58 protein-coding genes and 2 riboswitches are annotated in these 57,671 nt (G+C 36.8%); of the genes, 39 read left to right on the top strand and 19 right to left on the bottom strand.

Features of this window, described 5'->3' with window-relative positions; translation table 11 throughout:
• The first annotated feature begins 7 nt into the window (after positions 1-7).
• The 4 genes from P9E47_RS21100 (at position 8) to P9E47_RS21085 (ending at position 5,429) form a co-directional block, all read left to right on the top strand.
• Positions 8-1,132 (top strand): ABC transporter ATP-binding protein, encoded by a 1,125-nt coding sequence (locus P9E47_RS21100; protein WP_003330111.1) that lies wholly within the window; start codon positions 8-10, stop codon positions 1,130-1,132.
• Between the two features lie 170 nt (positions 1,133-1,302).
• On the top strand, positions 1,303-3,639 hold the full coding sequence (gene helD / locus P9E47_RS21095) for an RNA polymerase recycling motor HelD (RefSeq protein WP_326164773.1): 2,337 nt from the start codon (positions 1,303-1,305) through the stop codon (positions 3,637-3,639).
• Between the two features lie 98 nt (positions 3,640-3,737).
• Positions 3,738-4,925 carry a DHH family phosphoesterase gene (locus tag P9E47_RS21090; RefSeq protein ID WP_326164771.1) on the top strand — a complete coding sequence of 396 codons (1,188 nt, stop codon included), beginning with the start codon at positions 3,738-3,740 and terminating at the stop codon, positions 4,923-4,925.
• A 78-nt stretch (positions 4,926-5,003) separates the two neighbouring features.
• Positions 5,004-5,429 (top strand): PaaI family thioesterase, encoded by a 426-nt coding sequence (locus P9E47_RS21085; RefSeq protein WP_003330114.1) that lies wholly within the window; start codon positions 5,004-5,006, stop codon positions 5,427-5,429.
• 24 nt (positions 5,430-5,453) lie between these two features.
• Here the strand turns inward: P9E47_RS21085 and P9E47_RS21080 are convergent, their stop codons facing one another.
• Positions 5,454-6,683 (bottom strand): hypothetical protein, encoded by a 1,230-nt coding sequence (locus P9E47_RS21080; protein ID WP_326164768.1) that lies wholly within the window; start codon positions 6,681-6,683, stop codon positions 5,454-5,456.
• A 136-nt stretch (positions 6,684-6,819) separates the two neighbouring features.
• Between P9E47_RS21080 and thpR the strand changes: the two genes are divergently transcribed.
• The 3 genes from thpR (at position 6,820) to P9E47_RS21065 (ending at position 9,131) form a co-directional block, all read left to right on the top strand.
• Positions 6,820-7,377: an RNA 2',3'-cyclic phosphodiesterase gene (gene thpR, locus P9E47_RS21075; RefSeq protein ID WP_326164767.1), complete on the top strand. Its 558-nt coding sequence runs from the start codon at positions 6,820-6,822 to the stop codon at positions 7,375-7,377.
• A gap of 157 nt (positions 7,378-7,534) precedes the next feature.
• On the top strand, positions 7,535-8,365 hold the full coding sequence (locus tag P9E47_RS21070) for an ATP-binding protein (protein WP_003330117.1): 831 nt from the start codon (positions 7,535-7,537) through the stop codon (positions 8,363-8,365).
• Positions 8,366-8,453: 88 nt separating this feature from the next.
• The gene (locus tag P9E47_RS21065; RefSeq protein WP_326164765.1) at positions 8,454-9,131 is read left to right on the top strand and encodes an IclR family transcriptional regulator domain-containing protein; all 678 of its coding nucleotides are present in this window, start codon (positions 8,454-8,456) and stop codon (positions 9,129-9,131) included.
• A 41-nt stretch (positions 9,132-9,172) separates the two neighbouring features.
• On the opposite strand, the gene P9E47_RS21060 is transcribed toward P9E47_RS21065, so the two are convergent.
• From P9E47_RS21060 to P9E47_RS21045, 4 genes are all read right to left on the bottom strand, one after another.
• Positions 9,173-10,348, bottom strand: a complete 1,176-nt coding sequence (locus P9E47_RS21060) for a cation:proton antiporter (RefSeq protein WP_326164763.1) — start codon at positions 10,346-10,348, stop codon at positions 9,173-9,175.
• Positions 10,308-10,754, bottom strand: coding sequence for a zf-HC2 domain-containing protein (locus P9E47_RS21055; protein WP_003330121.1), 447 nt, complete (start codon positions 10,752-10,754; stop codon positions 10,308-10,310). The genes P9E47_RS21060 and P9E47_RS21055 overlap by 41 nt, the downstream gene beginning before the upstream one ends.
• Entirely contained in the window at positions 10,738-11,307 is a 570-nt protein-coding gene (locus P9E47_RS21050) for an RNA polymerase sigma factor (RefSeq protein ID WP_326164760.1), read from the bottom strand. Before P9E47_RS21050 ends, P9E47_RS21055 begins: the two co-directional genes overlap by 17 nt.
• Before the next feature lie 141 nt (positions 11,308-11,448).
• The gene (locus P9E47_RS21045; RefSeq protein WP_326164758.1) at positions 11,449-12,516 is read right to left on the bottom strand and encodes an anti-sigma factor family protein; all 1,068 of its coding nucleotides are present in this window, start codon (positions 12,514-12,516) and stop codon (positions 11,449-11,451) included.
• A 214-nt stretch (positions 12,517-12,730) separates the two neighbouring features.
• Between P9E47_RS21045 and P9E47_RS21040 the strand changes: the two genes are divergently transcribed.
• Positions 12,731-13,621, top strand: coding sequence for a TIGR01777 family oxidoreductase (locus tag P9E47_RS21040; protein ID WP_326164756.1), 891 nt, complete (start codon positions 12,731-12,733; stop codon positions 13,619-13,621).
• A 64-nt stretch (positions 13,622-13,685) separates the two neighbouring features.
• Here the strand turns inward: P9E47_RS21040 and P9E47_RS21035 are convergent, their stop codons facing one another.
• Complete coding sequence (locus P9E47_RS21035) at positions 13,686-14,666, bottom strand: 4Fe-4S binding protein (RefSeq protein WP_003330125.1); 981 nt, start codon at positions 14,664-14,666, stop codon at positions 13,686-13,688.
• A 179-nt stretch (positions 14,667-14,845) separates the two neighbouring features.
• Positions 14,846-14,889, top strand: a riboswitch (PreQ1 riboswitch).
• Between the two features lie 53 nt (positions 14,890-14,942).
• Here P9E47_RS21035 and queC point away from each other — a divergent pair.
• From queC to queE, 3 genes are read left to right on the top strand one after another with little or no spacing between them, the layout of a single operon-like run.
• Entirely contained in the window at positions 14,943-15,608 is a 666-nt protein-coding gene (gene queC / locus P9E47_RS21030; protein ID WP_003330126.1) for a 7-cyano-7-deazaguanine synthase QueC, read from the top strand.
• On the top strand, positions 15,609-16,097 hold the full coding sequence (gene queD, locus P9E47_RS21025; RefSeq protein WP_003330127.1) for a 6-carboxytetrahydropterin synthase QueD: 489 nt from the start codon (positions 15,609-15,611) through the stop codon (positions 16,095-16,097).
• Entirely contained in the window at positions 16,090-16,809 is a 720-nt protein-coding gene (gene queE, locus P9E47_RS21020) for a 7-carboxy-7-deazaguanine synthase QueE (RefSeq protein ID WP_326164754.1), read from the top strand. Before queD ends, queE begins: the two co-directional genes overlap by 8 nt.
• A 33-nt stretch (positions 16,810-16,842) precedes the next feature.
• Here queE and P9E47_RS21015 read toward each other — a convergent pair whose 3' ends face one another.
• On the bottom strand, positions 16,843-17,781 hold the full coding sequence (locus P9E47_RS21015; protein ID WP_003330129.1) for a cation diffusion facilitator family transporter: 939 nt from the start codon (positions 17,779-17,781) through the stop codon (positions 16,843-16,845).
• 281 nt (positions 17,782-18,062) lie between these two features.
• Here P9E47_RS21015 and P9E47_RS21010 point away from each other — a divergent pair, with 281 nt between their 5' ends.
• Entirely contained in the window at positions 18,063-18,398 is a 336-nt protein-coding gene (locus tag P9E47_RS21010) for an ArsR/SmtB family transcription factor (protein WP_003330130.1), read from the top strand.
• 88 nt (positions 18,399-18,486) lie between these two features.
• The gene (locus P9E47_RS21005) at positions 18,487-20,250 is read left to right on the top strand and encodes a SulP family inorganic anion transporter (protein ID WP_003330131.1); all 1,764 of its coding nucleotides are present in this window, start codon (positions 18,487-18,489) and stop codon (positions 20,248-20,250) included.
• Positions 20,251-20,324: 74 nt separating this feature from the next.
• On the opposite strand, the gene P9E47_RS21000 is transcribed toward P9E47_RS21005, so the two are convergent.
• The 5 genes from P9E47_RS21000 to P9E47_RS20980 all read right to left on the bottom strand — a co-directional run bounded on the left by P9E47_RS21000 (position 20,325) and on the right by P9E47_RS20980 (position 24,166).
• Positions 20,325-20,909 (bottom strand): hypothetical protein, encoded by a 585-nt coding sequence (locus tag P9E47_RS21000; RefSeq protein ID WP_003330133.1) that lies wholly within the window; start codon positions 20,907-20,909, stop codon positions 20,325-20,327.
• Positions 20,910-20,935: 26 nt separating this feature from the next.
• The gene (locus tag P9E47_RS20995) at positions 20,936-21,541 is read right to left on the bottom strand and encodes an SCO family protein (protein WP_051678265.1); all 606 of its coding nucleotides are present in this window, start codon (positions 21,539-21,541) and stop codon (positions 20,936-20,938) included.
• On the bottom strand, positions 21,534-23,015 hold the full coding sequence (locus tag P9E47_RS20990) for a cbb3-type cytochrome c oxidase subunit I (RefSeq protein WP_326164752.1): 1,482 nt from the start codon (positions 23,013-23,015) through the stop codon (positions 21,534-21,536). Before P9E47_RS20990 ends, P9E47_RS20995 begins: the two co-directional genes overlap by 8 nt.
• A 26-nt stretch (positions 23,016-23,041) precedes the next feature.
• On the bottom strand, positions 23,042-23,560 hold the full coding sequence (locus P9E47_RS20985) for a cupredoxin domain-containing protein (RefSeq protein ID WP_003330136.1): 519 nt from the start codon (positions 23,558-23,560) through the stop codon (positions 23,042-23,044).
• A 276-nt stretch (positions 23,561-23,836) separates the two neighbouring features.
• A complete protein-coding gene (locus P9E47_RS20980) occupies positions 23,837-24,166 on the bottom strand; it encodes a winged helix-turn-helix transcriptional regulator (protein WP_003330137.1) in 330 nt (109 codons plus the stop codon).
• Positions 24,167-24,654: 488 nt separating this feature from the next.
• On the opposite strand from P9E47_RS20980, the gene P9E47_RS20975 reads away from it, so the two are divergent.
• A complete protein-coding gene (locus tag P9E47_RS20975) occupies positions 24,655-26,013 on the top strand; it encodes a sensor domain-containing diguanylate cyclase (protein WP_003330138.1) in 1,359 nt (452 codons plus the stop codon).
• Between the two features lie 267 nt (positions 26,014-26,280).
• On the opposite strand, the gene P9E47_RS20970 is transcribed toward P9E47_RS20975, so the two are convergent.
• The 3 genes from P9E47_RS20970 to P9E47_RS20960 all read right to left on the bottom strand — a co-directional run bounded on the left by P9E47_RS20970 (position 26,281) and on the right by P9E47_RS20960 (position 27,620).
• Positions 26,281-26,775 carry a hypothetical protein gene (locus tag P9E47_RS20970; protein WP_003330139.1) on the bottom strand — a complete coding sequence of 165 codons (495 nt, stop codon included), beginning with the start codon at positions 26,773-26,775 and terminating at the stop codon, positions 26,281-26,283.
• A gap of 12 nt (positions 26,776-26,787) precedes the next feature.
• Positions 26,788-27,033 (bottom strand): hypothetical protein, encoded by a 246-nt coding sequence (locus P9E47_RS20965; protein ID WP_003330140.1) that lies wholly within the window; start codon positions 27,031-27,033, stop codon positions 26,788-26,790.
• Positions 27,034-27,125: 92 nt separating this feature from the next.
• The gene (locus P9E47_RS20960) at positions 27,126-27,620 is read right to left on the bottom strand and encodes an Hsp20/alpha crystallin family protein (RefSeq protein WP_003330141.1); all 495 of its coding nucleotides are present in this window, start codon (positions 27,618-27,620) and stop codon (positions 27,126-27,128) included.
• A 164-nt stretch (positions 27,621-27,784) separates the two neighbouring features.
• Here P9E47_RS20960 and recQ point away from each other — a divergent pair, with 164 nt between their 5' ends.
• Positions 27,785-29,572, top strand: a complete 1,788-nt coding sequence (gene recQ, locus P9E47_RS20955; RefSeq protein ID WP_003330142.1) for a DNA helicase RecQ — start codon at positions 27,785-27,787, stop codon at positions 29,570-29,572.
• A 26-nt stretch (positions 29,573-29,598) separates the two neighbouring features.
• On the opposite strand, the gene P9E47_RS20950 is transcribed toward recQ, so the two are convergent.
• Positions 29,599-30,036 (bottom strand): GNAT family N-acetyltransferase, encoded by a 438-nt coding sequence (locus P9E47_RS20950; protein ID WP_003330143.1) that lies wholly within the window; start codon positions 30,034-30,036, stop codon positions 29,599-29,601.
• A gap of 278 nt (positions 30,037-30,314) precedes the next feature.
• Here P9E47_RS20950 and P9E47_RS20945 point away from each other — a divergent pair, with 278 nt between their 5' ends.
• The 20 genes from P9E47_RS20945 (at position 30,315) to P9E47_RS20850 (ending at position 50,502) form a co-directional block, all read left to right on the top strand.
• Positions 30,315-30,962, top strand: coding sequence for a metallophosphoesterase (locus tag P9E47_RS20945; RefSeq protein WP_326164750.1), 648 nt, complete (start codon positions 30,315-30,317; stop codon positions 30,960-30,962).
• A gap of 246 nt (positions 30,963-31,208) precedes the next feature.
• Positions 31,209-32,798 carry a nickel ABC transporter substrate-binding protein gene (gene nikA, locus P9E47_RS20940; RefSeq protein ID WP_326164747.1) on the top strand — a complete coding sequence of 530 codons (1,590 nt, stop codon included), beginning with the start codon at positions 31,209-31,211 and terminating at the stop codon, positions 32,796-32,798.
• A gap of 24 nt (positions 32,799-32,822) precedes the next feature.
• Complete coding sequence (gene opp1B, locus P9E47_RS20935; RefSeq protein WP_003330146.1) at positions 32,823-33,752, top strand: nickel/cobalt ABC transporter permease; 930 nt, start codon at positions 32,823-32,825, stop codon at positions 33,750-33,752.
• Between the two features lie 5 nt (positions 33,753-33,757).
• On the top strand, positions 33,758-34,594 hold the full coding sequence (opp1C, locus tag P9E47_RS20930; protein ID WP_326164745.1) for a nickel/cobalt ABC transporter permease: 837 nt from the start codon (positions 33,758-33,760) through the stop codon (positions 34,592-34,594).
• Positions 34,595-34,598: 4 nt separating this feature from the next.
• A complete protein-coding gene (locus P9E47_RS20925) occupies positions 34,599-35,420 on the top strand; it encodes an ABC transporter ATP-binding protein (protein WP_326164743.1) in 822 nt (273 codons plus the stop codon).
• The gene (locus P9E47_RS20920) at positions 35,413-36,192 is read left to right on the top strand and encodes an ABC transporter ATP-binding protein (RefSeq protein WP_003330150.1); all 780 of its coding nucleotides are present in this window, start codon (positions 35,413-35,415) and stop codon (positions 36,190-36,192) included. Before P9E47_RS20925 ends, P9E47_RS20920 begins: the two co-directional genes overlap by 8 nt.
• A gap of 1 nt (position 36,193) precedes the next feature.
• Positions 36,194-36,712: a GNAT family N-acetyltransferase gene (locus P9E47_RS20915; RefSeq protein ID WP_003330151.1), complete on the top strand. Its 519-nt coding sequence runs from the start codon at positions 36,194-36,196 to the stop codon at positions 36,710-36,712.
• 195 nt (positions 36,713-36,907) lie between these two features.
• Entirely contained in the window at positions 36,908-37,978 is a 1,071-nt protein-coding gene (locus tag P9E47_RS20910; RefSeq protein WP_326164740.1) for a hydrogenase small subunit, read from the top strand.
• A 23-nt stretch (positions 37,979-38,001) separates the two neighbouring features.
• Complete coding sequence (locus tag P9E47_RS20905) at positions 38,002-39,717, top strand: nickel-dependent hydrogenase large subunit (protein ID WP_326164738.1); 1,716 nt, start codon at positions 38,002-38,004, stop codon at positions 39,715-39,717.
• Between the two features lie 15 nt (positions 39,718-39,732).
• Positions 39,733-40,485, top strand: a complete 753-nt coding sequence (gene cybH, locus P9E47_RS20900; RefSeq protein ID WP_003330154.1) for a Ni/Fe-hydrogenase, b-type cytochrome subunit — start codon at positions 39,733-39,735, stop codon at positions 40,483-40,485.
• Entirely contained in the window at positions 40,457-40,945 is a 489-nt protein-coding gene (locus tag P9E47_RS20895) for a HyaD/HybD family hydrogenase maturation endopeptidase (protein WP_003330155.1), read from the top strand. The genes cybH and P9E47_RS20895 overlap by 29 nt, the downstream gene beginning before the upstream one ends.
• 1 nt (position 40,946) lies before the next feature.
• Positions 40,947-41,363, top strand: a complete 417-nt coding sequence (locus tag P9E47_RS20890; RefSeq protein WP_003330156.1) for a hypothetical protein — start codon at positions 40,947-40,949, stop codon at positions 41,361-41,363.
• A 35-nt stretch (positions 41,364-41,398) separates the two neighbouring features.
• Positions 41,399-41,749 carry a hydrogenase maturation nickel metallochaperone HypA/HybF gene (locus P9E47_RS20885; protein ID WP_003330157.1) on the top strand — a complete coding sequence of 117 codons (351 nt, stop codon included), beginning with the start codon at positions 41,399-41,401 and terminating at the stop codon, positions 41,747-41,749.
• A 14-nt stretch (positions 41,750-41,763) separates the two neighbouring features.
• Positions 41,764-42,426: a hydrogenase nickel incorporation protein HypB gene (hypB, locus tag P9E47_RS20880; protein ID WP_003330159.1), complete on the top strand. Its 663-nt coding sequence runs from the start codon at positions 41,764-41,766 to the stop codon at positions 42,424-42,426.
• Entirely contained in the window at positions 42,408-44,696 is a 2,289-nt protein-coding gene (gene hypF, locus P9E47_RS20875) for a carbamoyltransferase HypF (protein WP_326164805.1), read from the top strand. Before hypB ends, hypF begins: the two co-directional genes overlap by 19 nt.
• 34 nt (positions 44,697-44,730) lie before the next feature.
• Complete coding sequence (locus P9E47_RS20870) at positions 44,731-44,955, top strand: HypC/HybG/HupF family hydrogenase formation chaperone (protein WP_003330161.1); 225 nt, start codon at positions 44,731-44,733, stop codon at positions 44,953-44,955.
• On the top strand, positions 44,939-46,048 hold the full coding sequence (hypD, locus tag P9E47_RS20865; RefSeq protein WP_003330162.1) for a hydrogenase formation protein HypD: 1,110 nt from the start codon (positions 44,939-44,941) through the stop codon (positions 46,046-46,048). The genes P9E47_RS20870 and hypD overlap by 17 nt, the downstream gene beginning before the upstream one ends.
• 2 nt (positions 46,049-46,050) lie before the next feature.
• A complete protein-coding gene (hypE, locus tag P9E47_RS20860; protein WP_326164736.1) occupies positions 46,051-47,058 on the top strand; it encodes a hydrogenase expression/formation protein HypE in 1,008 nt (335 codons plus the stop codon).
• Between the two features lie 174 nt (positions 47,059-47,232).
• Positions 47,233-49,242 (top strand): methyl-accepting chemotaxis protein, encoded by a 2,010-nt coding sequence (locus P9E47_RS20855; protein WP_003330164.1) that lies wholly within the window; start codon positions 47,233-47,235, stop codon positions 49,240-49,242.
• Between the two features lie 318 nt (positions 49,243-49,560).
• On the top strand, positions 49,561-50,502 hold the full coding sequence (locus P9E47_RS20850) for a manganese-dependent inorganic pyrophosphatase (protein WP_003330165.1): 942 nt from the start codon (positions 49,561-49,563) through the stop codon (positions 50,500-50,502).
• A gap of 74 nt (positions 50,503-50,576) precedes the next feature.
• Here the strand turns inward: P9E47_RS20850 and P9E47_RS20845 are convergent, their stop codons facing one another.
• The 3 genes from P9E47_RS20845 to P9E47_RS20835 form a co-directional block, all read right to left on the bottom strand.
• Positions 50,577-51,224 (bottom strand): nitroreductase family protein, encoded by a 648-nt coding sequence (locus P9E47_RS20845; RefSeq protein WP_003330166.1) that lies wholly within the window; start codon positions 51,222-51,224, stop codon positions 50,577-50,579.
• Positions 51,225-51,557: 333 nt separating this feature from the next.
• Positions 51,558-52,874 (bottom strand): nucleobase:cation symporter-2 family protein, encoded by a 1,317-nt coding sequence (locus tag P9E47_RS20840; RefSeq protein WP_003330167.1) that lies wholly within the window; start codon positions 52,872-52,874, stop codon positions 51,558-51,560.
• A 24-nt stretch (positions 52,875-52,898) separates the two neighbouring features.
• Complete coding sequence (locus tag P9E47_RS20835; protein WP_003330168.1) at positions 52,899-53,489, bottom strand: xanthine phosphoribosyltransferase; 591 nt, start codon at positions 53,487-53,489, stop codon at positions 52,899-52,901.
• Positions 53,490-53,617: 128 nt separating this feature from the next.
• Positions 53,618-53,719, bottom strand: a riboswitch (purine riboswitch).
• Positions 53,720-53,887: 168 nt separating this feature from the next.
• On the opposite strand from P9E47_RS20835, the gene P9E47_RS20830 reads away from it, so the two are divergent.
• From P9E47_RS20830 to ilvA, 4 genes are all read left to right on the top strand, one after another.
• Entirely contained in the window at positions 53,888-54,874 is a 987-nt protein-coding gene (locus tag P9E47_RS20830) for a thymidylate synthase (protein WP_326164734.1), read from the top strand.
• An 18-nt stretch (positions 54,875-54,892) separates the two neighbouring features.
• Positions 54,893-55,507 (top strand): DedA family protein, encoded by a 615-nt coding sequence (locus P9E47_RS20825; protein ID WP_003330170.1) that lies wholly within the window; start codon positions 54,893-54,895, stop codon positions 55,505-55,507.
• A 24-nt stretch (positions 55,508-55,531) separates the two neighbouring features.
• Positions 55,532-56,023 carry a dihydrofolate reductase gene (locus P9E47_RS20820; protein WP_003330173.1) on the top strand — a complete coding sequence of 164 codons (492 nt, stop codon included), beginning with the start codon at positions 55,532-55,534 and terminating at the stop codon, positions 56,021-56,023.
• A gap of 215 nt (positions 56,024-56,238) precedes the next feature.
• Positions 56,239-57,504, top strand: a complete 1,266-nt coding sequence (gene ilvA / locus P9E47_RS20815) for a threonine ammonia-lyase IlvA (RefSeq protein ID WP_003330174.1) — start codon at positions 56,239-56,241, stop codon at positions 57,502-57,504.
• Positions 57,505-57,671: the final 167 nt, after the last annotated feature.

Below are 57,671 nucleotides of genomic sequence, written 5' to 3'. Positions count from 1 at the left end.
GATTCCTATGGCAGATATACGCTTAGAGCATATTTACAAGACCTATAACAAAAATGTGACTGTCGTTAAAGATTTTAATTTGCATATAGAGGATAAGGAATTCATCGTTTTTGTAGGGCCCTCAGGCTGTGGTAAATCTACGATTCTAAGAATGATTGCCGGTCTTGAAGAAATAACAGATGGCCATCTTTATATCAATGAAAAGCTTGTGAATGACGTGGCCCCAAAAGAGCGGGACATAGCGATGGTTTTCCAAAACTATGCTTTATATCCTCATATGAATGTCTATGATAATATGGCTTTTGGGTTGAAATTAAGAAAAATAAATAAGGCTGACATTGACCGCCGTGTGAAAGAAGCAGCGGCAATATTAGGTTTAGAGGACTACCTTGACCGAAAACCAAAGGCACTGTCAGGTGGTCAGCGGCAACGGGTTGCCTTAGGGCGGGCGATTGTTCGTGATGCACAAGTATTCTTAATGGATGAACCTCTTTCTAACCTAGACGCAAAGCTTCGTGTTCAGATGCGTTCGGAAATATTAAAGCTCCACCAACGTCTTGGGACTACAACAATTTATGTAACACATGATCAAACAGAAGCGATGACTATGGCAACACGAATTGTTGTTTTAAAAGATGGTTTAATTCAGCAGGTAGGTTCACCGGAGGAAGTTTACAATCGACCAGAAAATATATTTGTTGGCGGTTTTATTGGTTCTCCGGCTATGAATTTTTTTAAAGGGGTACTAAAAGAAAATCGGACTTTCATGATTGGAACCACATCTATTAAAGTGCCGGAAAAAACGATGAAAATGCTTCAGGAAAATGGGTATATTAATAAAGAATTGGTACTAGGGATCAGACCGGAAAATATTAAGGATGACCCCGAATTTTTACAAGCATCACCAGACACTGTAGTAAAAGTAAAAATCGATGTTGTTGAGCTGACAGGGGCGGAAATGATTCTTTATTCAACGATTGAAGGGCAAGATTTGCTTGCTCGGATTAATTCAAAAACAGCGATTCACGGTGGGCAGGAAATCGAACTAGGTTTAGAAATGAATAAAGCCCATTTCTTTGATAAAGAAACAGAGGAGAGAATAGGAAAAGCGCTGGGGCTAGACAAAAAATAAGAAGCAAGGGATGAATCTCTTGCTTCTTTCTTTTTTTCATGATATAGTAATTTTTATCTCCATTTTTCAATAAGATGAATGTTAAACATAAATATCCAATATTATTATACAATGAAATATTATTGAAAGTCAAGTTTATTACATAATCATTTTTTGGGGGGTAAAGTTAAATGAGAAATGAGTGGGAAAAAGAACAAGCGAGAATAAACGAAGTACTTGAAATTATCGATAATAATATCGGAAATATACAAAATAATAGCAGTGGGATTAAAAAAGATATTGTTGAAATCCGTAAAACATTTTGGAATGATGTTACGGTAAATTTTGATGAACCAGATGATTTGGATGAAACCTTTTTTAGTATTAAACAGCAGGCTGAAATGCTGTCCGAACGGGAACGGATGCATTTTAAAATGGACCAACGTCTTAAAAGCCTCGCTAAGCTAAAGCACTCTCCGTATTTTGGCCGCTTTGATTTCCAAGAAGAGGGGGAGATAAATGCCGACCAGATTTATATTGGTACGGCATCTTTAATGGATGAGGCTGAAGAGAATTTCCTTATTTATGATTGGCGGGCACCAATATCAAGCATTTATTATGATTATGCGACAGGTCCGGCAAATTTTGAGACATTGGATGGCACTATTGAAGGTGAAATCCTTTTAAAAAGGCAATTCATAATCCGCAGCGGCAAGCTGAGGGGGATGTTTGATACAGGTGTAACGATTGGTGATGAAGTATTGCAACAGGTATTAAGTGATAACGCCAATAACCAAATGAAAAGCATTGTTGCCACGATTCAAAAAGAGCAAAATCAAATCATTCGGAATGAGCGGAGTAGGCTTTTATTTGTCCAAGGTGTGGCTGGTAGTGGTAAAACATCGGCAGCTTTGCAGCGGATTGCGTATTTACTGTATCGTTTCCGCGGCAGCATCGAATCTGATAATATCATGCTATTTTCACCAAATCCGATGTTCAGTAATTACGTGGCAACGGTGCTGCCAGAGCTTGGTGAGGATAATATGGAGCAGATGACATTCCAAGCCTACTTAGAAGAAAGATTTAAGGATAAATATGATCTTGAAGATACGTTTGCACAAATGGAATATGTGTTAACGGCTCCCAAGGATAAAGCGTATAAGATTAGGATGGAAGGGATTCGTTATAAAGGAAGTAATGAATTTCTAGAACTGATTCATTCCTATGTTCGTTATTTATCAATTGATGGGCTTATTTTTAAAAATATTAATTTTAGAGGCGAAACCATCATTTCCGCTGATGAAATTAAAAGCTTCTTTTATTCTTTAGATTCTTCGATTTCCATCCCTAATCGCATAAGTTTGACAATGGATTGGCTCCTAAAGGAATTATCCAAAAAAGGTCGAAAAGAGCGTAAAAAAGATTGGGTGACTGAAGAAATACAGTTTTTGGATCACGATGAGTATCAGAAAATATATAAACGCCTTCAGAAAAAACAGCTATTTACGGAAAATACGTTTAATGATTTTGACCGGGAACAAAAGGAATTGGCAAAGGTAATTGTAAGCAATCGTTTTAAACCCATTAGACAAGCAATTAAGAGACTTGAATTTATTAATATGGCGGCTATTTTTTTTCAGTTATTTGATCTTTCAACGAGCACTCTTTCAGTTAATAAAAGCCTTTTACCGGCAAATTGGGCTGACATATGTAAACAAACGATTTCAAACACGAAGAAGAAGGCATTATTTTTTGAAGATGCAACCGCTTATCTGTATCTGCAGGATCAAATAGAAGGGCGAAAGCCGAACACTTTGATACGACATTTATTTATTGACGAAGCCCAGGATTATACACCATTTCAATATGCTTTTTTAAAACAGCTGTTTCCAATGTGTCAAATGACGATTCTTGGGGATTTGAACCAAGCTATTTTTTCCGAAGCAATGAATTCACCATCAATTTTTTCGGACCAATTATGTCGGGAAGAAAAAATTGAAACTATTACTCTTACAAAAAGCTATCGTTCTACCCAACAAATTGTTGAATTTACAAAATGGCTTATTGAAGGTGGAAGTGTAATTGAGCCCATCAACCGTTTAGGGAATAAGCCAATCTTTACAAGAGTAGAGAATTATGAAAGGTTATATTGTGAATTAGAAAATTGCATAAAGGGTTTGTGGGAAAGTGGGCATCAAACCATTGCCGTCATTTGTAAAACAGAACAAGAAAGCAAAGAAGTATTTAAGCAGCTAAGCAAGAAGTTGGACGTAAAACGAATCGACAAAGAAACGTATTCATTTGAGCGGGGGGTCCTTGTCGTGCCCGTTTATTTGGCAAAGGGGATTGAGTTTGATGCGGTCATTATTCCGAACTGTTCGGAGGAACATTACGGCAGCCAAAATGAACAAAAACTCCTTTACACCGCCTGCACGAGAGCGATGCATGAACTTTATATATTTTCTGTAGGAGAAATGAGTCGCTTAATAAGCGGGGTACCCAAAGATTTGTTTGAGGTTGAGGGATAGGTGGTGAGCCCGTAGGGTCGGGTACTGCGTCCCAATTGGGCCAGAGAACCCGCCCCTTTGTCCAATATTTTGGGTATACTATTTTTGAGGTGAAGATCATGTATAAACTGTTGACACATAATGATTTGGACGGCGTAAGCTGTGGGATTTTAGCAAAGCTGTCATTTGGTGATGAAGTGAATGTCCGCTATAATTCAAATGCCAGTCTTGATCGCGAAGTTGAATCTTTTTTAATAAGTGAAGATAAGGATACATTTTTGTTGGTTACGGATTTGTCGGTTAATGATCAAAATGAAAAAGGGTTGGAGTTGTTTTACCAAGGAGGCGGTAAAGTACAGCTAATCGATCATCATAAAACAGCGCTCCATTTAAATAAATACAAGTGGGGTTATGTTGCAGTTGAAAATGACGAAGGCAAATTGAATTCAGCCACCTCTTTATTTTATGAATACCTAATTTCAAAAAATCTTTTACAACGCTCGGAAGTACTTCACGAATTTGTTGAACTTGTTCGCCAGTACGATACGTGGGAATGGGAGAAGAATGATAATCAACTAGCGCGAAGGCTTAATGCGCTTTTTTATCTACTGTCTATTGAGGAATTTGAAGAAAAAATGATACACCGATTACATACCAGTGATCATTTCTATTTCGACGATTTTGAAAAGAAAATTTTAGATATGGAAGATGATAAAATTGTCCGTTATATCCGCCGTAAAAGACGAGAGCTCGTTCAAACCGAAATTGGCGGCTATTTTGCCGGAATTGTCTATGCTGAATCCTATCACTCTGAACTTGGAAATGAACTTGCAAAAGACAATCCTCATCTGGACTATATCGCTATTTTAAATATGGGTGGAAAAAAATTAGGGTTTCGAACCATTCATGATCATGTAGATGTATCTGAAGTAGCGAGAAAATTCGGTGGCGGTGGACATGCAAAAGCATCAGGCTGTTCAATAACCGCTGATACTTACAAAAAATTTGTAGAGAATACATTTTCTTTGGAGCCATTACGAGTGGATGCCCGGGAAAATCGTTTTAATTTAAAAGATTCTCCATTAGGTTCCTTATACAAGGATCGGAACGATGATATTTTCTTTATTTATCCTGAAAGTGATATGAATTGGGTGATTGAAAGAAATAAAACTAAAATAAAGCAAACTTTTAACAGCTTTGTTGAGTCGGAAAAATATATCAAAAGAAAACATGAAGCATGGCTTGTTAAAGATGATGATTTTGTATCATTTTTAATGGGAGAAGTAAAGCGGGGAAGGAAAAACTAATAAAGCGTTTTTTTCAATATGGTACAATGTAGAAAATAAAGAGAAAAATTCAATCTTCAAAGTTAAGGGTGGGGTTAGATGAATAAAGAGATCGTAAATGAAAAATTTAAAAATGCGATTGACTCGTGTGAAAGCGGGTATGGAAAATACTTCCTATCAAAGCTATTTGATTTAGATATTTCCTATACTGAGGATACATGTACGGTCGAATTTGATGTAGAAGATTTTATGTACAACCCGATGGAGGTTCTCCACGGTGGGGTAATTGCTTTTGTATTAGATGTTTCAATGGGACATTTATGTAAAAAAGTAATTGGAGCAGCTGTTACAGTTGAAATGAAGGTCCAATATATGAAGGCAGTAAAGACTGGAAAATTAACATGTACAGCGGAATTTCTGAAAAAAGGAAGAAATATTTCATTCTTAGAAACAAAGATGATTGATGGGGATGGGAATATTGTTGCTTTAGCGACGGGAACATTTGCCAAGGTTAAACAACAATAAGCTATCAATAAACAGCACCACATTTTAAAGCATGTGGTGCTGTTTATTTGTCCCAAAAGAAAGCCACAGAGTGATAACCCCCATTAATAATAATCCGCTCGCCGCAAACATCCCTTCCGTAAAAAATGGAATTCCGACGTGCTTAAGCCATTCCGAAAGACCTTGGCTAAATAATAATAATTCATTTAGAGCAAAACCAGTAATCAAAATGATAAATCCATTGGTCGATATTTTTGCCTTTGAGTCGATAAGATTCATCATAAGGTATTGTGTGATAATAAAAATGCTTACAAACCCTAAAAGAGTTAAATGAAGATAACCGATAACAATGCTTCTTGTTTCATATACGAGATCGGCCAAAGCCGGCGAAATCAAACCCAACTCGGCTGTACTCTTAATGAATAGCAATATCAAAGTGATCCATAAGCAGTTCAACGTTAATTTTGAATAATACTGGCTGAGATCACCCCATGTTTTTTTAAATGCAGCTAAAATAAATAAAATGCCTATCCATTGTCCAATACTCCCAATTATTGCGAGAGTTGGTATAATACTACCTAAATTAATAAAAAGGATGCTTAAAAAATATCCTGGAAAAAGAGAAAGGAAATAAATCCAAAATCCAAGCTTCAAAGTGGAACCTTCGATTGGAATCTTTTTCATATGTATTATAATGATAAATAACCCAATTAAAAATAACGTAAGCCAACCATTGTACTGAAAGTGTAAATAGAAATACATGGCCATATCAAAATAATAAGTATCTTTTAATCCGGTCGCAGATGTAAGCCCGAGCATATAGGGACCAATAGAGGATATGACTAATGCCAGTAAAGCACTGTTGATAAATAATTTTCCGGACTTCGGCATGTCGGTCTCTTTTTTCAAGATTTTATACATAAAGACAGCTGCCCAATATTCAATAAAGATATGAAGGGTTGCAAATATTATCGATAGGACATTATACCCTTGATATAAAAAGGCAATGAACATAAGAAGAGAGACTATACATAGAGAAAATAAGATGGATATGGCTTGTTTCTTTTGTTTAACCTTTTTCCAAAATATTGAAAGAAAAATAACGAATGCACCAATAAGTGCCCATCCTAACATCGCTAAATGAGAATGGCCGTGTAAAATATGTGTATAGGGAACAATCTCATTTTGCTTAATAAAGAAAAATCGCATCCATACGCCAGATAAAGCAGTTAGAAAAAAGAATAAAAATGTAAAATGAATGAAAACTCTGGGCAAGACTATTCACTCCTTTATTTGGGCTCATATTTTTATAATATACTATTTAAATTAATAATTTCATATTCATAGTAGAAATACTACTAAATAATGTCACTATTTTTTGACGATTTTAAGAACTTTGGAGGTTTTTTTGATGTCTAATTTATCGCATTATTTTATAGCCATTCCACTCGACCATGCTTTGAAGGATTATTTTTCAATGTGGCAAGATTCTCTGAAAGAACAGTTACCATATAAGCAATGGCCACATAAAGAGGATTTGCACATAACCTTAAAATTTTTAGGGCCGGTAGAGCCTAATAAACTTAACGACCTGATAAACAAACTAAAAGGAATCGAGCAACTTAAAGAGTTTGAATTAACTGTTGGAACGATAGGTACATTCGGGAATCCACTAAAACCTCGAGTTCTTTGGGCTGGGGTTGAAAAAACGGATGAATTAGTGGTTTTACATAATCAGGTTGAGGAATGTGCAGAAAGGGTAGGATTTGCAAAAGAAAATAGAGAGTACCGACCGCATATCACACTTGCCAAAAAGTGGGCGGAGGGCAGGAACAATGGTTCGTTGGTCGGTATTAAAAATAGCTATAATGATCAACGAAAATTGTATGTAAAAGAAGTTGTCATTTATCAAATCTTTCCGAGCAAAAGCCCGAAATATGAGATTATCCAATCCTATCATTTGGCTTAATAGTTGGCTAATCATCCAACATATGGAATTATAGATGCTTTTTGGTTTAATTTGTTGAAAAAGTTAAAAAATTATAAGATAATAAATTTACTAGTTAGTAATTGGAAAAATCGTTAGAAAACGTTTACATTCTTTGGCGTTTAAAGGAGAAATAGAGATGACAGCTATTGCTTTTTTTTCAATTCTTGTAGCAATCATTATCTTTATAAAAAATCGAATATTACATAAACGTATACAAGAATTGAATGCAATCAATAAGCTATTAACTATAGAAAATGAAAATCATATGACTACAGTTCAAAGCCTGCAAGAGGAAATGAATAAGCTAACACAAATTAAGACTGTAAGTGAAATTGCCGCTAGCATTTCCCATGAAGTAAGAAATCCATTAACGGTTACAAGAGGATTTACGCAATTACTTAGAGATGGTAGTCTATCAGATGAGCAAAGAAATCAATACATAAGGTTAAGTTTAGAGGAATTAGACCGGGCAGAGCGGATTATTGGCGATTATCTTACTTTTGCAAAACCATCTATCGAAAATGAAGAAGTATTGCATTTAGATAAGGAAATTAAATACATAGTTCAAGTCATCAAACCGTATGCTACTTTGAACGATATAACCGTTGAAGTTAATATGGAAGATTGTCAGTACACTATTTTAGGAGAAAAGCAAAAGCTTCATCAATCCCTGCTTAACATTGTTAAAAATGGAATTGAGGCAATGGAGAGAAAGGGAAAAATATCGATTGAATTAAAGAAATACAACGATCTCGCGCAATTAATCATTGAGGACAATGGCAAGGGAATGTCCAAGGAACAGATCAATAAAATTGGTACTCCTTATTTTTCAACAAAAGAAAAGGGGACTGGTCTTGGTACAATGGTTGCCTTTAATATAATAAAAGCTATGCAAGGTGATTACACAATAGAGAGTCAAATAGGGAAAGGCACGAGCTTTTGCATTACTTTTCCGTTGGTAGAATAAAGACAAAATCTTATATGGGGTTTTAGGGACATACCATGAGAGAATTAAATATAGAACAATCAGAGCTGTTGAACGAGCCATTCAAATTTTGAATTGTTTTAGTTTTGAGAAGTCTGTGTTATCGATTGATGAAATCATGGCTAAAACAAAACTTGCTAAAGCTACTATCTATCGATTACTGTGGACACTTGAGCGTAATGATCTTGTCGGGTACGATCAGTCGTTAAATAAATACAGGCTTGGCAACAAACCATTGGAGTATGGTGGAATCGTTCTCGCCAATTTGGATATTAGGAGAGAAGCAGATCCTTACATGCAGGATTTGCATGAACAGACGGGATATTCCATCATACTCGCTACACGGCAGGACGAATCAATTCAATATTTAGTAAGGTACGATAGTGATGAAGGCTTAATGCCAACCAATTTTGTTGGGAGAAGGCGAACATTGCATAACGGTGCTTTAGGTATTGTTTTACTATCCTATATGGATGAGGAATTTGTTTACGACTTTCTAAAACGTTATCCATTGGAACAACATACATGTAATATCGTGATTTCCCGATCAAAAAACGACGATGAATATAATGTGAGAAGCTACTTCCTATTTAAGCGAAGCAGAGGCTCTAATACAGATATTGAAGAAATGTTTGGAGAACGTCATGATCTTATTCGTAAAGAAACGGACGGCTGGAAAATTGCACGTAGAATTATTATTCCTGACCAAGCTGTGATTACGACAATGAATATTGCCATGTTTTTATAACAAAAACCCCCGTGGATCCTATTTCACGGGGGTTATCAATGTTATACTTTGGAATAAACAGTAGAACTTTCTTGCTGTTCTCCTATTACTTTTTTATCCTGATACAATATTTTAAGTAGAGGAGGAGTAACGAGTGTAGTTACAAGCACTACAATAATTAAGACAGTAAACATTTGAGATTCAATTATCTTATGTTCGATGCTTAATGCAGCAAGTATTAAGGCAACTTCGCCGCGGGAGACCATCCCCGCACCGACTTGAAGCGAGCTTTTCCACTTATAGCCTGCTAACTTAGCTCCGAGACCGCTTCCAACCATTTTCGATAAAATCGCCATTATACTAAGACCAATTATTAACCATAGATACTCAGATACACCGTTTAATTGGGCACTAAAGCCAATACTAACAAAAAAGATTGGTACAAATAAGGAATAGCCAACAACCTCAACTTTTTCCATAATCTTATGACCTAAATCAGTAGTACCAATTGAAATCCCAGCAAAATAAGCACCAATGATTTCAGCCACACCATTATATTCGGCAAAATAAGCAAATAACAAGCAGATAATCAGCGCGCCACCGACAGGTGCCTGCGGGACAGCCATTCTAGATAATAGACTAATCGTCCATGGTATAACCTTCCACATCAGAAGAATAGCAATAGAAAAGAAGACTACCTTCTTCAAAAGGACTGTACTAAGACTGACATCGCCACCCATAAAGCTCATAACCACAGCCAAAAGGACGATGACTACTATATCATCCAATACAGCTGCTCCTAGGATTGCCATTCCTTCCTTCGTTTTCAGTTTTCCCATTTCACGTAACGATTGTACCGATATACTAACACTTGTAGCCGTTAGCACTAAACCGAAAATGATAGACTCATAAAAGCCTAGACCTAATAGAACACCAGAATAATAACCAGCGATTAAAGGGAGAATAATCCCGCCAAAACCAACATAAGTTGAAGCTTTAATATTTTGTTTGAATTCTTTGATATCTGTCTCAAGTCCAGCAATGAACATTAAGATAATAACCCCAAGTGTGCTCATTTCGTCAATGAAGTCATTGCCTTCAACGAACCCAAAGACAGCTGGACCAATTAAGATTCCGGCAATTAATTGTCCAAGAACAGAGGGTTGTCCTAATTTTACACTAATACTGCCTGCGATTTTAGCAGTTATTAAAATAATTGCTAACTGTAATATAATCATAATTTACATTTCCCCACCTTTTGCTAGTTTCAAGATTGAATGTAGTTTCTTTTTCGATCGGCATTTCTTTGTCAACAGGCTGAGGTTCAAAATCTTTCTTTATAAACATCCATAATAAAAATGTTAAGAAAACGATGAGACAAACCCCAAAAATAGCGGAGTTTCGCTTCCATTTCGTAATTCTGTTTATAAAAGCTAGCTCTTGGGGAGAGGAATTGCTTTTACTACCTAATGATCTTTGTAGTTTCAAATCAAACTGTTTGCTCTTAAGTAATTCAGTTTTAAGGGCACTGCATTCTTTACATGTAGCAAGATGTGATTCTACGTAAACTTGCGATTCCTTCGAAAGTTCTTGATCAATATATAGCGGTAAAAGATCCTGAACGATCTCACATTGATTCGTCATAAAAAACCACCTCATTTTTGTATAAATCTCTAAACTTTTGCTTAGCTCTATACAAAAGCACTTTTGTTGTCTGGGGTGTTTTATTTAAAATTTCGGCAATTTCAACATGTGATAGACCATGAACTTCTTTAAAAATCAGAACATCACGATAATCCTCGGGCAGTTTCGTTAGAATATCCTGGACATCCTTTTTGGTTTGTTTTTGCAATGAAACGGTTTGCGGATCAAAAGAGTGATCGCCTTGCTCGTTTACATCCTCATCGTCAAACAGATTCCGATCCTTCACCCAGGATCTCACTTTATTCCGATATATATTTCGTGCAATTTGTAAGAGCCAAGTCTTTAAACTTGAATTACCTTTAAAACGATGAATCGATGTAACAGCTTGAAAGAAGGTTTCTTGTGTTAGCTCTTCACTAGCATCTTCTGAGCCTGTAACCTTCAAAAAATACATATACACAATCGCGCGATGATTATGATAAAAGTCGGTTAAATCATCCATTATTGAATGTTTAACCTTTTTCCCATTTCGAAATGAGTCAAAAAGAGCCAAGCAATCCTCCTCCTTTCCCCTCAGCCATGTAGTAACAAAAACATGTAAAAGGTTACAGTAAGTTTTAAAAAAATTAAAAAAATCTTTAAAATAAGAAAACAAAGCCTTTTAAGGAAAAATATCCCTAAAAGGCTTATCTTGTCAGGAAATCATAAATTTATAATGCATTCCAGGAATAATTAAAACGGCATGCTTTACGTTCAGTGTAAGCGGGCTTTTCATATCTTTATAGATTGGAATCGTAAAAATCCGTTGCTCGTCATTTTGAAAGTCTATTTTAGGCTCCTTACTCCAATTCTTTTCGTTCGCATCCGTTATGTTAAGACTTAATTCATATAATCCAACATCCTGAATTTCATCAAGCTGTTTATAGTAAACATTTATTTTTGAATCCTCGACTGAAGCTTTTTCTATTAAAAATCGAACATTATTAATACTTATTTCTTTATTAATGACAGTCTCCTTTCCTTGTTGAAGAGGAAAAGAAAGATCTGATGTTTTATAAAAAACCGCTAGATTTGGTAGCTCAACTCCGATAAATTCGGTGTTTTTTTCAATACCTGCTAGTGTCCACGTCTCTTCAAGAAGGGAATTTCCAAAGTTGCTTTTGTTTTCTTTATTTGTAAGGACTGTATTGTTCGTTAAATCCATAGCAATTAATGTATTAGGCCAGTAAATATCTTCCTGGACAAAATCAATATTTGGATTAGACCATTGGTATGTATAAGAAAAGATGGTTTCATTAGTAGAAATTTGTTTTGTCTTTAACTGTAGATTCAAACCCGAATTTTTCATGATCTGTTCTTGGGGAGGAGATAATGATACTAACTCACTATCAAGTTTAACCAGTTCCTGATTGGCCTTATTCTGTTTGGCTTGCCACTTTTCTTCGGCACGTTCTTTACTTAAATACCAACTCCCGATCGTGAACGATAATAAAAATGCTGTTATATATAACATGATTTTTTTTCGATATTTGCTTACTCTTGTAATAAAAGCAACTTCACTTTGCTTTGTATTGTCTTCATTTATTTCTTCATCATGAAATGCGATGGAAAAGTCCTTGTCATCACGTAATCCCGTAAGTTCAGCTCGACATTCATCACATTCTTGTAAATGCTCCTCGATGATTTCCTTTGCTTTTGAATCAACCATGTCATCTATGTATAGGCTTAGCAATTCCTTCACCAAAATATGTCTTTCTTTCAAAAAAAAACACCTCCACAACAAAAGCGAGAGTTATAAAATTTATTCTCCCGCTCCGAAATTCCTTTTCCTTACTACTCTTGCATCCGATTATAACATATGCGCAGATTTCTTCCTATAGTATTGTCTATATGAGCTTTCCTAGAGACTTGAGAGTTATTCACTTACAAGTTATGATTTTAATTAGTCCTTCTTAATTAACGGTGGTGAAGTAAATATGAAAATTATCATTTTCGGAGGCAGTGGTTTTATTGGGAAACATTTAACCTCTTACCTCATAGAAAAAGGAAATGAAGTTGTTCTTGTTTCTCGTTCTGAGCGGCAAAGCCAAGATTCGCTAGTCCGTTATGTGACTTGGAGCGAGCTCCAAGAAAATATAGAGTCCCTTGAAGAGGCAGACGCCTTTGTCAATTTATCTGGTGAGACGATCAACCAATACTGGACACCCAAGGCGAAGACGAGAATTTTGGAATCGAGAATTAATTCAACAAAAAAAGTAGCTTATTTTGTTCAAAAATTAAAAAGCAAACCGAAGGTCGTAATTAACAGCTCTGCTGTTGGAATCTATGGTATGTCGGATAGTGATGAATATGATGAGGATAGCCCGCTTAGCAATAATGATTTTTTAGCGCGGATTGTCTATGAATGGGAGAGGGCTGCGGATACAATTGAACAATATACCCGCCTTGTTAAGTTAAGGCTTGGTGTTGTTTTGGGGATTGACGGGGGTGCACTACCTAAAATGCTGCTACCTTATAAGCTTTTTGTTGGTGGAAGAATCGGAAGTGGCAAGCAATGGCTTTCATGGATTCATATTGAAGATCTTGTTCGACTTATTGAGTTTTGTGTTACTAACGAAAAAATAAATGGACCGGTTAACGCAACAGCACCTTCACCTGTAACAAATGATGAATTTGGTCGTGCTATATCCTCCGTAATGGGAAAACCTCATTTTTTTCATGTGCCTTCGTTGATCCTTCGTGTCATGTTAGGCGAAATGTCCCAGATGGTGTTAAATGGTCAAAAGGTAATACCCAAAAGGGCAGTGGGGTCCGGATTTACTTTCACCTATCCAACAATTGATTTGGCAATAAAGGATCTGCTTTAGAAAAACTAAGAATTTCAATCAAAACAAGGCGCTCAACCAACAGAGGTAAGCGCCTAGAGTATTTTTATAAACTAATATCTATTTTTCGATTCTTCCTTGTCGCAATCGGCTCCCCTTTGTAGCGCAAATATTCAGCAAGACCTGCATCAAATCCCGCTGTATAATCGATGGCATTCGTCGGGCATACGTGAATACAAGCTGTACACGAAATACATTCAGTTGATAGCACTCTTTTTCCGGCATACATATAATCCAATAGTTTAATATCCATCGGACATACTCGTTCGCAGGCAAAACATTCAACACACTTACTTTGTGTAATTTCTATTTTTAATAGAGAAAACCGGGAACCGATCTTTTGAACAACCGGGATTGGACAAAAATACTTACAAACCGCACGATTATCTTTAAGAAAAAAGGCGAGTAGAAAACCGACAATATAATAGACTACATTTCCGATTAAAAACCAATACATCTCTTCTAACGATTCCAATTGCGGTGTTTTTTGAAGAACAAACATGACATATAAAACTAATCCCAATGATCCAAAGAAATGGATATACCGAAACCAGCTTAAATGACGTATTCGCCCTTCTTTTGGCTGTTTCCACGGAAGTAGGTCAAGAATAGCTACCGTCCAACAAGCATAGCCACACCAGCCGCGCCCGAATATCAATGTCCCGCCAATTTTAGCAACTAAATAATGGATGGTAGCACCGATAAACACACCTATAAAGAGGTAAAAGAAAAATCCTTCCATTTGCATATTTTCCTTGCCGTAAACACCGAGGAAAAATATCATGTAAGAGCCTACTAAAAATTGAGTAACAAGCCGGCCCCTTTGTTTTATTCTTTTTGGTAGAATACCGGTTAATAATGTTCCTAAAGCTATAGAAATGCCAATGTATGAAAAATTAAAAAGGTAAAACATATTATCCTTTGTTAACCAAAGCGTAACCGCTATAGTTAAAAAAACGAGTAGCAGACAAACCGGTAAAACAAAGTTTTTCTGTTGTAAGTTCCATTCTTGATTTTTTTTGTTCAAGCTTTCACCACCTTTTTGCTTTTTAATTCCATAATAAGGAATTATACACGTAAATCATTTATAAATGTTGAAAAATAACTTAGAATTTTTTAAAAACACACCAATGACAAGAAATATGGTATAGTAAAAATAATTAAGTCAAAAACCGGGCACAAATACGCCAAGGCGTATTTGATTATACGGTAGAGGTTCTTAGCTACCCTCTCTAAAAAACTAAGAAGGAACAGCATTCTTCTTAGTTTGCTGTTTTTTTCTATTGAAAAGGAGTATGGAAACATGAAAAATGACAAAGCAATCGTCGTTTTTAGTGGCGGTCAGGATAGTACAACTTGTTTATTTTGGGCTTTGAAGAATTTTAAAGAGGTGGAAGCTGTTACATTTGATTATAATCAGCGCCACCGCTTAGAAATAGAGGTGGCCAAGGATATTGCAAAAGAACTTGGTGTTAGGCACCATATTTTAGATATGTCATTATTAAATCAGTTGGCACCTAATGCTTTAACTAGGGATGATATTGAAGTAAAAGCTGGTGAGGATGGGGAGTTACCAAATACCTTTGTGCCTGGCAGAAATCTTCTGTTTTTATCATTTGCCGGTGTGTTAGCAAGCCAGGTGGGAGCAAAGCATATCATTACCGGTGTATGTGAAACCGATTTTAGCGGCTACCCGGATTGTCGAGATATTTTTGTAAAATCATTAAATGTAACTTTAAACCTATCCATGGACCAAACCTTTGTCATCCACACACCGTTAATGTGGATCAACAAAGCAGAAACGTGGAAGCTGGCAGATGAACTCGGGGCATTGGATTTTGTCCGTGAAAGAACATTAACTTGCTATAACGGTATTATTGCTGACGGGTGTGGCGAATGTCCGGCTTGTAAGCTTCGTAAAGCAGGGTTGGATCAATATATGGACTCCTTGAAAGAGGGGATTGAATAAATGGAAAACAAAATTTTCGGCTTTCGAATTGTTGAGGACCTTCAAAAAATAGATAAGGATATAAATCGGAATCAGTTGAAATATCATAATAAAAGAGTGCTAGTAAGCAAAGAATTTACGTTTGATGCAGCCCATCATTTACATTGCTATGATGGGAAATGCAAAAATCTTCATGGGCATACGTACAAAGTTGTTTTTGGAATTAGCGGATTTGTGAATGAAATTGGTCTGGCCATTGATTTCGGAGATATAAAGGACATTTGGAAAGCGGAAATAGAGATCTATTTAGACCACCGCTACTTGAATGAAACACTTCCGAAAATGAATACAACAGCAGAAAATATGGTCGTTTGGATTTATGAAAAAATGAAAGAGTCATTAGAAAAAAGACAAAATCAATATGACGGGGCGCGGGTTGAATTTGTAAGATTGTATGAAACTCCGACAAGCTATGCCGAGGCTAAAAGGGAGTGGATGGAACTTGAGTAGGATTCCTGTTTTAGAGATCTTCGGACCGACAATTCAAGGTGAGGGCGCTGTCATTGGACGAAAAACAATGTTCGTTCGTACAGCTGGCTGCGATTATCATTGCAACTGGTGTGATTCAGCCTTTACATGGGATGGTTCTGCAAAAGATGAAATCAAACAAATGACTCCTGAAGAAATCTGGGATGAGCTTTTTGAGTTAGGAGGCAATCGTTTTGACCATGTGACCATCTCGGGCGGAAATCCAGCCTTGATCACAGCAATTGGAGAATTAGTTAGTCTTTTGAATGAAAAAGGAATCCAAACCGCTCTTGAGACCCAAGGCTCGAAGTGGCAGGATTGGATGAAGAATATTGATGATCTTACACTTTCACCAAAGCCGCCTAGCTCCGGGATGGAAACGAATTTTGAAATACTGGATTCGATAGTTGCCACACTTTTAGAAGTTGGGAATGAAACAATAAAGGTTGTTGTATTTGATGATGTTGATTTTGAGTATGCTATAAAAATTCGTGAACGATACAGAGATGTTCCTTTTTATCTCCAAGTTGGCAATGATGATATAACAACTGTTGATAATGACCTTTTGACAAAAAAATTGCTTCAAAAATATGAGTGGCTGATAAATAAGGTTATGGAAAGTCCACAAATGAATGATGTAAGAGTATTGCCTCAGCTTCATGCACTCGTATGGGGGAATAAAAGAGGTGTCTAATATAAAGAAGAACAAAGACAAAAAAGCGCATCGTTACGGCGCTTCTTTGTTTAAAAAATCATAACCATATTGTCCATGTTCGTTAATGCTCGGATGTTCAATTTGCACGGTGTTGTGTTTAAGGCCATATCTGTCTTTTAACATCTGATTAATAGCTGATACAACATCAAATGGATTTTGTTCTTTATTTATAAAAACATGCGCTGTTAGGGAATGGTGATCCGTCGTAATTGTCCAAAGATGCAATTCATGAATATCTCTAACACCTTCTATAGCTCCAATATCAGCACGAATCTGATCAAGATCGAATTCTTCCGGCACTGATTCCATTAAGATAAGGAAGGATTCACGGATAATTTTAGCGCCTCCAGTAAAGACGACTCCGCCGATGACAATACTAATAATTGGGTCAAAGATGTTAAGATTTGTAAAGTAAATCAAAATAGCGGATATGATGACACCAACGGAGTTTAATAAATCACCGATGAAATGCCATAGTGCGCTTTTGATATTTAGATTATTTTCTTTTTTTGTACTTCGGATTAATACAATTGTAAGGACTATATTTACAATTAAACCAATAACAGCAACCCCTAACATTAATCCAAAATTGATTTCCTGAGGATTTATGATTCTTTTAATGCCTTCGATAAAAATTCCAATCGCTATGACTATTAACGCTAACCCATTTAAAAATGAAGCTAAAATTTCAAAACGAAGGTAACCGAAAGTATATTTATTATTTGATTCACGTGTAGATAAATAAATAGCGGTTAAACTCAATCCCAATGCCAGTACATCAGACAGCATGTGCGCCGAATCAGATAAAAGTGCCAAGGAATTGGCTAATATCCCACCAACAACTTCAACGAGCGTAAAAAATAAGGTTAATATTAACGTTATCCATAATGTTTTCTTAGATTCATTTTGTTTTTTTACATGGCTTAGGTGGTGAAAATCATATCTATTCATTTTTTTAAAATCTCCCTTCTACGCTAATCATAATTCTAGGTTATGCTATTGTCAATTCTAATTGAGAACTTATTATTTTAATTGATAATGATATTCATAGTATATAGTTTAAAATTTAATATTATTGATAATAATTATTAATAGGACCTTGTTGTATCCATTTCTTTTATAAAAAGTATTTGAATTTTTCTTTAATCGGCAGTATAATCCATACATATTCAAATATTTGAATATGTGAAACTATCTTTTGCATGTTCAATGGTTTTTAGGGGGACGATTTTTTGTGGAACGATATGCACCAATTTAAAGCTGAATTTTTCAAAGCGTTGGCACATCCTTTGAGAATTCGAATTTTGGAAATATTATCGGAGGGGGAGAAAAGTGTAAACGAAATTCAAACTAGCCTTAATAGTGAGGGCTCTGCCGTGTCACAACAGCTAAGTGTGTTGCGAACGAAGAATATTGTCGTTGGTGTAAAAGACGGGAAAAGGGTGATTTATTCACTGCGGGACCCGGCCATTGTTGAGTTATTAAAGGTTGCTAAGGAAATATTTAATAATCATTTAATTGATGCTATTAATGTGCTCGAAGGGTTAGATGATCAAAAAACAAATTAGTTTGGGTGGCCATAAATTTTGGGTGAACACAAAAACGGGGAAAAAATAATCTAGAGTGGAGAAAGTATAAAGAAAAGAAGGGTCAGTAGTGAGAAGCTTATTTATTGAGCGATTCGAAGGGTATACACTTAAACACTTTCAAAAGGATTTAATTTCAGGAATAATAGTAGGGGTTATTGCCATTCCATTAGGTATGGCTTTTGCAATTGCATCTGGGGTTAAACCGGAATACGGGATTTATACAACGATTATTGCGGGAATTTTGATTTCCTTGTTTGGAGGCTCCAAGTTTCAAATTGGTGGTCCTACGGGTGCCTTTATCCCGGTTTTGTTTGGGATTGTTATTACGTATGGATATACAGACCTATTACTAGCCGGCTTTATGGCGGGAATCATGCTTTGCCTGATGGGTATTTTTAAAGTCGGTAATTTAATTAAATTTATTCCACGTCCAGTTACAATAGGTTTTACTGCTGGAATTGCTGTTATCATTTTTTCAGGACAAATTGGTAATTTTCTCGGGCTGACTGACTTAGAGAAGCATGAAAAATTCATCGATAATATGAAAGAAATCATAATGCATATTGATACAATCAATATGTATAGCATATTTACAGCATTACTTTCGTTATTAGTTATTTTAATTACACCGAAAATATTACCTAAAGTACCCGGTTCATTGGTTGGCTTAATTGTTTCAAGTGTTGTGGCAACGATCTTCTTTTCAGGACATATCGAAACGATAGGCACGGCTTTTGGTGAAATACCAAGTAAACTTCCGCACTTTCAATTACCGGAGATTACTTGGGAGCGGATTGAAAAATTATTGGCACCAGCCTTTGTTATCGCGATTTTGGGTGGAATTGAGTCATTATTATCAGCTGTAGTTGCGGATGGAATGACGAATAGTAAGCATAATAGTAATCGTGAATTAATCGGTCAAGGTGTAGCCAACATCATTACACCATTATTTGGGGGAATCCCAGCAACTGGTGCAATTGCAAGGACAGCAACGAATATTAAAACAGGTGCGGTTTCTCCATTATCAGGTGTCATTCACGGTGTATTTGTGCTATTTACATTGCTCGTGTTTGCTCCATATGCGTCACATATTCCATTAGCAAGTATGGCACCAGTATTAATGATCGTTGCATGGAATATGAGCGAACGAAAAGAATTTTCACATGTATTAAAAATGAAAACAGGGGATTCACTGATTTTGGTAGTGACTTTCCTTGTTACCGTATTTGCAAATATAACAACAGCGGTCGAGGTCGGACTTATTTTAGCCGTAGTCTTATTTGTAAAACGAATGAGCGAAATGCCAATTGTTTCGAAGGTGTTACCGGACCATACAAAAAAGAATCAACCAGTCCAGCCTCATGTTGTGAGCGATACACATGACTGTCCACAAGTAAGCATTTATACGATCGAAGGTCCGCTGTTCTTCGGAGTTGCCCAGTTTTTTGAACAACGAATTACAGAAACAATCCACTACAAACCCAAGGTATTAATTTTACGAATGGGAAAAGTTCCTTTTATGGATACAACGGGAGAGGCAAATCTTAGAAGCATTATCCGTCACTTTAAGAAGCAGGGCGGCACCGTATTAATTTCCGGAGCTGTTTTACCATTATTGGACACATTGAAAAAGTCAGGATTATACGATGAAATTGGTGAAAATCACTTTTTCAATCATACTGGGGAAGCGATTAATTTTGCCTTGAAGGAAATTGAAACAAATAAATGTTTAGGCTGCAAGCATTTTGCATTTCACGAATGCGAACAACTATCACGTGCCGGGAGCCTTGAAAAGGGAGTAGGGCGCAACAGTCAAAAAGGAATCGTTTAAAGAAACTAAAAGGCAGATTTAACATAATAACATGTTAAATCTGCCTTGTTTAATTTGGTGAACTTTTTAAGAACCTAGTTTTCTTCACTTACTATATAGTTTGCACGGTGGTCACCTACAAAAGATCGGAAAATAAAGTAAAGTATAATCAGAGCCGTTATCAATAAAAAGATCTGGCCTAATAGTACTTGTTGACCAAGTAGATAATTATTACAAAGCCGTACCGGTGATATAATATACAACCATCCATAAACACCAAACATTGAAATATTATTGGCCCATATAAAACTTTTCCAAAGAGGATGTAACCTTTTCCAACACAAACTGATTGGAATTCCTGCTAGTAACGGTAACGTGCTATATTTTAGAATTCCAAACACTACATCATTCAAAGAAGCATCCACTGCTCTTGGCAGCATCCAATAGGTGATCGTGAAAAGAGCCAAGAGAATTCCGGCGACTCCATTGAGTTTGGAATTGTTATTTTCAACTGAAATTTTTGTTTTTATGGCTTCTCCCATAAAAAATCCAGCTAGAACGAGCAGGGGAAGCTGGATAATCATTTGACCAACCATGTGGGATTCCATTAATTGTTTAACTGGAGGAAGTGCTAAAAGAATGAACAAACCGGTTCCCAATGTTGCGTCTCTTTTAAACATCTTTTTCTCCTCCTGATCTGAAAATTTTAACCAATTATAGAACTAACTTTTTTAATAACTTTATCTGGATTTTGATAATCAAAAATCTCAACAAGCTTTCCTTTTTCATTAATCATATAGATAGCAGAATTATGTTCATATCCGCCAGTTTCATTCGGTATGACGATCACACCAATTAAATCTAAAAATGCTTGTTGGGCATCATAGTCGGTGAATCGCACCATTTTCCATGTGACACTATCGACATCAAAATGTTTTCCATATTCCTTTAACCTTTCAGGAGTGTCCCGTTCTTGGTCAAAGCTAAAACTTAAAAAAACAACTTCTTTCCCTAAATATTCTTTAGGCAAACCATCATAAACCTCTTTAAATTTCATTTCTAAAATAGGGCAGACATCGCCGCAGCTCGTATACATAAACGTTGCCAGAACGATTTTGCCTTTATAATCATGAAGCTGAAGTTTCTTACCGTCACCATCTTCCAAGCTAACATTCGGAAGTAGGGGAGCGGTTTCCGTAATATCAATTTGACGGGCTTTCTCCGCCGTAAAAGCGTGAAGCCCGTCAGTTCCTTCCCATAGAACTAATAATCCAATTATAAGTACGATGAGAATAGAAACTAGATTACGCATATAACTTTTCCTTTGTTTCTTTTTCATCTTTTTGTGTACCAATTTGTTTTGCTGATACCGCAAAACGGATGATAAATACAGATGTTGCAAAAATAATACCAATGGCAGCAACTGCACCTAATTGGTCAGCAGGAACCCATTCAGGGAAATGCTGGGACCAGCGTCTTGGTGCACTTAGTTTTCCGCTGTAAAGGAATGAGAAAGTTAATCCTGCAAAGAATAATAAGTATACCCAGAAGCTTAATTTATCAAGATAGGAAGACATTTTAAGTCCTTCAACTTTAAGGACATAATACATAAAACCAAAAATCATTGCGACAGCTCCGATACCCATGTACATATGGAAATGTCCAGGTACCCATTTTGTATTATGCATCACGTGATTGATTGCAATTGTTGCGTCGATAATAGCAGGAACTACACCCATAACCCAACCAAACATGGACATAAAAAATAAGGTTGAAGGCATATCCCATTTAATACCAGATCTAAATATAATTTGTAATGCACCAAAAGCTGTTACAACAAGAACTGGAAGTCCATTTGCATAAGAAAGAACTTGACCTAGGATCAACATCCATTTTGGTACAGCAAAGTCCATTAATAAATGGTGGGGATAAATAATCATTGTAAATAATGTAGACGCATTCCATGCAATTAAGAAAGTGCCATATGTTTTCCAGGGTCTTCCAGTGTATTTAGGGAAAACTTCATAAACAGCGATAACACCCATATAAATGATAGAGTTTGCGAAAATATGTCCAAATGCATAAATTAGGTTTTTAGCTAAAAGTGGATCCATCGTAAAGCTGGGATTAAACACATTAATAATACTCATAATTAGGACTGCTGCACCAGATACTAAAGCAGCTGTATTAACAATTGTAACCATTGTTGCCGCCACAATTGCTGGAGGAAGTTCTTCTTTCATTGTTTTACCGAAAATGATTGGCCAGCCTAATGCGTTACCAAGATTTCCATATTTTTTAATAATGGCTCTTCCTGTATCAAGGTAAAATAAAAGGAAACCGGTACCGAGAACAGTCATACCTCCAAGGTAGAAAACTGCTCCGGCAGCTCCCCACATTCCACCTGAAATGGCTGGAAGAGGATAAAGGAAAGTCCATGCTGCCGCAAAATCAAAAACGAAAATACCAATAAGAACCATTACGACTCCCAGAATAGAAAGAACGATATTTGATACAAAAATGGCCTTGCTTAATTTAATATATTGACTTGTGAAATAATACATGATGGCTGTTCCGGCCAGAGCTCCTGCACCGATCATTCCAGTTCCATGTAGAGTCATAATTTTATAGAAAAAACCATCGGAAATGGTAATTAATTTCCCTTGATTTAATAGCATGATTAAACCCACAACCATCATCAGTAAAATAAGAACGCTGCCCAAAAGGGTCGGAAAAACAACACTTTTTCTTGTTGAACTATTGACTGTATCAGTAATAGGTCTCATATGACGTTACCCCCTTTAAATAATTATTATTCTGTTACTGTAATTGTTGCTTGCATTACATGATGGGCAATCCCACAGTACTCCAAGCATAAAACTTTATACGTACCTGGTTTTTTAAATGTTACATAAACTGGATTCGTATATTCAGGCATTGCTTGTGTTTGTGCAACAATTTGCATGTTGTCATCATAAATTCCAAAACCATGGTTGACGTCCTTACTTGTTACATTAAAAACAATGGGTTGCCCAACTTTGAATTCATTTTGCGATAATTCGAAAGCGAATTGCATAGCAGTTGCATCGACTTCAATTTGATTTTCTTGTGCTTTTGCTCTATCAAAAGGAAGATCTTGAAGTGTAATGGTTGTTGCAATACCAAGCACAACAATTAAACCAAGAAAATAAAATTTTTGAACCGTATGCCCTTTATGTTTTACTGAAGCATACTCTTCTTTTTGACTTGAATTGATTAGTACGTAAACAAATACTCCAATAATACCAGCGATGAAAATAATGGTCGTAAACCAAGCTGCTTGTTGATACATAAATGAACCCCCTTAATAAAAAGTTTTAATACAATTCTTCATTTTGTTTTTTTAGGTTTCTTACGTTTTAGAAGCGCACCCCCTACAGTTGCTCTCGAAATAACCATATAAAATTTAAAATACTTCATCTGTAACAAACTTCACAAATTGCTCACAAATTTTACAGTAATTTACATTTTTATAAATAGAGTAATAAAAACTATCGTAATAGTGTTAAATACGCAAAAAAACCGTCTGTACAATTTTTGACAGACGGTTTATCATTTATTTATATTCTTATTTTTCATCTAAGTTACTATGATCCATGGAATTTTCTGCCCAATACTGAATCGCTTTAATAATAGGTTCCATCTCTCTACCACGTTTTGTTAACTCGTATTCGATGCGTACCGGAATTTCAGGATAGACATTTCTCGTTACAACACCCCATTTTTCTAATTCCTTTAGCCTTTCAGAAAGAAGTTTCCCACTGATTGGTAAACTTGATTCCATCTCTCCAAATCGTTGGGGTCCAACTAGTAATTGAGAAATAATAAGTCCCATCCACCGTTTTCCTAATAATTGCATAGCTGCTTCAAATTTAGGGCAGAGTTCATAATTACTCATACAAATTCACCTCTACCTTTATTATAAACAAAAAGTAATGTTGTTACCATATTTCAATAATAAATATAATAACTAATTAATATGAAATAACTAAAGGTCACTATATATTGTATAAAATATACACAATTACACTTAAGCAGAAGCAAGTAATGAAGAAAGATTTACTTCGCTCAATCCAGATTTCTTTTGCTTTTTTTCGTTCATAGCTTCTATGGTTACGAATACTATTTCTGCGGCTTTCCATCTTCGAAAACTCCCTTCATACATATTAAGGTATAAATTGAAATCTTTGTTATAATCATTTTAACACTGAAAAATTCAACTTTTGTCGTCGTTTTAGGAATAATTTTTGAAATATAAAATATGAAATTTTTGTAAAATATTTCTAAATGGACTATTTTAATTGTTTATTATTCTGTAAAATAATGAAAGAAAATATAAATATCAAAAGTAAAAAAAACTAAGACATATTATTGGAGAAAAATAGAATGAAATTTTTAAATTTCGGGAGAATTGGCAGGAAACTCTTAATTACTACTAGTATTTCTGCGATTGTTTTCTTTATCTATGTATTTTTTAGTTACTTGGAAATCGATCATCAATTTTCAACAAATGCAAGATTACAGATAGAGATTGATGAACTTCAAAATTCACTACATATTTTATACGTATCATTATTAAACCAAGAAAGTGCACAAAGTGGTTATCATTTAACAAAGGAAACTACTTTTTTGGATTCTTTTGAAAAAAGTACAGAAGAATACAATAATGCAACAGATTTTCTTATCGGAAAGCTTGAAACACAGCCCCCAAATATTAAAAAGTCAATTGAAGATGTTATCAAAAAAGGACAGTCATGGCATGAGGAATATGGTGCTCCTTTAATTACGATGACTAAAAACGGAGAACAGCCTACGGTGGAGTTATATAAAGAATCTAAGGCATCGTTTGATGACTTCCGCCAATCACTTCATGAAGCAGAAATCGTCGCCGCAACATTAAGAGATACATACCGAAATACTTACAAAGACAAAATTTCCGAAGCAAGAAACACATTATTTATTATTTCGATTTTACTCATTATTCTTAATGTACTTATCATTAACAGACAAACAAAATCGATTATTCAACCCGTTCTATTATTAAATAATAGTGTGAAGGCCTACACAAGAAAAGATTTTACAGTTGGAATACCTCCATATAAAAGGGAAGATGAATTAGCTGAACTCATTCGAAATATAAATACGATGAGAATAGAATTACATGAAAAATTCTCATCAATGGAATCCTTAGTCGACCTGGATGGCCATACCGGTATATACAATCGACGGTATTTTGATCAAACATTAGAATTGGAATGGGCCAATGCTAGATATTATTCAAAAGTGATTTCACTCATTTTATTTGATATTGATTATTTTAAAAATTACAATGATACCTTTGGTCATTTGGAAGGTGACAAGTGCTTAAAAAATATCTCCAGGCAATTGTGCGAGCTATATGGTGATTCATCGGATATTGTAGCCAGGTTCGGTGGAGAGGAGTTTGCTATTATTCTACCGGATCAAAGTGAAGAGGTTGCGTTAACAAAAGCTGAAACCTTAAGAAAAATGATTTTGGATTTAAAGATTTTACACCCAACCTCAGAGGTTAATAAATTTGTTACGATTAGTGTTGGTGTTGCAACAATGACTCCGTCCAATGGAAATAGAAGATCAACCCATTTAATTTCCCTGGCAGATCAAGCCTTGTACCATGCAAAGGAAAATGGAAGAAATCAAGTGACCCAATATAGCGATATTACAACCGATAATTCACCGGGATTGAAACAAAAAATTGTCCAATAAAAATAAATAGCACTTTTTCGCTTTAGAAGTGCGAAAAAGTGCTATAGTAGCCCGTGCTGCCTAAAAACTGTTTCAAATCCGCATTTTGCACAAAAAGCCGCGTCAGACCTATTTGTGTGCCCACAACAGTGTTTGCCACTCGTTTTAGAATCTGAACAGCGATTAATTAACGGTGCTCCGCATCGAACACAAAATTGATCTTTTTCTTCGGCAAGATGATGGCATCTTATGCAATGTTTTTCTTCTTTTTGATCACTCAAGGCCCCATCACCCTATTTCTGTAGTTGGTGAAAAGTTTATTAAGCGCTGTTGCACTGGTGCATCAATGATATCATCATCTTTGATGACATTTAGGCTGTCCGCTAAGACATTATCTCCAATAAATTGTCCGTTCCCCAAGTTGCCTTTTATTTGAGATGCCCACCCGGATTGAGTGCTTTCCCCAATTGATATTGTCGAATTTGTATCAAGAAGATCAACCTTAATTTCATTAAAATTTATATTAATATCACTATCAGAGGTTTTTATGTTATTTTCAATCCACATGCTGTTATTGACCATTGGGGTATCGACATTGTCATCATCAGATACAATGGAAATAAAATTTTCTAATTTATTTTGATTACCAACTTCCCCTAACCCTGAATTCAATTTGATTTGGGACCGCCAGCCGTTCATAATATTCGATTGCGAGATGAAAATCCCTGATGAAGATTCAATTGAGGTTACTTGAATATCACCTAGATCAAATTGGACTCTCATAGTGTACCCCCCTTAAAGTGCTTGAGTTTGGTTTGATGGGACAACATCATTATCAGACACTGGCATATCAATGACATCGTTATCAACAATATTAATGATCATATTTATTTCAGCAGTATTGCCGATAGCCTGACCAGTTCCAAAATTTTGCTTTTGATGTGAATTCCAGCTTGATTGCAAATTTTCACCGATTGCAACCGCTGCATTTGTATTTTGAGAGTTGATGACGATAGAAACAAAGTTAATGGCAATTGCCATAACAAGATCACCCTAACATGTTTTGGTATTATATCTTATGCAATACTTTATTGAAAAAGTACGTAACTAAACGGTCGCTTCGACCGGACATCCTATAAATTCAAATCAATTTCCGTAAATTGAAGGTCATCAGCTTTAGGTATTTTAATCTGAAGGATACCATTTTTATAATTAATTTTCGCCCCCCGCTGCTGAACAATAGCAGGTAATAGTACTTTATGCTTGTCGCCAATATTTGGAATATCCTTTAAAATGAGTTGATTTGAATTGTAAAATATTTTTCCGGCCTTAATATCATTTTTATTATTTAGCGGGAAGTGGACAAAGACATCTTCGTGCGACTCAAATACCTTTATTTCAATGGGTTCATTTTTATGTTGAGCACTAGTAGGATTTTTTGTAGGTTCTTTATTGGTTAGGGTGGATGGTTTTTGCTCCCTTGATTTCACATCCGTTTGCGGGGAAGATTGAAAAGGAACATGACTTGATAGAATTTTTTTAATAAAATCTTCAACCTCATTCGGTTTAACATTTGTAAATTGTTTTATATACTCCTGCAGGTTTCCGTTAAGATTCCAAGGGAACATCACCACTCACTCCCTTCAGACCCTTGTTATCTTTATATGTATGCTAAAAAATTATTTTTTTTCAACAAAGTTTTGCTTTACCGGGTAATTGTTATAGCACCTATGATGCTAGAAATTGTGATATGATAATATATACGATTGAGACTCACAGCTGAGGTGATGAAATGCTTCAAGAAGCACAAAAAATATTAAAGACTTATTTCGGTTATTCCTCATTTCGAACAGGGCAAGAAGAGATCATCTACCAAATTCTCCAAAAGCAAGATACACTTGGTATTTTACCAACTGGGGGAGGGAAATCCCTTTGTTACCAAGTGCCTGCATTACTTGCAGAGGGCGTGACCATTGTAATATCTCCATTAATTTCCTTAATGAAAGATCAAGTTGATCAACTTCAGCAGGCTGGCATATCTGCTACGTTTCTAAATAGCTCCATTGATGCTTTTGAAATGGAGGAAAGGGTAAGAGATGCTATTCATGGGAAATACAAGCTTCTTTATATTGCCCCGGAGCGTCTAGAGACTCCAAATTTTCGAGCGGTACTGGAAAGGATTCCAATTTCAATTGTCGCTGTTGATGAAGCGCATTGTATTTCGCAATGGGGACACGATTTTCGGCTAAGCTATCGATTAATTTACCAAATGATCGAAGGTTTGAGGGTAAAGCCAACTGTAGTTGCGCTCACAGCGACAGCCACGCCAATTGTAATGGAAGATATCCGTGAACAGCTTCGTATCCCTCGGGAAAATACTGTTGTAACCGGATTTAAACGTGAGAATTTAACTTTCTCTGTTGTAAAAGGCCAGGAAAAACGTTCATTTATTTTAAAATATATTCAAGACCGCCCCAATCAGTCGGGAATTATTTATGCCGCAACGAGAAAAGAAGTCGATCAGCTCCATGAATTTCTACTGCAAAAAGGAATTAAAGCAGGAAAATATCATGCCGGACTCAGTGAAGAAGAGCGCAATCATGCACAGGATCAATTTATTTTTGAAAAAATAGCCGTGATGGTCGCAACCAACGCTTTTGGAATGGGCATTGATGCCTCAAATGTCCGCTTTGTTATCCACCACAACCTTCCGAAAAACATGGAATCCTATTATCAGGAAGCAGGCAGGGCCGGTAGGGATGGGGAACGAAGTGAATGTATTTTATTATTTACACCGTATGATATTCAGCTTCAAAAGTTTTTGATAGAGCAATCGCTTTTGGACGAATCCGCTAAACAGATCGAATACGAACGACTTCAAAAAATGACTGACTACTGTCATACCGAGCTTTGTCTCCAACGCTATATTGTCGAATATTTTGGGGACCATTATGAAGAAGAAACATGTGGGACATGTCAAAACTGTACGGACAATCGGGAAAAAATAGATATCACAACCGAAGCACAAATGATTTTTTCTTGTATAAAAAGAATGGACGAGCGCTTCGGGAAAACCCTTGTTGCCCAAGTATTAAAGGGCTCGAAAAATAAGCGGATCATCGAAATGCATCTACAAAAACTATCAACTTATGGTTTACTAAAAAATCGAACAGAAAAAGATATTGCTAACTTGATTGATTTTCTAATTGCAGAAGGGTATTGCAAGTTAACAAACAGCCAATATCCAACCGTGGGCTTAACAAATAAAGTTGTACCCGTATTAAAAGGGGAGCAGAAGGTATACAAAAAAGAGCAGGCGATAAGACATCTGCTCGATGCCAATGATGAGTTATTTGAAATTTTACGCACGGTTCGAAAAGAAATTGCCGACCGCGAGAAAGTTCCGCCTTACATCGTTTTCTCAGATAGCACCCTCCGGGACATGTGTGCAAAATGTCCGGAAGATGAAGCAGCGATGTTATCTGTAAAAGGGGTTGCCGAAACGAAGTTAGAGCGGTACGGCCGTGAGTTTTTAGCTGCCATCACGGAGTATTTGAAAGGGGTCTCTGTTCCAAGGTAAATAGTAATGGGAGCTGTTGCTTTATCTTACAGCTCCTTTTCCATTAACATAGTAACCTCTTTAAATCCAAGCTTCTCGTACATATTTTTCGCCGAATTCCCAGCAAATACATTCAACTGTACGGATTTCATCCCTGCCTGTTTAAGCTGGTCCATAGCTTCTTTCATTAGGATTTTCCCAACCCCATTCTTCCGATAGGGCGGGAATACATAAAGTTCATAAAGAAAACCAACCGGGTTATTTTTATAAAAATTCTGGTCGAATCCCAACAAAATCCAGCCCATTACTTCCCAACCATGTTGGGCAATCAGATAATAACCACCATGAGAAAGAACCTTTGAAACCATATCATGTGTCATATGTAAATTACTTTCCATATAACCCGCTGAAAGTTCTTCAGTCAATGATAAAGACCATTGAAATAAATGATTTATTTCATATTCGTTAGCCCTTCTAATAATCATTTTTTGAAACCACCCTATTATTTTGTACATCCCTGTATGGGAAAAATATTCATGGTATAGTAAATGATATTTAAAGAAATTGGTTACCTGCAAAATGGTAAGGTACGTATGAAAATACGGGAAAAAGCAGGATTCACTGTGATATATACCATAGACTAAAAATACTTATTTGAAATAATGTTTGTATCGCACTGTTCAGTTGGTATAAGTGTTAATACTATTATTACAGTTGGAATATTCAGTAATTACATTTTGTCTATAATAGGGGGAATAATTGAATGAAAATCGCAATATTATCCGACATTCACGAAGGACTTAACCGCAAAAAAACAAGGATTGATATCATGACATTATTAAATAATTGGCTCGATGCGAACCAGCCAGATGTATTTATTATAAGTGGTGACATGACAGCAGGTCCTGAAAAAAGTCTTAATCTGTTGAATCAACTTCAAAATTCAAATCCGCAAATTAAAATAATATTTGTTCATGGGAACCATGATGTTTATTATGGAGATTCAACTCAAGCATATGAAATTTTGCTTAAGTTCCCAGGTAATCTTGGTAATGGACCAATTAAATTGGATGATAATTGGGTAGTCATCGGTGAAGGTGGTTGGTATGATTATACATTTGGAATGAAGGACTATAATGCCGAACATTATGCTCTTGGAACATTCGGTAATTTTACATGGCCTGATAAAACCTATGCCAATTGGCCGATGGATGACCAAAATTTGACGGATTATTATGTTGAAAAAATTGAGAAATGGCTACAAGAGTATGAAGGAAAAAATATTATTATGGTTACGCATTATGAAGGAATTGAAATAATCTGCAACCCATTAGGCTACTATCCCCATGAATGGAACCATAGTTCCCCGGAAAAAGAGATCCATTCAACAATAAAAGTTATTGTCATTTAAAGTTATATTATGTAAATGGTTAAAGAAAAACGATGGATATCGCCCCGTTTATCGAAAAAAGCAGGACTTTCCTGCCTATAAGATAGGTTGCTATTGCTTTAGGTGTGGATACTAATTCCATATTGATTCTACAAGCTTTTTTTTGCCTAAAAATTAGAGGCTTATATTATAATAGTATATAATCATTTTTTGCTGATGAATGCTCTTTGGGATGCATATTTTAAAAATGTTGGGACGGAAAATGGAATGAAAAAAAATAAATTTACAATCATACTATTTACTTTGTTGCTTCTGTTTATTAATGGATGCTCAGGTGAAATTAATGCACCAAGAGAAAATAGTGAACTGGACGAAATTGTGTATGCCAGTACAAAGGATATACGCGACATCAATCCCCATTTATATAGTGGTGAAATGGCCGCTCAAAACATGGTTTTTGAACCTCTCGTGATCAATACTGACGATGGTGTTAAGCCATGGTTGGCTGAAAGTTGGGAGATTTCGGAAGATGGATTAGAATATACTTTTCATCTAAGACAAGATGTTACGTTTACAGATGGTGAACCGTTTAATGCACGGGCTGTTAAAATGAATATGGATGCTATTTTAGAAAACAAAAGTCGGCATGCTTGGCTCGATATGGTACATTTAATTAAAGAAAACATAGTCGTTGACGAATATACATATAAACTTGTTTTACAACAGCCATATTACCCTACTTTAATAGAATTAGGTTTAACCCGTCCATTTAGGTTTATATCGCCTTCAAGCTTTATAAATGGAACAACGAAAGAGGGTGTGAACGGGTATGTTGGGACTGGGCCTTGGATTTTATCAGAGCATAAAAACGACCAATATGCACGATTTATAGCCAATGATCACTATTGGGGAGAAAAACCTAAGGTACGTGCCGTCAGATGGAAAGTCATGCCAGATCATCAGTCTATATTACTTGCACTTGAAAAAGGGGATATCAATCTTATTTTCGGCTCTGACGGGGATATGGTTAATATCGATTCCTTTAAAGCTTTGGAAGATCAAGGTGTATTTCAGACACTATTAAGTGAACCGATTACATCACGTACAATCTTATTGAATTCAAACAGCCCAGTATTAAATAATTTACAAATTCGTGAGGCAATCCAGTATGCAATTGATAAAGAATCCATCGCTGACGGCTTGTTTAACGGATTAGAAACAGCTGCTTATACATTGTTTGCGCCAAATGTCCCATATGCAAATGTCGATTTGCCGAAAAGAACCTACAACCCTGTTTATGCAAAAGAACTTCTTGACCGAGCGGGTTGGAAGCTTGGTGAAGATCGATATCGCTATAAAGAGGGAAAAAAGTTGGAGATGACTATTTACTTTAATTCAGATAATGCCAGTGAACGTACGATTAGTGAATATTTGCAGCAGAATTTACAAGAGGTAGGAATAAGTCTAAAAATAGTCGGGGAAGAGAAACAAGCCTTTTTAGATCGCCAAAAGTCCGGGAAATTCGATTTGCAGTTTTCAACATCATGGGGAATACCGTATGATCCCCAATCTTTTGTATCCTCTTGGAGGATCCCGGCTCATGGCGATTACCAAGCACAATTGGGACTTGAGAATAAAGAATGGTTAGATCAAACAATAACAGCCCTATTAATAGAGCCCGATGCAGAAAAACGCCAGAAAATGTACACCGATATTTTATCCTATCTCCATAAGGAGGCTGTTTATGTACCGCTTACTTATTCTCGGACAAAGGCAATTTTTGATCCTGCCCTTAAAGGTGTTACATTTACCCAGTCACAGTATGAGATTCCTTTTGAAAAAATGTACTTCGAATAGTTCGATATGGATTTGGGGGTATAAATGAATAGATACATCCTAAATAGAATGCTAGGCATTGTTCCAATTGTTATTGGAATTTCCTTTCTATCCTTTGTTTTAATTAATCTAAATCCTAGTGATCCAGCGGAAGTTGCGCTACGTGTTAATGATGTAATCGCTACGGAACAAGCTGTAGCAGAAAAGCGTTTGGAGCTTGGATTGGACAAACCTTTTATGGAACGGTATCTTGATTGGATTTTTGGGAGTTTTCATGGGGATTTTGGGACTAGTTTTATAACAAAGGAGCCTGTCCTTGCTGAAATGAAGAACGCGATAGCAGCCACGCTTTTACTGGTGGCCGTTGCCCTGATTATGATTATGGTTGTGAGCATTACAGTAAGTATTTTTTGTGTGATTTACGAAAATAGCATAGGAGATCGTTTAATAAGAGCGGTCGTTTTTATCGGTGAAGCGATGCCGAGCTTTTGGATAGGAATACTCCTCATATGGTTCTTTTCTGTAAAACTAGGATTGTTCCCAATCGGCGGTATGGAAACACCTAGTTCTGTAGTCTTGCCAGCTCTTACTCTTTCACTCGGTTATATTTCGATGTATGTTCGATTGATCCGAAATAATATGGTGCAAAACAAAAGTGAATCCTATGTTTTTTATGCCCGCGTTCGAGGTCTTAAAAAGCGGGTAATATTAAAGCATATTTTAAAAAATTCGTTGCTATCAACAATAACAGCCATTGGTATGTCAATTCCCAAGCTGATTGCAGGTGCAGTCGTCGTAGAGAATATCTTTGCTTGGCCGGGTGTAGGAAGATTATGTGTAACGGCAATCTTTAATCATGATTATCCGATAATCCAAGCCTATATACTAATTATGGCTGTTTTATTTGTTGTTTTTAATTTACTCGTCGATATCATAACTGCGTTTGTAGATCCAAGAGTGAGAAAAGGGGCGTAATAGGTGTGCGATTAATAGAAAGACTTAAGAAAGATCGGCTTGCTGTACTATGTGTGGGCATTCTGCTCGTTATCATAATCGTTGGAATCTTTGCACCTTTTATTGCCCCAAATAGTCCAATCGATGTAAATGTGAAGGAGAAACTTGCAGGGGTTAGTTGGAAATATCCTTTGGGGACCGATCATCTTGGCCGTTGTATATTATCAAGATTGATATATGGAATTCGTACAACCGTTGTCCTATCAATAGCAGCAATGATGACAACGATCTTAATAGGAACTCTGTTAGGGTTGCTTGCCGGTTATTTTCGCGGCAAGGTTGATGAAATAATAATGAGAATTTGCGATGTTTTTTTATCAATACCAAGTGAGATCATGATCTTAGCAATCATTGGGATTTTAGGTACGGGTTTAGTAAATATCGTATCTGCAGCCATCATCGCTAAATTGGCTTGGTATACAAGGATGATTCGAACCATTGTCATTAAATATTCAGACAAAGGTTATATTCATTTTGCAAAAGTTAACGGATTAAGTACAGGCCACATTATGAAAAAGCATATTCTGCCTGGGGCTGCTGGTGAAATAATGGTCCTCGCTACACTTGATACTGGATCAGTAATTTTAACAATTTCAGCTCTTTCATTTTTAGGGTTGGGTGTGCAAGCACCTACACCAGAATGGGGAATGATGTTAAATGAAGCCAAGAATATTATGACAGTAGCACCTCTACAAATGCTCTTCCCTGGATTAGCAATCGTCCTTGTTGTTGCGGCGTTTAATTTTTTAGGAGACAGTTTACAAACTTCTCATCATATAAAAGGGGATAATATAACGAGGTGAGGACATGGTAGTCTTAGCTATGCAAAACCTAGTCATTAGGGACTTTAGGACAAAGGCTGTCCTTGTAAATGGGATTAATTTTACATTGGAGAGGAATAGCTGTCTAGCCATTGTCGGTGAAAGCGGTAGCGGTAAAACGGTCATCTTAAAGGCCATCTTAGGGCTTACAAATCCTTCACTTGAGGCTTCAGGCTCTGTTTTCTTTGACGGTATTGATTTGCTTCAAGCGAAAGGAGAAATGATTAGAAGGATAAGAGGTAGACGAATTTGTATGATCCTCCAAGACCCATTAACAGCCTTTGACCCAGTCTATACAATTGGAAATCAAATGGCTGAAACTTTATGTGAACATCTCCAAATTTCTAAAAAAGAAGCCATGAAACGGTCACTATTTGAACTCCAACGGATGAATATAGGCGAGCCATTGGACGTTTTAAAAAAATATCCTCATCAGCTTTCAGGTGGGATGTTACAACGATGTATGATTGCCATCGTAATGGCGATGAAACCGGAGATTATAATTGCAGATGAACCAACTACTGCCCTTGACTCTATTAACCAAAATGAAGTATTAGCAGAATTTCAGAAAATTAGAAACGAATATCGCACTTCACTTATTTTTGTTTCCCATGATCTTAAAATCGTGCAGAGTCTTGCAGATTACGTGTTAGTTTTGAAGGATGGAAAACAGGTGGAGTATGGTAGAGCGGAAGATATATTTTCACACCCAAAACACGAATACACAAAGTATTTACTAAACAGTCGAGATAAAGTAACCGAAGCCTTTATAAAGGCGATGAGTTTGGGGATTAGAAATAATGATTGAAGTAAAAAGAGTAAGTAAATCTTATTCGAAAGGTGAATATTGGTTTAGGGAAGATAATCAAACGGTATTAAAAGATATAACTTTTACAGTAAAGGCTGGGGAATGCGTAGGTTTGGTTGGAGAAAGTGGCAGTGGAAAAAGTACGCTAAGCCGAATTATAACGGGTCTTGAAAAAGCGGATAAAGGCGATGTACTTATTGATGGAAAAGTCGTCCCAGAGTGGAAGAAGGAAAATAAGGGACGAATGAGTATCGTATTTCAGGACTATGCTTCTTCTGTAAATCCAAACTTCACAGTAAAGGAAATTATTAGTGAACCGCTACTTGCGTTAGGTCAAAAAAATGATCGGATAGAAATCATAAATGAATTATTGGAAAAGTTTAGATTAACGAAATCATTACTTAACCGCTATCCACATGAAATAAGTGGGGGGCAATTACAAAGAGTGTGCCTTTTAAGGGCGATTAGTACATCCCCAAGATTTTTAGTGTTAGATGAGGCGTTAAGCGCTTTAGACGCGCCAACACAATCCCAATTATTAGAGTTATTAACTAGAATTAAGCGAGAAAGCAGGGTAACATATTTGTTTATCACACATGATATACTGTCAGCTGTGAAGCTTTGTGACAGAATATTGTTTTTATATAAAGGGGAAATAGTAGAGCAAATAGCGACGAATCAGCTTGCATATGTTCAACATGAGTACTCAAAAAAATTATTACATTCTGTTGCCAATGTCATCTTTCAAGAAAACAAGAGGGGTGTCTTCTAAGTTGAATACAATTCAATCCTTTATGATTAGAAGGGTTTCTAAAGATAACTACAGCCAAGTGATGGACTTTATTATTAGGCTCCGTAAAGAACTCTTTCCAATGTTATCCCAAGAGGATGTTCCAAAGGATCTCGTCTGTTTTGAAGAATATTATCACAATCAGGATGACGCAGCATTATTTGCAGCATTTTTATTAAATGGATACGTAGTAGGTACAATTGGGGTCCTTCCCTATGATGGACGTTTTAACCAGCTCCAGCAATTTTATGGCAATACTAATATGGCTGAAATTGTAAAATGTTATGTGGATTCTAACTATAGACGCTTGGGTATTGGCACCCGTTTATACAAAACCGCATTAGACTTCAGCCGTTCTGCCGGATATGAAGATCTTTACTTACATACCCATCCGTTTCTGCCTGGAGCTATTCCGTTTTGGAAAGCCAAAGGCTTTAGAAGCAGGATAGTGGAGGACGACCCGATTTGGAATACGATACATATGGATAAAAAATTAGTTTAAAGTCAAAGACGGCATTTACCAAAAATATATTGTTACCATGTTAATGCAGTTAAGGAGAATTAGTGAACAACTAAAAAAATCACATGATATTTTAAGATAATATGATAAATTCTAAAATAGGATGGTAAATATAACCTCCTATTTTTTATTTGTTTTTCCTTAAAGAATGGAGCTTCGCTTGGAGGGAGATTGCTTATGAATGAAAGAAAGTCCATCTATGAAACTGCACTGGAACGAGGGATATCTCGTCGAAACTTTTTAAAGATGTGTACAGCGTTAGCTGCAACAATGGGGTTGGACTTTTCCCAAACCGACCATGTTGTTAAAGCAATGGAAACTAAGAAAAGGGTGCCTGTTATATGGTTACAATTTCAAGATTGTACCGGTTGTTCTGAGTCGTTTATCCGTTCTACTCATCCGAAGGCTGAAAGCGTTTTACTTGATATGGTCTCACTTGAGTACACTGAACTATTATCGGTGGCATCTGGACATCAAGTAGAAGCAGCCCGAAAGCATGTTATTAAAAATTATCCTGGTGAGTACATCCTTTGTGTAGAAGGCAGTGTCCCTGGAGAAGATTATTATTGCACTGTCGGTGGACATTCTGCTAAAGATACTTTGCTTGAAACAGCAAAAGATGCCATGGCGGTTATTACTTATGGTAGTTGCTCTTCCTGGGGAGGCATACCAGCCGCTTATCCAAACCCGACAAAGGCTGTTTCTGTAAGGGATATTGTCAAAAACAAGCCGGTCATTTTAGTGCCGGGTTGTCCGCCGATTGCGGAAGTAATGACGGGTGTGATTGCCCATTTTATTACTTTTGGTACAGTACCAGAGCTTGACCATCATGGCAGACCGAAGGCGTTTTACCGTCACCGGGTTCATGATAAATGTAATCGTCGTGCCTATTTTGATGCTGGTTTATTTGTGGAATCATTTGATGATGAAGGAGCAAAACAAGGTTATTGTCTTTATAAAGTTGGCTGTAAAGGACCAACTACGTATAACTCCTGTGCTGAAATGCGCTGGAATGGCGGCGTTAGTTATCCAATCCAATCTGGTAACCCGTGTATTGGTTGTTCAGAGAAAAATTTCTGGGATAACGGTCCATTCTTTGAGCGGCTTGCTGAAATCCCTGGAGGCCAAACGACATTTAATCCTGAGAAGGTTGGACTATATGCCGCAGGTGTGACAGCTGTCGGTGTTGCTGCACATGCTACAGCTACTGCAGTAAAGAAAAAGATGGATGAAAAACAAAAACAATAGTTTACGGTAGAGGTGAAATATAAATGGCACAACGTATTGTAGTCGATCCAGTTACACGTATAGAGGGTCACTTACGGATTGAAGCGGATATAAATAATGGTGTAATCGAGAGAGCGTACAGCTCTGGAACAGCGGTGCGTGGAATTGAATTAATCGTTAAAGACCGGGATCCACGTGATGTTTGGGCGTTTGTTCAGCGTATCTGTGGAGTTTGTACAACAACACATGCATTGGCATCCATCCGTTCGGTTGAGGATGCGCTAGATATTAAAATTCCCAAAAATGCCCATTTAATTCGCGATATTATGAACGCGGCAGTGTTTGTCCATGACCATGTCGTTCATTTCTATCATTTACATGCACTTGACTGGGTAGATATCGTCAGTGCTTTAAACGCAGATCCAAATGAAACGAGCCGCATTGCCCAATCGATCTCCGACTGGCCTAAATCATCACCTGGTTATTTTAAAGAAATCAAAGAAAAAGTACAAAAAATCGTTGATAGTGGTCAATTGGGCATTTTTGCTAACGGATACTGGGGACACCCTGAATATAAACTTCCGCCGGAAGTGAATTTACTAGCAGTAGCCCACTACTTAGAAGCATTGGATTGGCAAAAGGAAATCGTTAAAATACATACAATCTTTGGTGGTAAAAATCCGCATCCACATTATGTTGTCGGTGGTATGGCTACACCGATTGATATTAATAGTGATAACGGTATCCATGCTGAGCGTTTAATGCACGTTTCACAGCTAATAGACGAGGCTAATGAGTTTGTAAACAAGGTATATATACCAGATCTATTAGCAATCGGTTCTTACTATAAGGACTGGTTATACGGTGGGGGCCTAAATAACTATTTATCATATGGAGACTTTGCAACTGGTGATATTCGGGATGTTAACACCTACCGTATGCCACGGGGAGTCATTTTAAATGGGGACTTAACGAAGGTATTGGATATCGATCCAACGGATCCTGAGCAGGTCAAGGAGTTTATTGATCACTCTTGGTATTCCTATGATGGTAAGGATAATGGTGGAAAGCATCCGTGGGAGGGTGAAACAACCTTAAATTACACTGGACCTAAAGCTCCTTTTACGGAATTGAATACGGCTGAAAAATACAGCTGGATTAAAGCTCCGCGCTGGAAGGAAGAGCCGATGGAGACAGGTCCATTAGCTAGATTAATCGTAGGATATGCAAAAGGGCAAAAGGAGATTGTGGAAATTGTTGATGCAACATTAGAAAAATTAGGCGTTGGAATAGAGGCTCTTCAATCTGCATTAGGTCGTACAGTTGCACGCGGCTTAGAATCAGTCTTAGTTGCAAAATGGATGAGAGAGGATATGGACCAGTTATTAACCAACATAAAGAATGGTGACCAAGTTACATTTGACCGTACAAAATGGGAACCAAAAACATGGCAGAATCAGGCAAAAGGAGTTGGCTGGGTGGAAGCGCCTCGTGGTTCGCTCGGACACTGGGTAGTCATAGAGGATGCAAAGGTGAAAAGTTATCAGGCTGTTGTACCTACTACATGGAATGCTTCCCCAATTGATGGAAACGGTAAAATCGGGGCATATGAAGCTTCTTTGGCTGGAACTCCTGTTCATGATCCCAATCTGCCGTTGGAAATTATCCGGATTATTCATTCCTTTGACCCGTGTCTAGCCTGTGCGGTTCATTTAACAGACCTGGAAAACAATAAGACAACTGAAATTAAATTAGGATAAAAGGGGGTTCAACTGATGATTAACCCTTCTAATAAAGCGTTCGACCCGGATGGATTAAGAATTTCCGAAAAGAAGGGGGGGCATATTTATGTTTGGCAGGCCCCGGTCCGTGTTTTTCACTGGATTAATGCAGCGGCTATTATCATTTTAATGGTAACTGGGATTTATATTGGCAGACCGTTCGTTAGTGCCCCTATCCCTGAAGAGGCCTCGTACAACTTTTTAATGGGCTGGGTCCGAATCGTTCACTTTGTTACAGCGTTTATTTTCACATTTAATTTGGTTATTCGTTGGTATTGGGTATTTGCAGGGAATGAGTACGCAACTTCCAACCTACTAAGAAAAGACTTTTGGCTCGGCATCTTTGAAACATTAAAGTCTTATTTATTCTTACCAAACAAGAAAAAGCACTACATCGGACATAACCCGTTAGCCCAATTGAGCTATTGGCTCTTTATTGGCGTTGGTTCAATCATTGTTATTTTTACGGGATTTTATATGTTTCTTGAGCCACAACCTGAATCGACTTTGGGAAAACTATTCAGCTGGGTTCCTTACGTATTTGGTAACAGCTTTACAATCCGTTCTTGGCATCATATTGCGGCATGGGGCTTTATGGTCTTTATGATCGTCCATGTTTACATGGCATTTCGTGAGGATTGGTTACAAAAGAATGGAACATTGTCATCCATTTTTACTGGCTACAAGCATGAGCAAGAACATATTGAAGGTGGAGAAATTGACAAAACTAAAAAACAAGCAAACTAATAAAATCTCAATACTTGGAATCGGCAACACCCTCTATTCTGATGAGGGTGTTGCTATCCATGTGTTGCCTTTACTCGAAAACGCCTTAGCGGGCTTTGAAAATGTTGAGATTATTGAAGGGGCTACAGACGGTATGCGCCTTTTAGGACCAGTGGAAGAAGCCGACTATTTATTAATTATCGATGCTATTAATGCCGGAGAAGCGGGAGGAACATTAATTACAATTAGTAATGATGATATTCCACAGTATTTTGGAGTGAAAATGTCAATTCATCAAGTAGGCTTTCAAGAAGTTTTATTTGCATCAAAGATTCGTGACAAATTACCAAATGAAATGGTTATGATTGGCGTTCAACCGGAATCATTAGTATTAGGTGTTGAATTGTCTGATACTGTACGTGCTGTATTACCAGATTTAGTGATTGCGGTTGTAGAGCAAGTGAAGAAGTGGAGCAACTAAAATGGATCGCTTAGGTTTTTTTTCTTATGTCAAAAAGAGCCTCGTAAATACAGTTAAGGAAATTAGTGTGCCTTTTGTTGAGGAGGATATAAAAAAGGTTGATCGATGGATTGACGATTTGGCAGGGATTGAGTGGATTCCAATCCAAGGAAAAGAGTTAGATGACGCAGTTGGCTACAAGGATTTATATATTGCAAACAAACATTTTCTATCATTTTTTAATGGTGAAGATGTTCGCATTTATGAAAAGGTGTGTCAAAAATGTCATATAATTGTTCATTGGCTAAGTTATGATGAAAGTTTAAAATGTTTTCAATGTGATACTTCATTCAAAGTCAAGGAGAGGCAAGGTGAATTACAACTAAAAGAATACCGGGCAAAATGTGAAAACGGCATTTGGTTTATTGGTATTCTTTAAATTTTACAATATTTACCACTATAAGGAAGATGTATATGCATGAAATGGCTTTAATGGGTGATATATTAAACATCGTTGGTACAAATGCCAAAAATCAAAGCATAAGAAAGGTGAATAAAGTACATTTAATTGTTGGAGATTTGAGTAATGCTTTACCTGATGCACTGGAGATGGCCTTTGATATCTATAAAAGGCAAGGCATTGACTTTTTAAACGAATACTCCCAATTAGTGATCCATCGTGAGGAAGCGAAAGCTATTTGTTCGCTTTGTCAAAGAGAGTATGTGCCTGATCAAAGGATTGCAGTTTGTCCGGAATGTCATATACCTACTGGAAGGTTGATCTCAGGTGAAACATTTAAAGTAGATTCGTATGAAGGGGAATAAGGAGGAAAAAGACGATGAAAGTTATCTTAGGAGAAGATGTACTAGTAGACAATAACACAGCAGCAGCTTTTAATAGAGAACAATTCGTAAAAAATAATATTCTCGTAATCAACCTTATGAGTTCACCAGGTGCCGGTAAAACAACACTGCTGCAGAAAACAGTGGCCTGCCTTTCTAATGAATTTCGCATTGGTGTTATAGAAGGTGATCTAGCCACAGAAATAGACGCCAACCGAATTCGTGAGGCTGGAGCACAGGCGGTTCAAATTAATACCGGTGGCGGCTGTCATTTGGATGCTAGAATGATAGCGAAGACTTTACCACAATTTGATCTAGAGCATTTTGATATATTGTTTATTGAGAATGTAGGGAACCTCGTTTGCCCATCAGGCTATGATCTAGGTCAAAATCATAAAATAGCGATATTAAGTGTTCCTGAAGGAAATGATAAAATTCCTAAATATCCAGTGATGTTCCGTCGCACTGAAATGGTCATTCTCAATAAGATTGATCTTCTTCCGTATTTGGATTTTAGTGTTGAACAAGCTATAGAAGATTTAAAAGGAATTAATCCTGATTCTAGTCTAATGATAGTATCCGCTAGAACAGATGAGGGGATGGATCAATGGATCAATTGGATCAGGAGTGCCTATCAACAATGCCAAAGGCAATCTTAGTAAGAATAAAAGGACGGGTTCAAGGTGTGGGATTCCGTCCCTTTGTCTATCAACTTGCGAAAAAGTATGGTTTGAAAGGAACTGTGCAAAATAATATGGATGGTGTTCGCTTAGTATTGGAAGGGCAGGAAAAAACACTGTGTTATATGTTGGATGAACTAGAAAATAAGAGTCCACGCTTAAGCAGAATGGATTCAATAGAGAGCGAAGAACTCTCTTATTCTAACTTTCAAGATTTTACTATTATTCCAAGTGAACGGTTGGGTACATCTTCACTTGTGATTCCTGTCGATGCATCGGTTTGTGATGATTGCTTAAAGGAAATGAATGATCCTACAAATTTTCGGTTTCAGTATCCGTTTATTAATTGCACCCAATGCGGACCACGTTACACAATTATTGATGAATTACCATATGACCGCACCTTTACAGTCATGCGTGAATTTGAAATGTGTGAAAAATGCCGAAATGAATACAACGATCCAACAAACCGCCGCCACCATGCCCAACCAATCGCATGTCCGTTTTGTGGACCAAAGGTTACTCTTTATTCAATAAATGGTAAAAAAGAGGCTACTGGGTCCGAGGCTATTCATTTAGCTAAGGAGCAGTTGAAAGCGGGAAAAATATTGGCGGTAAAAGGGATTGGTGGCTATCATCTTGCTTGCGATGCAACGAATCAAAAAGCAATTGAGGAACTAAGGAGAAGAAAAACAAGACCACAAAAACCATTGGCAATTATGGTGAAAAATATAGAGTTGGTAAAAACAAGTTGTGAAGTGAATTCACTTGAGGAAAAAGCTTTAATCTCAACAGAAGCTCCAATTGTCGTTCTTAGACAAAAGCAACCGCATCAATTACCAACAGCTCTGGCACCTGGAATCAAGACTCTCGGTGTCATGCTTCCTTATACGCCACTACATCACCTGTTATTCGCTGAAAGCAAGCTGGACTATCTTGTGATGACAAGTGCCAATCCATCTGGGATGCCAATGCTATATAAGGATGATGAAGCGTTTGATTATTTAGGTGATATCGCTGATTATGTGTTGACGGGAAATCGAAAAATCAAGCACCCTATTGATGACTCCGTAATTCAGGTGATTAATAGTGAAATAACATTTTTACGACGGGCGAGAGGATATGTCCCTGACCCGATTTATACAAAGAATAGTCATCACGGTGTTCTTGCTTTTGGTTCCCAGCAAAAAAATACATTTGCAATTGGAAGACATCATGAGATTTTTGTCGGGCCACATATTGGGGATATGAACCATTACAATATGCTTCAGCACTATAACCAAGAATTAGACCATCTCCTTCAATGGATGGGGCCATTTGAAAACCCTGTAATTGCAATCGATAAGCATCCCGGTTATACCGTTCGTGAATTGTTGGATAAGTTTAATCCTTCCAAGGTTGTCGAAGTCCAGCACCATCATGCCCATCATGTTTCTTGTATGGTTGACAATGGAGTGGACGAGTGTTGCTTTGGGATTATCCTTGATGGAACCGGATACGGGGAGGATGGGAATGTTTGGGGATTCGAAATTTTATACGGTGATGCCGTAAATTACAAACGTTTAGCCCATTTGCGCTATACTCCACTTCCAGGAGGAGAAAAGGCGATTAAAGAGCCATGGAGAATCGCGGTAGGAATGCTGATTGAACATTTTGGGGTAGAGGGAAAAAAGGTATCTGAACAGCTATTTCCTGAAAAAAAATATGAAATTGGCATTATTCATAACATGATCGAAAAAACTCTCAATAGTCCTCTTGCAGGTTCATGTGGTCGACTTTTTGATGCTGTAAGTGCAATCTTAGGAGTTTGTACAACTTCCAGCTATGATGGAGAAGCTGCTATCAAGCTTTCAGAACTAATGGATGCAACGGCGTCCTTATCGAATAATGGCTATGGTTATCAGTTTAATAGGGTGGGAGAACTGCTTGAAATTGATTTTGCACGATGTCTTTCAGGAATTGTTCACGATTATGTAAACGGTCGTAACAAGAAAGAAATTATCCATGCCTTCCACGAAACCATTGTAAAAGCTTGTCGAGATTGCATTAAAATAATGAGTACCCAGTTGCCTCAAGCAAATCGTAAGGTAGTTTTGTCAGGCGGTAGTTTTCATAATCCGTTTTTAGTAACACAAATGAAAAGAATTCTAGAAATGGAAGGTTTTAGAGTGTATACCCATAAACAAGTTCCTTGTAATGATGGGGGTCTTTCCTTAGGGCAACTAAAGGTTGCCTCAGCACAAAACTGATTGAATTATGCGCAAGATGAAAGGAGATATTTCGATGTGCGTAGGTGTACCTGCTAAAGTTCTTGAAAAACAAGAATATAGTGCTGTCGTAGATGTGATGGGTTCACGGATGACGGTTGGTATCATTTTTGTTCCAGAAGTTGAAATTGATGATTTTGTTGTTGTTCATGCTGGACAAGCCATGTCCATTATCGATGAAAAATTCGCAAAAGAAAGCATGGATGAATGGAGGAAGCTTGCTGATGTTAGAGATGCTTGAACAAACATCTAATCCGGAAATTAGCAAAAGACTTCTTGAAAAAACGATACAACATGCAAAAAAATTCGAAGAAAAATATGGTCATAAACCAGCTTTTATGGAGGTTTGTGGTTCACACACGATGGCTTTAGCTCGCACAGGAGTAAAAAAGGCTCTTCAGGCCCATGTCAAATTAATTTCCGGACCGGGTTGTCCTGTTTGTGTAACCGATCAAAAATCAATTGATGCTATGATTGAGTTAGCGAATGGAGAAAATCGCATCATTTGTACATTTGGTGATATGATCCGTGTTCCGGGTACAAAGCGAACCTTAATGGAAGCAAAAACTGAAGGTGCAGATATCCGTATTATCTATTCACCAACTGATGCTGTTCGAATTGCGGAGGAAAATCCTACTAAAGAAGTTATCTTTTTAGGTGTAGGGTTTGAAACGACAATCCCGATCTTAGGGGTGGCTTTAAAGACTGCTTATGAAAAACAAGTTAAAAACTTTTCAATGTGGGTCACAACAAAGCTTGTTGAGCCTGTTCTCCGCACTTTATTAGATGCTGGTGAAGTAAAAGTCGATGGCTTTATGCTACCAGGCCATGTTTCAATTGTCTTAGGAAGAAAAGGGTACCAGTATTTGGTTGATGAATATAAGATTCCTGGTGTTATTACTGCTTTTGAGCCCGTCGAGCTTCTAAGTGGAATCTATCATCTTATCGATCTATTGCTTGAAGAACGAGTCGATATAATTAATAACTATAAAAGGATTGTGACTGAGGATGGCAACCCAGTTACTCAAAAGATTTTGGAAACGTATTTCAAGCCTTGTGATGAAGCTTGGCGTGGATTAGGGATCATTCCGAATAGCGGGTTAGATATCCATGATAATTTTGCAAATTTAAATGCAAAAAATAGATTTGAGGTTCAGGTTGGCGAGCCTAAAAAGACAAAATGCCGTTGTGGTGAAATTATTTGTGGCTTAGTTGGTCCTGAGGATTGTAAATTATTTGGAAAGGCCTGTACACCAGCAAACCCAATTGGACCGTGTATGGTGTCTGGTGAAGGTAGTTGTGCTGCCCATTACCAATACATGAGGGAGGAATAATTATGAGTGAACGGATTAGTTTAGCACATGGTGATGGCGGTGAATGGGCCCATAAACTTATTCAGGATGTTTTTGTAAGGAACTTTGGACATCAAAAGGAAGCACAATTAGATGCAGCTCCACTATCCCTTTCAAGGGCTGAAATAGCCTTTACAACAGATAGTTTTGTAGTCAGGCCGATCTTTTTCCCCGGCGGAAATATAGGCAAGCTAGCGGTTGCCGGCACTGTGAACGATCTTGCAGTAACAGGTGCTAAGCCTGAGTATTTAACAGCTTCCTTTATTATCGAAGAGGGATTTCCAATCAGTGATTTAAAAAGCATCGTGGAGTCCATGTTTCAGGAGGCTAAAAAAGCTGGAGTTCGGATTGTTGCAGGAGATACGAAGGTAGTTGAACGGGGAAGTGCAGACGGACTTTACATTAACACTACTGGAATAGGGATTTTTGAATCCGAAGAAAAACGTGTCAAGCCTGAAAGTATCAAAGAGGGTGATTCCATTATTATTAGTGGGACCATTGGCGATCATGGGATTGCGATTTTAAGTGCCCGTGGTGAACTTGGAATCCAGACCGACCTTTCGAGCGATTGTGCTTCCCTTAACCATATGATTCAAGACGTTTTGAACGTTTCTAATCATGTGAAAATGATGAGAGACCCAACGCGTGGAGGGTTAGCTACAACACTAGTGGAAATATGTGAGGATTTCCAGATCACAATGGAGATTGAGGAAAGATCGATACCTATTAAAAACCAAGTACATGGTGCCTCTGATATTTTAGGTTTTGACCCTCTTTATCTGGCAAACGAGGGTAAGATCATATTCATAGTCGCAAAAGAGGATGAAGATAAAGTATTGCATGTGTTACAGCGACATAATGAGGGAAAGGATGCCTGTGTGATCGGTAAGGTTACATCAAAGGATAAAGGGCAGCTTTTTATAACTACCCCGATTGGAAGTAAAAGGAGGTTGAATAGACTAGTAGGTATGCAACTTCCTAGAATATGTTAAATGTAAAAGAGGGTGTCACTAACGTTCACGGGGACATCCTTTTGTATTCCATATAAACAAAAAACTCCCGCTTATCGTAAAAATATTTGTAATATTTTGTTGTTTTTTGTCGTGAATAATTATACCATTATATTTATCTAGCTTTAAGTTAATGTAAGGGGAGTCGTAGTATTTATGGTTGAAAAGAAAAGGTTTAGTTCCAATAGTATCCGAACAAAATTTATAGCATCATTTTTATTAGTATCATTGATTCCTTTATTAATCGTTTCTTTGTTAGTATCTAACTTAAACAGCAAAATCACTATTTCTAAAGAAAAAGAATCAATGCATGGCCTCGTTTTAAGTAAAGCACAGGCAATGGATGAATGGTTCCGGACTCAAATGGCTGAACTACAACTAGTAGCGGAAACAGAAACCATTAAATCAATGGATAATGAACGGATTTTCCCGTTTATTTCAATTGTTAACGAAAGATCAGAAGTCTTTGAGACCAATTTTATCGTTAATTCTAAAGGGACTGTTATTTCTCATACAACCCCGAAAAATATCGGCTCTGATTATAGTGACCGTTCCTATGTTCAAGCGGCATTAACAAAAGGCGAGTCATCCTACTCTGAAGTATTAATATCTAAAGCAACGGGCAATCGAATTGTAGTTGTAGCTACTCCAATAAAAGATAATGGTGGAAAAGTGATTGGTGTACTAGCCGGGTCCGCGAATTTTGAGGCTCTTGTTGATACATTTTTAAAGGATGGGATTGATAAAGCCTCTGGTATTACGCTTGTAGATGCTGAAAAACGCCTACAAGTAGCACCTAATAAAGAAGATATTTACTCAACAATTGATGAAGCCTCTATCAGTAGTACATTGAAAGCAGCGCTCAGAAAAAGTTTAGTTGAATCTGGAATTTCTTTATTTGAACTATCAAATGAAAACTTTTTAATTGCGTATGCACCAATTCAAACGGTGGGCTATGGGTTAAGCATCAGTATGCCCGAGAAATTAGCTTTGGAAGAATCTAATGCGATTGAAAAACTAACATATCTGATAATAGTGATTTCGTCCATTTTGATTATCGCTCTTGCTTACTCTATTATTACTAAATTGATAAAGCCAATTCTAGCAGTTTCCGAAGGTATGAAAACTGTAGCAAACGGTGATTTAACCAGTCAACCTCTTGAAGTGAAGTCCAATGATGAAATTGGAAATTTAACTGCAAGCTTCAACGAAATGGTTGTTAATATGAAGGAGGTCATTAAAACAGTAGCCAATACAGCAGCACAGGTTTCAGCTTCCTCTGATGAATTAATGGCTAGTGCTGAACATACAAATGTGGCTACTGAACAAGTGACAGCTTCAGTTCAAGAAGTAGCAGGCAGTGCTGAGAAACAAACATACGAGGTTGAACATAATGCAAGAGCATTGGGAGAGGTTTCCAATGGTGTCAATCGGATTGTGGATAGTTCTAAAAAAGTATTCGAGCTTGCAAACCATACAACTACGCTAGCCGAAATTGGAGGCCAATCTGTTCAGGATACCGTGAACCAAATGAATTCCATTCATTCGTCTGTTAACGAATCCAATACGATGATTAAATCCCTATATGAGCGTTCACGTGAAGTAAGTTCTATATTGGATGTTATTACTGGTATCGCAGAGCAAACGAATCTGCTTTCCCTAAATGCTGCAATTGAGGCTGCAAGAGCGGGAGAACATGGCCGTGGATTTGCAGTCGTAGCTGATGAGGTGCGCAAGCTTGCGGAGCAATCGCAACAATCTGCCAAAGAAATTCTTGCAATAGTGGAAGGAATCCAAAAGGACACGGAAAGTTCAGTGCAAATTATGGCTCGTGTGACAGATGATGTCCAAGTAGGGGTTAAAGTTTCAAATGAAGCAATAGAGAAATTTAATGGGATCCTTCAAAGTACAAAGGAAATTACGCCGCAAATGGAAGAGGTATCCGCGATAGCGGAGCAAATGTCAGCTGCCGTACAGCAGGTATCTGCTACGATTAATGATCTTTCAGTAATTGCAAAAGGGAACGCTACAACAGCAGAAGAAGTAGCTGCATCAACAGAAGAACAAATGGCTTCCATGCAAGAAATAACAGCATCAGCCAATACTCTTTCATCAAAAGCGGAAGAATTAAATCAATTGATTTCTAAGTTTAAATATAAAAACTAGCAAGAAACAAAAAAGCTTACGTTCATCGCGTAAGCTTTTTTTAAAAATACATGGTGAGAAAGAACTTGAACAACAACCTGTTAATAATATGGAAATAAACATAATGTGACAATTTAACTGGTATGGTACTCAATATTAAAAAATATAATTATTTTATAGCGATATTTTTTTAAAAAGAAGTAATGTGATACAATAATTTTGACTTTTCTTACCTGTATTTTTACAGTAAAATATCTATGTACTTAAATTATTTAGTTATTTAAAAGTGGAAATCTTCTTAGAATGAAGAGCAAACTGCAAATGAAAAGGAGTAATCTTATGGAAAAGGTGTTTATTCTCGGTCATAAAAATCCTGACACAGATTCAATCTGTTCTGCGATTGTCTATAATGACTTAAAAACAAAATTAGGATTTAATACGGAAGCAATCCGTTTAGGAGAAATTAACGGGGAAACAAAATTCGCCCTTGACTATTTTGGAGCAAAAGAACCGCGTTTGGTTGAACAAGTTGCTTCTGAAGTAAGTACGGTTATTTTAGTAGACCATAACGAGCGTCAGCAAAGTGCGAATGATATTACAGAAGTGCGAATCGCAGAAGTAATTGACCATCACCGTGTCGCAAACTTCGAAACAAAGGATCCTTTGTATTTCCGTATTGAGCCGGTTGGTTGCACAGCAACCATTTTAAACAAAATGTACAAAGAAAATGGCGTTGCGATCGAAAAAGAAATTGCAGGCTTAATGCTTTCTGCTATTATTTCTGATTCATTATTATTTAAATCACCGACATGTACACAGCAAGATGTGGATGCTGCTAAAGAATTAGCAGCCATTGCGGGTGTAGATGCTGAAGATTATGGATTAGAAATGTTAAAAGCTGGCACTAATTTAAGTTCAAAAACTGCTGCTGAGTTAATCACACTTGATTCTAAAGAGTTTCCTATGGGAACTGCAAGGGTTCAAGTTGCTCAGGTAAATGCGATTGATCCAAACGATATTCTTGTACGTCAACAAGAGTTGGAAGAGGCTATGACAGCATTTATTAAAGAAAAGAACTTAGATTTATTCGTTCTAGTTGTAACGGATATTTTAAAGAGTGATTCAATTGCGCTAGCTCTTGGAGATTCAACTTCTAATCTTGAGGAAGCTTTTAAGGTTAAATTAAATAATAATTTAGCGATTTTACAAGGTGTTGTATCACGCAAGAAGCAAATCGTTCCACAATTAACTGAAAGTTTTACAAGTAAGCAAACATTATAAAATTGGGATTAAAATAGAAAGCCGCACTGTCCGAATTGAAATCCGGGCAGTGTGGCTTTTAACGTTATTTTTTATTATTCAATAATCTTCAAGATATCTGCGACTTCTTTACGGGCCAATCTTTTTGGTGTTTCTTTTGGATACCCTAAAGCAATAACCATGTTAATCGTTTTACTTTCTTCAATATGTAAATACCCGCGTAATCGTTCTTCAGCAAGTAAAACAGGGCCAGTCATTGGACAAGTACCCAATCCTTTGGCATGGGCTGCTAACATTAAATTTTGGGAAGCTAGGCAGCTGCTTTTTATTCCTTCTTCTCGCCATACTTCGTCAGGAACAAGGTCGATCGGGTTAAACACTTTTTCCCTAAACTTAGATTCGTATGGTGTTGCTAAGCAAATAACCAAGACAGGCGCATCTGAAAAAGCAGTGGCATAAGGACCAAATGATTTGAGCAGCATTTTAGCTGGTCTATCTAAACCACGTTCTTCTGCGTCTTTCGCTCTTTCGTGAAGGGCATCCCAAGTTAATTCTTCGATCTTCTTTATCTTTTCCTTATCTTTAATCACGATAAATTCCCATGTTTGTGAGTTTGTGTCACTAGGGGCGTATCTAGCGCAATCAATTAACTCAATAATATCTTCGTTTGATACTTCTTTTTCTTCGAATTTTCTTACACTTCTTCTGCCTAAAACAATTTCTTTAAACTGACTGTAATCCATAAAAACCTCCATCAAACCATTTATAAACATAATAAACTAACTCTATCAAAATATAGCATACTTTTACAACAAAAACTGCCTTATCCCTCATCAAAAGGAGCTCGAGTCCATATTGGTGAGGATAAAAGCAGGTTATCTATTATCAAAAGGAGCTCGAGTCCATATTGGTGAGGATAAAAGCAGGTTATCTATTATCAAAAGGAGCCCGAGTTCATTTTGGTGAGGATAAACGGAAGTTATCTATCATCAAAAGTAAATCGAGCCCACTTTAGTGAGGATAAATGTAAAAGCATTAAATTGAAGACAGGATACCACGCAAATGTAACGAGCAATTTAAGAAACTTTCTGACCTTCTATCGAAACGACGGTATTTTTTCCTTCAGCTTTGCTGCTAGGTATAACATTAAACATAATGTTTAGTGCAATTGCTGTTAAGCTGCCGGCGACGATCCCGTTGCTTGTTAAAATTTGAACACTGGAAGGTAATTGAGCGAACATTTCAGGAACGGTAGTTACACCTAAGCCCATACCAACAGAGCAGGCAATAATTAATAAATTTCCTTGGGTATCAAAACTAACATTGCTTAACATCTTAATCCCATAAGCGACTACCATTCCGAACATCGCTACCATTGCACCGCCTAGTACTGGCTCAGGAATTATGGTAGTAATGGCCGCAATTTTTGGAACTAATCCTAAAATAACAAGGATAAAGCCTGCCATAAAAATCGTATTTTTCGATTTAACTCCCGATAGCTGGACAAGGCCGACGTTTTGCGAGTAGGCTGTATAAGGTAAAGCGTTAAATATACCGCCGAGCATAATCGCCAATCCTTCTGCTCGGTAGCCCTTTGTTAAATCTTGTTGCGATAGCTTTTGCCCGCAAATGCTGCTTAACGCAAGGTACACACCTGTAGATTCTATTAAACTAACAATATTAACCAAGGTCATCGTTAAAATTGGTGTTAGTTCAAAGGTAGGTGTTCCAAAATAAAATGGCTGCACCATATGTACCCAAGAAGCTTCGCCAACTTTTGAAAAATCAACGAGCCCCATAAAAGAAGCTGCAATCGTACCGATGATCATTCCTAATAAAATGGAGATAGAACGAATAAAGCCAGTGAAAAATTTGTTTAGTAATAAAATAATGACTAAAACACCAAATGAAAGCATTAAAAACTTCGGATTTCCAAACTCTGGATTCCCTTGTCCACCAGCCATGTTATTGATAGCGGTGGGAATTAATGTAATACCAATGATTGTAACGACGGAACCAGTTACAACAGGAGGGAAGAATTTAAGCAACTTACCGAAATATTGGGCGATCAAAACAACGATTAGTCCTGAGACAATAATCGCACCGTAAACGGAAGATATACCATATTGTGTACCAATCGCAATCATTGGACCAACGGCTGTGAACGTACATCCAAGCATGATCGGCAGGCCGATACCAAAAAAACGATTTTTCCAAACTTGTAGAAGTGTAGCAATACCGCATGCTAATAAATCAATTGAGACAAGATACGTTAATTGTTCAAATGATAACCCTAAAGCACCCCCCACAATAAGAGGTACGATAACCGCACCAGCATACATAGCTAAAACATGCTGAAAACCTAATGAGAATGTTTTCAATGAGTTTTTCATATAATCCTCCAATAAAAGAAATAGTTAAATAGATACACATTCCTCAGTTTTAAAAGAAACTTCACCGTTTTCTAATGATTCAATTCTTGCAAGTGATTCTAAGCGGAATCCTTTAGCTGTAATTAGGTCGGCACCTTCCTGGAATGATTTCTCAATTACAATCCCAACACCGGCTACTTTTGCTCCCGCTTGTCGGGCAAGATCGATTAATCCAAGAGCTGCTTGGCCATTTGCAAGAAAATCATCGATTATAAGAACGGTATCTGATTGTAATAAATAATCCTTCGAAACAGTGATTTCATTTGTTTCTTGTTTAGTATAGGAGTAGACACTTGAACAATATAAATGGTCGCTAGCGGTAAGAGGTTTTCTCTTTCTAGCAAAAACAACTGGAACATCGAACTCTAAAGCAGTCATAATGGCCGGCGCAATTCCGGATGATTCGATCGTTAAAATCTTCGTAATTCCTTCATTTTCGAATCTTTTTGCAAATTCCTCCCCGATTTTCTTCATTAACTTTGGATCCATTTGATGGTTAATAAAGGAATCAACCTTTAAAACGTTATTCGGTAGGACAATTCCCTCTTGGCGGATTTTTTCTTGTAATTCTCTCATAGTTTTTCTGTTTATCTCCTTTCAACTAAAAAAGCCCAAACCAGTTGTTTCTCAATTTGAGTAAGCAACAGGTTTGGGATATAGTATTCTAGTAAAGATAATACTTTAAATGAAAAGTATTAAATCTTAAACCAAATGAGCTTACTCGTAGTCGGAAAATTTATGGTAATCCGGTAGAAACTTGCTGGCCATATTCCAGCTATTATACGAGCTAGTCTTATGTAATTTTTATTTAATGTAATTTGCATTATATATTAGAAAAATAATCTTGAAAAGAGGGTTTTTATAAAAAACGAACAAAAATTTTAAAAAAATTATTAACGTTCGGTTTTTCTCTTTTTGTAACTGTTTTTACACAGTAAAGGGCCTTTTTGTTATAATAGAGTGCAAAAGAAGGAATGAACTATATAAAAGGAGTTGTATCATCATTGCATCATCCAGAAAATGCTTATTTACAAATGTGCCAGCACATTATAAATAACGGGATTAAAAAAGAAGACCGAACTGGTACAGGCACTTTATCTGTGTTCGGCTATCAAATGCGTTTTGACTTAAATCAGGGATTCCCACTGTTAACAACAAAACGTATTCCTTTTCGATTAATTGCCAGTGAACTTCTATGGTTTATTAAAGGGGATACTAATATCAGGTATTTATTGCAGCATAATAATAATATTTGGAATGAGTGGGCTTTTAAGAATTGGGTAGAAAGCAGCGAGTACAATGGGCCCGATATGACTGATTTTGGTCGCCGCAGCCTTATCGATGAACAATTTAATGAACTCTATCAAATTGAGATGGACAAGTTCAAAGAAAGAATTTTATCAGACGATGAATTTGCAAAGAAATATGGTGAACTTGGGCCGGTTTACGGAAAACAATGGCGGAACTGGGAGACAGCACGCGGAGAAATGATCGATCAGCTAAAAAATGTTATCGAAGAAATTAAGAGAAATCCGGACAGCCGAAGATTGTTAGTCGTTGCCTATAATCCGGGTGAGGTTTCCGGCATGGCATTACCTCCATGTCATAGCTTATTCCAATTTTATGTTGCAGAAGGAAAACTAAGCTGTCAGCTTTATCAAAGATCAGCCGACATTTTCTTAGGAGTGCCCTTCAATATCGCCAGTTATGCGTTATTAACACATTTAATAGCCCAGGAATGCGGCTTACAGGTTGGTGATTTTGTACATACATTTGGGGATGCCCATATTTATGTGAATCATATTGAACAAATTAATACACAGTTAAGCAGGGAGCCAAAACCCTTGCCAACTTTAAAATTAAACACAAATGTTACCTCTGTATTTGATTTTGAAATGGATGATATTGAACTTATTGGATATGATCCATATCCGGCTATTAAAGCACCGGTAGCAGTGTGATAAATGGGTTGTGAATAAATGGAAAGCCATTTAATTTATTTGTTGGAGCATTATGGATACTTTGGAATTATGTTCCTATTAATTTTGGGAATTGTCGGTTTGCCGATTCCTGATGAATTCTTGCTTACTTACATTGGATATAACGTATTTTTGGGAAAATTATCCTATGTTTTATCTTTAGCTAGTGTATTTATTGGGGCCATCATTGGAATTTCGATTAGTTATTTTTTAGGAATTAAATTAGGTAGCCCCTTTTTACATAAATTCGGACCTAGACTTCATTTTACAGAAAAAAGGATCGAAACGACTCATCGTCTCTTTGAAAAATTTGGCCCTTATTTATTGTTTATAGGATATTTTATTCCCGGTGTACGTCATATTACCGCTTATCTTGCCGGAATTAACACAATGTCATTTAAAAAGTTTGCCTTATTTGCCTATACAGGTGCGGTGTTTTGGGGATTTACCTTCATAACATTGGGCCGGACATTGGGGAAAAATTGGCATCGAGTCGAGTTTATAATAGACCAATATCGGGTTTACTTTATCGTATTTGTATTACTTGCAACTATTAGTGTTATTTTTATTTATTGGAGAAAAGCAAAAACAAAAGCAATTAAATCGAAGATATGAATCGAATAGGAAAGGATCTTTCGAATGATTTCAATCGTGGTAGCAATGGATAAAAACAGAGTGATCGGCAAAAATAATCAATTACCATGGCATCTGCCGGCGGATTTGGCTTTTTTTAAAAAAGTAACAATGGGGAAAGCAATCGTAATGGGAAGAAAAACCTATGAGTCGATTGGAAGACCATTACCTGGTCGGGAAAATATTATATTAACGAAAAACAGAGAGTATCAGACTGAGGGCTGCACGATTATCCATAGTATTGATGATGTTTTTGATATAGAAAAAATAGCAAATGGGGAAGTGTGTGTCATCGGTGGTGCAGAAATTTTTAAAGAAGTTTTAACTTCTACCGATCGCTTATATATAACCGAAATTGACCATGAATTTGAAGGGGATACATATTTCCCGCTGGTAAGAGAATCGGATTGGACACTTATTTCTAAGGAAAAAGGACCTAAAGACGAGAAAAATCCGTATGATTATTATTTTGCTATTTATGAAAGAATTTTGTCATAATTTTGGCGGTGAATGGGAGAGCTATCATCAAAAATGGAGCTCTTCCATTTTTTAATTTTACATTAAATTGCAGGTTATATTTTAATGATAACGTTTTCGCATTTACCGAAAATTGCAAGAGTTTTGAAAATACTTTTCTCAGTCCCTCTAAAACGTGTTATAATAGAATGAAAATTCTATGTATACAATAGCTTTAGAAAGAAGGACTATCTAAGATGGAAGGTACAAAGGTTATGAAGAAAGTACAAATTGAAGATATCATCATTGCAAATCATGCTTTAAAAGATATTGTTACCCATACACCATTACAAAAAAATGAAATATTATCTGAACGATATCAGTGTAATGTTTATTTAAAAAGGGAAGATTTACAAATTGTTCGTTCGTTTAAACTTCGTGGTGCCTATAATAAAATTCAAAGCTTAACGGAAGAGGAACGGAAGAAAGGGGTTGTTTGCGCAAGTGCAGGAAATCATGCACAAGGCGTGGCTTATTCCTGTAATGCTTTAAAAATTAAGGGGAAAATATTCATGCCATCCACAACACCGCGTCAAAAGATTAACTCTGTTACAAGATTTGGTGGAGAGTTTGTAGAAATCGTCTTAATCGGTGATACATTTGATGATTCCTCTCAAAAAGCGATGGAGTGCTGTAAACAAGAAGGGAAGGTATTTATCCATCCATTCGATGATCCACATGTCATTGCTGGTCAAGGAACACTGGCTATGGAAATCTTAAATGATATTGATGAGGAAGTTGACTATATATTTGCGGCAATTGGTGGGGGCGGCCTCATTTCCGGGGTTGGTACTTACGTTAAAGCCATTTCTCCAAAAACTCAAATAATTGGAGTTGAACCGGAAGGTGCTCCATCCATGAAAATTTCACTGGATCAAAATGAAATTGTTACCCTCGATAAAATTGATAAATTTGTTGATGGCGCCGCTGTTAAAACAGTTGGTGAGATGAATTTTGAGATTTGTAAGGAGTTGTTGGCGGGAGTAACTGTGGTTCCTGAAGGAAAAGTCTGCTCGACCATTCTTGAACTATATAATGAAAATGCCATTGTTGTAGAACCTGCAGGAGCGTTGTCTATCGCTGCTCTTGATTTTAATAAAGATAAAATTAAAGGAAAAACAGTAGTTTGCGTCGTCAGCGGCGGTAATAATGATATCAGCAGAATGCAGGAAATGAAAGAAAAATCCTTGATTTATGAAGGATTAATGCATTATTTCATCGTTAATTTTCCACAACGTGCAGGTGCATTACGTGAATTCCTGGATGAAGTTTTGGGTCCAGATGACGATATTACTCGATTCGAATACACGAAGAAGAATAATAAAGACAACGGACCGGCTCTCGTTGGATTGGAACTTAAAAACAGGATGGATTATGAACCATTAATTAATAGAATGAAGAAAAAAGGCTTTAAATATAAAGAGCTTAATAAAGATATGGATTTATTTAATTTATTAATATAATAATATGTAGTAAACAAAGACTGGAGATTATTCCGGTCTTTTTGTGCGACGGGCAGTCGCATGGAGTGTTAACTTAGTTGACACTCTTCTTTTTCTTTGTTGGACAGAGACGTCATTTCGATGAAACGACTGGTTTGAAGATAAAGAATTGAATCCCAGATGGTGAA

Origin of the sequence: Schinkia azotoformans, assembly GCF_035811335.1 — a bacterium.
Lineage (GTDB): Bacteria > Bacillota > Bacilli > Bacillales > Bacillaceae_J > Schinkia > Schinkia azotoformans.
This window is presented reverse-complemented; position numbering and strand designations above follow the sequence as displayed.

Coding starts and splice junctions, on each gene's coding strand:
- P9E47_RS21100 (WP_003330111.1), top strand. CDS start 8: ATGGCAGATATACGCTTAGAGCATATTTACAAGACCTATAACAAAAAT.
- helD (WP_326164773.1), top strand. CDS start 1,303: ATGAGAAATGAGTGGGAAAAAGAACAAGCGAGAATAAACGAAGTACTT.
- P9E47_RS21090 (WP_326164771.1), top strand. CDS start 3,738: ATGTATAAACTGTTGACACATAATGATTTGGACGGCGTAAGCTGTGGG.
- P9E47_RS21085 (WP_003330114.1), top strand. CDS start 5,004: ATGAATAAAGAGATCGTAAATGAAAAATTTAAAAATGCGATTGACTCG.
- thpR (WP_326164767.1), top strand. CDS start 6,820: ATGTCTAATTTATCGCATTATTTTATAGCCATTCCACTCGACCATGCT.
- P9E47_RS21070 (WP_003330117.1), top strand. CDS start 7,535: ATGACAGCTATTGCTTTTTTTTCAATTCTTGTAGCAATCATTATCTTT.
- P9E47_RS21060 (WP_326164763.1), bottom strand. CDS start 10,348: ATGATTATATTACAGTTAGCAATTATTTTAATAACTGCTAAAATCGCA.
- P9E47_RS21055 (WP_003330121.1), bottom strand. CDS start 10,754: ATGACGAATCAATGTGAGATCGTTCAGGATCTTTTACCGCTATATATT.
- P9E47_RS21040 (WP_326164756.1), top strand. CDS start 12,731: ATGAAAATTATCATTTTCGGAGGCAGTGGTTTTATTGGGAAACATTTA.
- queC (WP_003330126.1), top strand. CDS start 14,943: ATGAAAAATGACAAAGCAATCGTCGTTTTTAGTGGCGGTCAGGATAGT.
- queD (WP_003330127.1), top strand. CDS start 15,609: ATGGAAAACAAAATTTTCGGCTTTCGAATTGTTGAGGACCTTCAAAAA.
- P9E47_RS21015 (WP_003330129.1), bottom strand. CDS start 17,781: ATGAATAGATATGATTTTCACCACCTAAGCCATGTAAAAAAACAAAAT.
- P9E47_RS21000 (WP_003330133.1), bottom strand. CDS start 20,909: ATGTTTAAAAGAGACGCAACATTGGGAACCGGTTTGTTCATTCTTTTA.
- P9E47_RS20995 (WP_051678265.1), bottom strand. CDS start 21,541: ATGCGTAATCTAGTTTCTATTCTCATCGTACTTATAATTGGATTATTA.
- P9E47_RS20990 (WP_326164752.1), bottom strand. CDS start 23,015: ATGAGACCTATTACTGATACAGTCAATAGTTCAACAAGAAAAAGTGTT.
- P9E47_RS20985 (WP_003330136.1), bottom strand. CDS start 23,560: ATGTATCAACAAGCAGCTTGGTTTACGACCATTATTTTCATCGCTGGT.
- P9E47_RS20980 (WP_003330137.1), bottom strand. CDS start 24,166: ATGAGTAATTATGAACTCTGCCCTAAATTTGAAGCAGCTATGCAATTA.
- P9E47_RS20975 (WP_003330138.1), top strand. CDS start 24,655: ATGAAATTTTTAAATTTCGGGAGAATTGGCAGGAAACTCTTAATTACT.
- P9E47_RS20970 (WP_003330139.1), bottom strand. CDS start 26,775: ATGAGAGTCCAATTTGATCTAGGTGATATTCAAGTAACCTCAATTGAA.
- P9E47_RS20965 (WP_003330140.1), bottom strand. CDS start 27,033: ATGGCAATTGCCATTAACTTTGTTTCTATCGTCATCAACTCTCAAAAT.
- P9E47_RS20960 (WP_003330141.1), bottom strand. CDS start 27,620: ATGTTCCCTTGGAATCTTAACGGAAACCTGCAGGAGTATATAAAACAA.
- recQ (WP_003330142.1), top strand. CDS start 27,785: ATGCTTCAAGAAGCACAAAAAATATTAAAGACTTATTTCGGTTATTCC.
- P9E47_RS20950 (WP_003330143.1), bottom strand. CDS start 30,036: ATGATTATTAGAAGGGCTAACGAATATGAAATAAATCATTTATTTCAA.
- P9E47_RS20945 (WP_326164750.1), top strand. CDS start 30,315: ATGAAAATCGCAATATTATCCGACATTCACGAAGGACTTAACCGCAAA.
- nikA (WP_326164747.1), top strand. CDS start 31,209: ATGAAAAAAAATAAATTTACAATCATACTATTTACTTTGTTGCTTCTG.
- opp1B (WP_003330146.1), top strand. CDS start 32,823: ATGAATAGATACATCCTAAATAGAATGCTAGGCATTGTTCCAATTGTT.
- P9E47_RS20925 (WP_326164743.1), top strand. CDS start 34,599: ATGGTAGTCTTAGCTATGCAAAACCTAGTCATTAGGGACTTTAGGACA.
- P9E47_RS20920 (WP_003330150.1), top strand. CDS start 35,413: ATGATTGAAGTAAAAAGAGTAAGTAAATCTTATTCGAAAGGTGAATAT.
- P9E47_RS20910 (WP_326164740.1), top strand. CDS start 36,908: ATGAATGAAAGAAAGTCCATCTATGAAACTGCACTGGAACGAGGGATA.
- P9E47_RS20905 (WP_326164738.1), top strand. CDS start 38,002: ATGGCACAACGTATTGTAGTCGATCCAGTTACACGTATAGAGGGTCAC.
- cybH (WP_003330154.1), top strand. CDS start 39,733: ATGATTAACCCTTCTAATAAAGCGTTCGACCCGGATGGATTAAGAATT.
- P9E47_RS20890 (WP_003330156.1), top strand. CDS start 40,947: ATGGATCGCTTAGGTTTTTTTTCTTATGTCAAAAAGAGCCTCGTAAAT.
- P9E47_RS20885 (WP_003330157.1), top strand. CDS start 41,399: ATGCATGAAATGGCTTTAATGGGTGATATATTAAACATCGTTGGTACA.
- hypB (WP_003330159.1), top strand. CDS start 41,764: ATGAAAGTTATCTTAGGAGAAGATGTACTAGTAGACAATAACACAGCA.
- hypF (WP_326164805.1), top strand. CDS start 42,408: ATGCCAAAGGCAATCTTAGTAAGAATAAAAGGACGGGTTCAAGGTGTG.
- P9E47_RS20870 (WP_003330161.1), top strand. CDS start 44,731: ATGTGCGTAGGTGTACCTGCTAAAGTTCTTGAAAAACAAGAATATAGT.
- hypD (WP_003330162.1), top strand. CDS start 44,939: ATGTTAGAGATGCTTGAACAAACATCTAATCCGGAAATTAGCAAAAGA.
- hypE (WP_326164736.1), top strand. CDS start 46,051: ATGAGTGAACGGATTAGTTTAGCACATGGTGATGGCGGTGAATGGGCC.
- P9E47_RS20855 (WP_003330164.1), top strand. CDS start 47,233: ATGGTTGAAAAGAAAAGGTTTAGTTCCAATAGTATCCGAACAAAATTT.
- P9E47_RS20850 (WP_003330165.1), top strand. CDS start 49,561: ATGGAAAAGGTGTTTATTCTCGGTCATAAAAATCCTGACACAGATTCA.
- P9E47_RS20845 (WP_003330166.1), bottom strand. CDS start 51,224: ATGGATTACAGTCAGTTTAAAGAAATTGTTTTAGGCAGAAGAAGTGTA.
- P9E47_RS20840 (WP_003330167.1), bottom strand. CDS start 52,874: ATGAAAAACTCATTGAAAACATTCTCATTAGGTTTTCAGCATGTTTTA.
- P9E47_RS20835 (WP_003330168.1), bottom strand. CDS start 53,489: ATGAGAGAATTACAAGAAAAAATCCGCCAAGAGGGAATTGTCCTACCG.
- P9E47_RS20830 (WP_326164734.1), top strand. CDS start 53,888: ATGAACTATATAAAAGGAGTTGTATCATCATTGCATCATCCAGAAAAT.
- P9E47_RS20825 (WP_003330170.1), top strand. CDS start 54,893: ATGGAAAGCCATTTAATTTATTTGTTGGAGCATTATGGATACTTTGGA.
- P9E47_RS20820 (WP_003330173.1), top strand. CDS start 55,532: ATGATTTCAATCGTGGTAGCAATGGATAAAAACAGAGTGATCGGCAAA.
- ilvA (WP_003330174.1), top strand. CDS start 56,239: ATGGAAGGTACAAAGGTTATGAAGAAAGTACAAATTGAAGATATCATC.